This window comes from Terrihalobacillus insolitus (genome assembly GCF_028416575.1).
GTDB lineage: Bacteria > Bacillota > Bacilli > Bacillales > Amphibacillaceae > Terrihalobacillus > Terrihalobacillus insolitus.
Genome location: NZ_JAMQKB010000008.1, coordinates 1 through 57,671, shown reverse-complemented (window position 1 = coordinate 57,671; position 57,671 = coordinate 1). Strand labels below are relative to the sequence as shown.

At 36.9% G+C, this 57,671-nt stretch carries 63 protein-coding genes, 1 other RNA gene, 2 pseudogenes and 1 CRISPR repeat array (1 of these 67 running past the window's edge); of the genes and pseudogenes, 52 read left to right on the top strand and 14 right to left on the bottom strand.

All coding sequences use genetic code 11. The features are described from left to right. From panB to nth, 11 genes are all read left to right on the top strand, one after another. Window positions 1-297 carry the 3' portion of a 3-methyl-2-oxobutanoate hydroxymethyltransferase gene (panB, locus tag NC797_RS09645; protein ID WP_272436572.1) on the top strand. It extends 540 nt beyond the left edge of the window, so only the last 297 of its 837 coding nucleotides appear in the window; its start codon lies off the left edge, out of view; it ends in the stop codon at window positions 295-297. Window position 298: 1 nt separating this feature from the next. Beyond that, window positions 299-1,168: a pantoate--beta-alanine ligase gene (gene panC, locus NC797_RS09640; RefSeq protein ID WP_272436571.1), complete on the top strand. Its 870-nt coding sequence runs from the start codon at window positions 299-301 to the stop codon at window positions 1,166-1,168. 14 nt (window positions 1,169-1,182) lie between these two features. After that, window positions 1,183-1,566, top strand: a complete 384-nt coding sequence (gene panD / locus NC797_RS09635; protein ID WP_272436570.1) for an aspartate 1-decarboxylase — start codon at window positions 1,183-1,185, stop codon at window positions 1,564-1,566. Window positions 1,567-1,628: 62 nt separating this feature from the next. Beyond that, the gene (gene dinG / locus NC797_RS09630) at window positions 1,629-4,424 is read left to right on the top strand and encodes an ATP-dependent DNA helicase DinG (RefSeq protein ID WP_272436569.1); all 2,796 of its coding nucleotides are present in this window, start codon (window positions 1,629-1,631) and stop codon (window positions 4,422-4,424) included. A gap of 53 nt (window positions 4,425-4,477) precedes the next feature. Then, window positions 4,478-5,293 carry a ComEC/Rec2 family competence protein gene (locus NC797_RS09625; RefSeq protein ID WP_272436568.1) on the top strand — a complete coding sequence of 272 codons (816 nt, stop codon included), beginning with the start codon at window positions 4,478-4,480 and terminating at the stop codon, window positions 5,291-5,293. Between the two features lie 346 nt (window positions 5,294-5,639). After that, entirely contained in the window at window positions 5,640-5,813 is a 174-nt protein-coding gene (locus tag NC797_RS09620) for a YpmA family protein (RefSeq protein ID WP_272436567.1), read from the top strand. Next, entirely contained in the window at window positions 5,779-6,303 is a 525-nt protein-coding gene (locus NC797_RS09615) for a cell wall elongation regulator TseB-like domain-containing protein (protein WP_272436566.1), read from the top strand. Before NC797_RS09620 ends, NC797_RS09615 begins: the two co-directional genes overlap by 35 nt. Before the next feature lie 18 nt (window positions 6,304-6,321). Then, the gene (locus tag NC797_RS09610; RefSeq protein WP_272436565.1) at window positions 6,322-7,506 is read left to right on the top strand and encodes a pyridoxal phosphate-dependent aminotransferase; all 1,185 of its coding nucleotides are present in this window, start codon (window positions 6,322-6,324) and stop codon (window positions 7,504-7,506) included. 16 nt (window positions 7,507-7,522) lie between these two features. Continuing rightward, entirely contained in the window at window positions 7,523-8,815 is a 1,293-nt protein-coding gene (gene asnS / locus NC797_RS09605; RefSeq protein ID WP_272436564.1) for an asparagine--tRNA ligase, read from the top strand. A gap of 134 nt (window positions 8,816-8,949) precedes the next feature. Next, the gene (locus NC797_RS09600) at window positions 8,950-9,642 is read left to right on the top strand and encodes a DnaD domain-containing protein (protein WP_272436563.1); all 693 of its coding nucleotides are present in this window, start codon (window positions 8,950-8,952) and stop codon (window positions 9,640-9,642) included. 11 nt (window positions 9,643-9,653) lie between these two features. Next, window positions 9,654-10,319, top strand: coding sequence for an endonuclease III (gene nth, locus NC797_RS09595; RefSeq protein WP_272436562.1), 666 nt, complete (start codon window positions 9,654-9,656; stop codon window positions 10,317-10,319). 99 nt (window positions 10,320-10,418) lie between these two features. On the opposite strand, the gene NC797_RS09590 is transcribed toward nth, so the two are convergent. Both NC797_RS09590 and recU read right to left on the bottom strand, forming a co-directional pair. Then, a complete protein-coding gene (locus NC797_RS09590; protein ID WP_272436561.1) occupies window positions 10,419-13,106 on the bottom strand; it encodes a transglycosylase domain-containing protein in 2,688 nt (895 codons plus the stop codon). Window positions 13,107-13,144: 38 nt separating this feature from the next. Beyond that, window positions 13,145-13,735, bottom strand: a complete 591-nt coding sequence (recU, locus tag NC797_RS09585; protein WP_272436560.1) for a Holliday junction resolvase RecU — start codon at window positions 13,733-13,735, stop codon at window positions 13,145-13,147. Between the two features lie 118 nt (window positions 13,736-13,853). Between recU and NC797_RS09580 the strand changes: the two genes are divergently transcribed. From NC797_RS09580 to NC797_RS09510, 15 genes are all read left to right on the top strand, one after another. Further along, window positions 13,854-14,819, top strand: a complete 966-nt coding sequence (locus tag NC797_RS09580; RefSeq protein ID WP_272436559.1) for a DUF2515 family protein — start codon at window positions 13,854-13,856, stop codon at window positions 14,817-14,819. 502 nt (window positions 14,820-15,321) lie between these two features. Further along, window positions 15,322-15,636, top strand: coding sequence for a hypothetical protein (locus tag NC797_RS09575; RefSeq protein WP_272436558.1), 315 nt, complete (start codon window positions 15,322-15,324; stop codon window positions 15,634-15,636). 37 nt (window positions 15,637-15,673) lie between these two features. Next, on the top strand, window positions 15,674-16,051 hold the full coding sequence (locus tag NC797_RS09570; protein ID WP_272436557.1) for a DUF1798 family protein: 378 nt from the start codon (window positions 15,674-15,676) through the stop codon (window positions 16,049-16,051). A 35-nt stretch (window positions 16,052-16,086) separates the two neighbouring features. After that, window positions 16,087-16,494 (top strand): cytidine deaminase, encoded by a 408-nt coding sequence (locus NC797_RS09565; RefSeq protein WP_272436556.1) that lies wholly within the window; start codon window positions 16,087-16,089, stop codon window positions 16,492-16,494. Window positions 16,495-16,840: 346 nt separating this feature from the next. Beyond that, entirely contained in the window at window positions 16,841-17,098 is a 258-nt protein-coding gene (locus NC797_RS09560) for a hypothetical protein (RefSeq protein ID WP_272436555.1), read from the top strand. Beyond that, entirely contained in the window at window positions 17,095-17,268 is a 174-nt protein-coding gene (locus NC797_RS09555; protein WP_272436554.1) for a hypothetical protein, read from the top strand. The genes NC797_RS09560 and NC797_RS09555 overlap by 4 nt, the downstream gene beginning before the upstream one ends. 60 nt (window positions 17,269-17,328) lie before the next feature. After that, window positions 17,329-18,087, top strand: a complete 759-nt coding sequence (locus NC797_RS09550) for a GNAT family N-acetyltransferase (RefSeq protein ID WP_272436553.1) — start codon at window positions 17,329-17,331, stop codon at window positions 18,085-18,087. Between the two features lie 208 nt (window positions 18,088-18,295). Further along, window positions 18,296-18,682 (top strand): CotD family spore coat protein, encoded by a 387-nt coding sequence (locus tag NC797_RS09545; protein WP_272436552.1) that lies wholly within the window; start codon window positions 18,296-18,298, stop codon window positions 18,680-18,682. A gap of 63 nt (window positions 18,683-18,745) precedes the next feature. Beyond that, window positions 18,746-19,300 carry an SLOG family protein gene (locus tag NC797_RS09540; protein WP_272436551.1) on the top strand — a complete coding sequence of 185 codons (555 nt, stop codon included), beginning with the start codon at window positions 18,746-18,748 and terminating at the stop codon, window positions 19,298-19,300. 126 nt (window positions 19,301-19,426) lie between these two features. Beyond that, window positions 19,427-19,726: a cell division regulator GpsB gene (gene gpsB, locus NC797_RS09535; RefSeq protein ID WP_272436550.1), complete on the top strand. Its 300-nt coding sequence runs from the start codon at window positions 19,427-19,429 to the stop codon at window positions 19,724-19,726. 112 nt (window positions 19,727-19,838) lie between these two features. After that, window positions 19,839-20,224, top strand: an RNA gene (gene rnpB, locus NC797_RS09530) — RNase P RNA component class B. Between the two features lie 105 nt (window positions 20,225-20,329). Further along, the gene (locus NC797_RS09525; RefSeq protein WP_272436549.1) at window positions 20,330-21,505 is read left to right on the top strand and encodes a THUMP domain-containing class I SAM-dependent RNA methyltransferase; all 1,176 of its coding nucleotides are present in this window, start codon (window positions 20,330-20,332) and stop codon (window positions 21,503-21,505) included. Further along, window positions 21,472-22,968, top strand: a complete 1,497-nt coding sequence (locus NC797_RS09520; protein ID WP_272436548.1) for a carboxypeptidase M32 — start codon at window positions 21,472-21,474, stop codon at window positions 22,966-22,968. The genes NC797_RS09525 and NC797_RS09520 overlap by 34 nt, the downstream gene beginning before the upstream one ends. Window positions 22,969-23,139: 171 nt before the next feature. Next, window positions 23,140-23,907 carry an SDR family NAD(P)-dependent oxidoreductase gene (locus NC797_RS09515; protein WP_272436547.1) on the top strand — a complete coding sequence of 256 codons (768 nt, stop codon included), beginning with the start codon at window positions 23,140-23,142 and terminating at the stop codon, window positions 23,905-23,907. Between the two features lie 184 nt (window positions 23,908-24,091). After that, on the top strand, window positions 24,092-24,364 hold the full coding sequence (locus NC797_RS09510; protein ID WP_272436546.1) for a DUF6123 family protein: 273 nt from the start codon (window positions 24,092-24,094) through the stop codon (window positions 24,362-24,364). On the opposite strand, the gene NC797_RS09505 is transcribed toward NC797_RS09510, so the two are convergent. Continuing rightward, on the bottom strand, window positions 24,361-24,753 hold the full coding sequence (locus tag NC797_RS09505; protein WP_272436545.1) for a reverse transcriptase-like protein: 393 nt from the start codon (window positions 24,751-24,753) through the stop codon (window positions 24,361-24,363). The two genes, NC797_RS09510 and NC797_RS09505, sit on opposite strands and share 4 nt — an antisense overlap. Before the next feature lie 173 nt (window positions 24,754-24,926). Next, window positions 24,927-25,124, bottom strand: coding sequence for a cold-shock protein (locus tag NC797_RS09500; RefSeq protein ID WP_272436544.1), 198 nt, complete (start codon window positions 25,122-25,124; stop codon window positions 24,927-24,929). Between the two features lie 475 nt (window positions 25,125-25,599). Between NC797_RS09500 and NC797_RS09495 the strand changes: the two genes are divergently transcribed. Beyond that, entirely contained in the window at window positions 25,600-26,196 is a 597-nt protein-coding gene (locus NC797_RS09495; protein ID WP_272436543.1) for an HD domain-containing protein, read from the top strand. Window positions 26,197-26,296: 100 nt separating this feature from the next. Here NC797_RS09495 and NC797_RS09490 read toward each other — a convergent pair whose 3' ends face one another. Continuing rightward, window positions 26,297-27,328: a C40 family peptidase gene (locus tag NC797_RS09490; protein WP_272436542.1), complete on the bottom strand. Its 1,032-nt coding sequence runs from the start codon at window positions 27,326-27,328 to the stop codon at window positions 26,297-26,299. A gap of 215 nt (window positions 27,329-27,543) precedes the next feature. Here NC797_RS09490 and NC797_RS09485 point away from each other — a divergent pair, with 215 nt between their 5' ends. The 20 genes from NC797_RS09485 to NC797_RS09390 all read left to right on the top strand — a co-directional run bounded on the left by NC797_RS09485 (window position 27,544) and on the right by NC797_RS09390 (window position 42,442). Then, window positions 27,544-28,266, top strand: a complete 723-nt coding sequence (locus NC797_RS09485) for an anthrax toxin lethal factor-related metalloendopeptidase (protein WP_272436541.1) — start codon at window positions 27,544-27,546, stop codon at window positions 28,264-28,266. A gap of 26 nt (window positions 28,267-28,292) precedes the next feature. Further along, the gene (locus NC797_RS09480; RefSeq protein WP_272436540.1) at window positions 28,293-29,252 is read left to right on the top strand and encodes a thymidylate synthase; all 960 of its coding nucleotides are present in this window, start codon (window positions 28,293-28,295) and stop codon (window positions 29,250-29,252) included. A gap of 16 nt (window positions 29,253-29,268) precedes the next feature. Continuing rightward, window positions 29,269-29,760, top strand: a complete 492-nt coding sequence (locus tag NC797_RS09475; protein ID WP_272436539.1) for a dihydrofolate reductase — start codon at window positions 29,269-29,271, stop codon at window positions 29,758-29,760. Between the two features lie 165 nt (window positions 29,761-29,925). Next, a complete protein-coding gene (gene mobA / locus NC797_RS09470) occupies window positions 29,926-30,540 on the top strand; it encodes a molybdenum cofactor guanylyltransferase (protein ID WP_272436538.1) in 615 nt (204 codons plus the stop codon). A gap of 77 nt (window positions 30,541-30,617) precedes the next feature. Further along, entirely contained in the window at window positions 30,618-30,815 is a 198-nt protein-coding gene (locus NC797_RS09465) for a twin-arginine translocase TatA/TatE family subunit (protein ID WP_272436537.1), read from the top strand. A gap of 23 nt (window positions 30,816-30,838) precedes the next feature. Continuing rightward, window positions 30,839-31,030, top strand: coding sequence for a twin-arginine translocase TatA/TatE family subunit (locus tag NC797_RS09460; RefSeq protein WP_272436536.1), 192 nt, complete (start codon window positions 30,839-30,841; stop codon window positions 31,028-31,030). Between the two features lie 118 nt (window positions 31,031-31,148). Then, entirely contained in the window at window positions 31,149-31,874 is a 726-nt protein-coding gene (gene tatC, locus NC797_RS09455; protein WP_272436669.1) for a twin-arginine translocase subunit TatC, read from the top strand. 3 nt (window positions 31,875-31,877) lie between these two features. After that, complete coding sequence (locus NC797_RS09450) at window positions 31,878-32,099, top strand: YozE family protein (protein WP_272436535.1); 222 nt, start codon at window positions 31,878-31,880, stop codon at window positions 32,097-32,099. A gap of 211 nt (window positions 32,100-32,310) precedes the next feature. Next, window positions 32,311-32,661 (top strand): DUF5365 family protein, encoded by a 351-nt coding sequence (locus tag NC797_RS09445; RefSeq protein WP_272436534.1) that lies wholly within the window; start codon window positions 32,311-32,313, stop codon window positions 32,659-32,661. 96 nt (window positions 32,662-32,757) lie between these two features. Beyond that, the gene (locus NC797_RS09440) at window positions 32,758-33,006 is read left to right on the top strand and encodes a DUF2584 family protein (RefSeq protein WP_272436533.1); all 249 of its coding nucleotides are present in this window, start codon (window positions 32,758-32,760) and stop codon (window positions 33,004-33,006) included. A gap of 277 nt (window positions 33,007-33,283) precedes the next feature. Continuing rightward, window positions 33,284-33,970, top strand: coding sequence for a VrrA/YqfQ family protein (gene vrrA, locus NC797_RS09435; RefSeq protein WP_272436532.1), 687 nt, complete (start codon window positions 33,284-33,286; stop codon window positions 33,968-33,970). An 86-nt stretch (window positions 33,971-34,056) separates the two neighbouring features. Next, entirely contained in the window at window positions 34,057-35,016 is a 960-nt protein-coding gene (gene msrB / locus NC797_RS09430) for a peptide-methionine (R)-S-oxide reductase MsrB (protein WP_272436531.1), read from the top strand. 165 nt (window positions 35,017-35,181) lie between these two features. After that, window positions 35,182-35,796: an alpha/beta hydrolase gene (locus NC797_RS09425; RefSeq protein ID WP_272436530.1), complete on the top strand. Its 615-nt coding sequence runs from the start codon at window positions 35,182-35,184 to the stop codon at window positions 35,794-35,796. Between the two features lie 28 nt (window positions 35,797-35,824). Further along, window positions 35,825-36,028, top strand: a complete 204-nt coding sequence (locus NC797_RS09420; RefSeq protein ID WP_272436529.1) for a DUF6501 family protein — start codon at window positions 35,825-35,827, stop codon at window positions 36,026-36,028. A gap of 275 nt (window positions 36,029-36,303) precedes the next feature. After that, window positions 36,304-36,870, top strand: coding sequence for a histidine phosphatase family protein (locus NC797_RS09415; protein ID WP_272436528.1), 567 nt, complete (start codon window positions 36,304-36,306; stop codon window positions 36,868-36,870). Window positions 36,871-37,263: 393 nt separating this feature from the next. After that, on the top strand, window positions 37,264-37,503 hold the full coding sequence (locus NC797_RS09410) for an indolepyruvate ferredoxin oxidoreductase subunit alpha (RefSeq protein WP_272436527.1): 240 nt from the start codon (window positions 37,264-37,266) through the stop codon (window positions 37,501-37,503). 114 nt (window positions 37,504-37,617) lie between these two features. Beyond that, a complete protein-coding gene (locus NC797_RS09405) occupies window positions 37,618-39,168 on the top strand; it encodes an FAD-dependent oxidoreductase (RefSeq protein WP_272436526.1) in 1,551 nt (516 codons plus the stop codon). A gap of 68 nt (window positions 39,169-39,236) precedes the next feature. Beyond that, a complete protein-coding gene (locus NC797_RS09400; RefSeq protein WP_272436525.1) occupies window positions 39,237-40,004 on the top strand; it encodes an alpha/beta fold hydrolase in 768 nt (255 codons plus the stop codon). Window positions 40,005-40,116: 112 nt separating this feature from the next. Further along, window positions 40,117-41,265 (top strand): NAD-dependent epimerase/dehydratase family protein, encoded by a 1,149-nt coding sequence (locus tag NC797_RS09395; protein WP_272436524.1) that lies wholly within the window; start codon window positions 40,117-40,119, stop codon window positions 41,263-41,265. 16 nt (window positions 41,266-41,281) lie between these two features. After that, the gene (locus NC797_RS09390) at window positions 41,282-42,442 is read left to right on the top strand and encodes a glycosyltransferase (RefSeq protein WP_272436523.1); all 1,161 of its coding nucleotides are present in this window, start codon (window positions 41,282-41,284) and stop codon (window positions 42,440-42,442) included. A gap of 189 nt (window positions 42,443-42,631) precedes the next feature. Here the strand turns inward: NC797_RS09390 and wrbA are convergent, their stop codons facing one another. From wrbA to cas9, 7 genes are all read right to left on the bottom strand, one after another. Then, window positions 42,632-43,243, bottom strand: coding sequence for an NAD(P)H:quinone oxidoreductase (gene wrbA, locus NC797_RS09385; RefSeq protein WP_272436522.1), 612 nt, complete (start codon window positions 43,241-43,243; stop codon window positions 42,632-42,634). Between the two features lie 215 nt (window positions 43,244-43,458). Further along, window positions 43,459-43,689, bottom strand: coding sequence for a DoxX family protein (locus NC797_RS09380; RefSeq protein ID WP_272436668.1), 231 nt, complete (start codon window positions 43,687-43,689; stop codon window positions 43,459-43,461). A 292-nt stretch (window positions 43,690-43,981) separates the two neighbouring features. Continuing rightward, complete coding sequence (locus NC797_RS09375; protein ID WP_272436521.1) at window positions 43,982-44,494, bottom strand: GNAT family N-acetyltransferase; 513 nt, start codon at window positions 44,492-44,494, stop codon at window positions 43,982-43,984. Window positions 44,495-44,750: 256 nt separating this feature from the next. Then, window positions 44,751-47,095: a CRISPR direct-repeat array (repeat unit 36 nt; unit sequence GTCATAGCTCCATCAAAGCCATTGCTGTGCTATGAT). Window positions 47,096-47,307: 212 nt separating this feature from the next. Continuing rightward, window positions 47,308-47,616 carry a CRISPR-associated endonuclease Cas2 gene (gene cas2 / locus NC797_RS09370; protein WP_272436520.1) on the bottom strand — a complete coding sequence of 103 codons (309 nt, stop codon included), beginning with the start codon at window positions 47,614-47,616 and terminating at the stop codon, window positions 47,308-47,310. A gap of 10 nt (window positions 47,617-47,626) precedes the next feature. Beyond that, a complete protein-coding gene (gene cas1, locus NC797_RS09365; protein WP_272436667.1) occupies window positions 47,627-48,163 on the bottom strand; it encodes a type II CRISPR-associated endonuclease Cas1 in 537 nt (178 codons plus the stop codon). 23 nt (window positions 48,164-48,186) lie between these two features. After that, entirely contained in the window at window positions 48,187-48,540 is a 354-nt protein-coding gene (locus NC797_RS09360) for a CRISPR-associated endonuclease Cas1 (protein WP_272436519.1), read from the bottom strand. A 70-nt stretch (window positions 48,541-48,610) separates the two neighbouring features. After that, the gene (cas9, locus tag NC797_RS09355; RefSeq protein ID WP_272436518.1) at window positions 48,611-51,847 is read right to left on the bottom strand and encodes a type II CRISPR RNA-guided endonuclease Cas9; all 3,237 of its coding nucleotides are present in this window, start codon (window positions 51,845-51,847) and stop codon (window positions 48,611-48,613) included. Window positions 51,848-52,146: 299 nt separating this feature from the next. Between cas9 and NC797_RS09350 the strand changes: the two are divergent. After that, window positions 52,147-53,285: pseudogene (locus tag NC797_RS09350) on the top strand (IS1380 family transposase). Window positions 53,286-53,486: 201 nt separating this feature from the next. Here NC797_RS09350 and NC797_RS09345 read toward each other — a convergent pair. Next, complete coding sequence (locus tag NC797_RS09345; RefSeq protein WP_272436517.1) at window positions 53,487-53,951, bottom strand: GNAT family N-acetyltransferase; 465 nt, start codon at window positions 53,949-53,951, stop codon at window positions 53,487-53,489. 195 nt (window positions 53,952-54,146) lie between these two features. Continuing rightward, on the bottom strand, window positions 54,147-54,695 hold the full coding sequence (locus NC797_RS09340) for a Rossmann-fold NAD(P)-binding domain-containing protein (protein ID WP_272436516.1): 549 nt from the start codon (window positions 54,693-54,695) through the stop codon (window positions 54,147-54,149). A gap of 497 nt (window positions 54,696-55,192) precedes the next feature. Between NC797_RS09340 and NC797_RS09335 the strand changes: the two genes are divergently transcribed. The 4 genes and pseudogenes from NC797_RS09335 to NC797_RS09320 all read left to right on the top strand — a co-directional run. Then, complete coding sequence (locus NC797_RS09335) at window positions 55,193-55,522, top strand: nucleotidyltransferase domain-containing protein (protein ID WP_272436515.1); 330 nt, start codon at window positions 55,193-55,195, stop codon at window positions 55,520-55,522. Beyond that, complete coding sequence (locus NC797_RS09330) at window positions 55,488-55,883, top strand: nucleotidyltransferase substrate binding protein (protein WP_272436514.1); 396 nt, start codon at window positions 55,488-55,490, stop codon at window positions 55,881-55,883. The genes NC797_RS09335 and NC797_RS09330 overlap by 35 nt, the downstream gene beginning before the upstream one ends. An 846-nt stretch (window positions 55,884-56,729) precedes the next feature. Continuing rightward, on the top strand, window positions 56,730-57,200 hold the full coding sequence (locus NC797_RS09325) for a hypothetical protein (RefSeq protein WP_272436513.1): 471 nt from the start codon (window positions 56,730-56,732) through the stop codon (window positions 57,198-57,200). A gap of 398 nt (window positions 57,201-57,598) precedes the next feature. Then, window positions 57,599-57,671: pseudogene (locus NC797_RS09320) on the top strand (IS200/IS605 family transposase); the annotation flags it as partial.

Here is a 57,671-nt window from a genome sequence, read left to right as displayed (position 1 = left end):
CTTGAATGTGTACCAAAAGAACTTGCAGAGATGGTGACGAATGTACTTTCGATTCCAACGATCGGAATTGGAGCAGGTAACATGTGTGATGGTCAAGTTCTCGTTTATCACGATGTGCTATATTATGGGGTCAATCGTTTACCAAAGTTTGTGAAAAAATATGGAGATGTAAATGGTGCTACAACTACCGCCATACAAGCATATGTTTCTGAGGTAAAGACAGGAAGCTTTCCAACTGCTGAACACTCTTTCACAATGGACCCCCAAGCATTACCAGATAAAAAACTGGAGGATTAGTATGAAAGTTATACGAACCATTCAAGAAATGCAACAATACGCTCAAGCAATAAAGCAGGAACGGAAATCAATTGGCTTTGTGCCAACAATGGGTTATTTACATGAAGGTCATGAAAGTTTGATGATGGAAGCCCGTAAAAACAACGATATTGTGATTATGAGCATTTTTGTAAACCCGCTACAATTTGGTCCAAATGAAGATTATGATCGTTATCCACGAGATGAAGCGAGAGATCAAAAGATTGCGGAACAGAATCAAGTAGATGTACTATTTATCCCATCAGTAGACGACATGTATCCACAGGAACAAACAATTCAGATGAAGGTTATTAGACGCGTGAATGTCATGTGTGGGAAATCAAGGGAAGGGCATTTTGACGGTGTTGCGACAGTGTTAACAAAGCTGTTCCATCTTACATATCCAAATCGGGTATATTTTGGAATGAAGGATGCACAACAAGTGGCCGTTACTGCTGCACTTATTACGGATTTGAATTTTCCAATAGAGCTTATCCCAGTACCAACCGTTAGAGAACAGGATGGACTAGCTAAGAGTAGTAGAAATGTTCATTTATCAAAGTCTGAGCGATCAGAAGCAAAGTATCTTTATCAGGCACTTTTAAAAGGGCAAAAGTTAGTAGTTGACGGAGAAAAAAATCCTGCTAATATTGTTAAAGAGGTAAAGAATATGATAGATCACCACATAAATGGTAAGCTAGATTATGTAGAACTTTTACAGTTTCCTAGCTTGGAACCACTAAGTACCATCGATCAACAGGTTATATTAGCAGCTGCTGTTTATTTTAACAATGCACGCTTGATTGATAACCTCGTTTTTAATAAAGACGGTATGCTGACATCGCGTATTTAATAGGGGGAGATATTTTGTTTCGTACTATGATGAAGGCCAAGATTCATCGCGCACATGTAACAGAAGCGAATTTAAACTACGTAGGTAGTATTACAATTGATCAACAAATAATGGAACAAGTAGGAATATTGCCACACGAAAAAGTTCAAGTAGTAAACAATAATAATGGAGAACGATTAGAAACATATGTCATTCCTGGAGAAAGAGGCTCTGGGGTAGTTTGTTTAAATGGTGCAGCTGCACGATTGGTTCAAAAGGGAGATGTTGTCATAATTGTTTCCTATGCTATGCTGCAAGAGGAAGAACTTATTCATTTTAAACCAAAAATCGCTTTAATGAATGAAAAGAATGAAGTCGTAGAATTACTTGAAGAAGAACCCCCTTTAACGATAGGCTAACGGCAAGCTAGAATCCTTGAACACGTATTGGAATAAACTTTTAACACCGCGGAGATGATCATTTGGACAAATTTGTCGTAGTGGATATAGAAACAACAGGGCAAACACCGTCTCAAGGTGACCAGATGATTGAAATTGGAATGGTAATGGTAGAAAATGGGCAGCTAGTTGATGAATATACCACATTGTTGCATCCTTTAAAGGAAATCCCATCCTTTATTTCAAACTTAACGGGGATTTGTGATCAAGATGTTGTGGATGCTCCTTCCTTTAAAGACGTTGCTGATGATGTTTTGACCTATTTTGCTGACGCCTATCTTGTTGCACATAACGTTCCTTTTGACCTTGGCTTTTTAAACTACGAACTACAATCATTAGGACACCCACCGATCAAACAACCTGTTATTGATACTGTTGAGCTTGCTAGAATATTGTTGCCGAAAGCACCAGGGTACAAGTTAGGGCAATTATCTGATTATTTGTCACTGCAACATAATGATCCACATCGAGCATTGTCTGATGCGTATGTAACGGCAAAGCTGCTCTTACATTTATTTCAAAAAATGGAGCAGCTTCCATATGAGACCCTTCATCAATTGCAACGATTTGAACAAAGTTTCAAGAGTGATCTTTCTGAACTCCTTGAAAATAAAATGGATAACGCTTCCTTTGAAGAAGAACGTCATGATCTGGAAATCTTTAGAGGCATTGCAATAAAAAAAGAGGCAGTAGCAACCACGTCTGAGCAAGGAATACTGCCCACTTTTGGAGAAATGCTGGATGAAATATACCCGCTCAATGGTTCAATTGATCACCAAATACCACACTATGAAGAACGAACAGGGCAGCGCGTAATGTCTGAAACAATTTTTGATGCATTCCGGGCAAAAAAACACGCTTTAATCGAAGCTGGTACTGGAACGGGTAAGTCATTAGCATATTTACTTCCTGCGATCTTTGAATCTGTACAAACAGGGAAACGCATTGTCATCAGTACGCATTTAACGCAATTGCAATCCCAACTGTTAGACAAAGAAATCCCGCTTTTAAAGCAGGTGTTAACCTTTCCTTTTGAGGTGGCACTGCTCAAAGGAAGACAACATTACATTAGCTTAAAAAAATTTGAAAAAGAACTTTTTTCCGAACAACAGGGGAATTATGATATTGTTCTATCGAAGATGATTTTACTTGTTTGGTTAACCGAAACGACAACAGGGGATATCGATGAGATACAATTACCTTCTAGCGGAGCGATTCTTTTCAACAGAATATCCTCTGAAGCGGAAGGAGTTGCAGATCCTACATCTCCTTGGTTTTCGAGATCGTTTTATCAACGAGCAAAGAGACAGGCACAAAAAGCGAATGTCATTATTGTCAATCATGCATTACTTTGTACCGATATGACGAATGATTTTCAGCTTTTACCTACATATAAAAAGGCAATTATTGATGAAGCACATCAATTAGAAGCTACAGCTGCTAAACATTTTGGTCTAAAAATCGATTATGTAACGATACAATATTTGCTTAATAACGTTGGCAAGATTCAAGAAGGGTCTCTGATTAGCCGATTAACAAGAGAACATGAGATATTGGATGAGTTTTATCATAAAAGCGACTGGAATCAATTGTTGGAATTCACGAAGTTAGAAACAGACGATTTATTCCGTTCTATTTTTCGCTATGTGACAAGGCAAATGAAGAGAAAATCAGATTATACAGACGTTGGTCGCGTTCAATATAGATTTGACAACCACGCTAACACCGACAGCAAATGGTCTGTCATAAAGGAAATGACAGCAAGACTGACTTTCTATGTAAGAGATGTCATTCATTATCTTTACCAGTTTTATGAAAAAGCCAAACAAATCAACGCCGATTTAGAAGATGAATTTGAGGAATTACAGACACATATCGATCGCTTGCAAGAAGTTATTGATCACCTAGAAGAACTATTTTTATCTTATAATGAAGATGATGTAAAATGGATTGAAATAGATGCTCACGGTGCCAAAAATGCTGTATATATATACAAGGAACCAATTCATGTTTCGGATAGGCTTGCTGAGGCATTATTTCAAAAAAAGGAAAGCATCATTTTAACGAGTGCAACGTTAACAGTAAATGGATCTTTTGCTTATATAAAAGAGCGATTAGGCTTAACAAATTCCGAGCCGGTCACGGACATAGTAGAATCCTCCTATCCATATGAAAAACAAGTACAACTAATGGTACCAAATGATTTCCCAAACTTGAAGGAAGGAAAACAAGAAGCATTTATTTATGCAACATGTGAAGCAATTTATTCTTTGGCTACTGTGACAAACGGAAGGATGTTAGTCTTATTTACTTCTTATGATATGCTTAGAAAAGCACACAAAATTTTTAAAGACTTCATGGAAGAACAGGAATTTATCGTAATTGCTCAAGGTATTTCCAGTGGAAGTCGCTCCAGATTAAAAAAGAATTTTCAAGCTTTCGACAAAGCAATTTTATTAGGAACGAGTTCTTTTTGGGAAGGAATTGATATTCCAGGCGAAGCTTTATCGTGCATCGTCATTGTACGATTACCCTTTCAACCACCCAATCATCCGACATATCAGGCAAAAGCGGAGCAAATGAAAGCGGATGGTAAAAATCCATTTATGGATGTGGCACTCCCAAATGCTGTTATTCGTTTTAGACAAGGATTTGGACGTTTAATCCGAGCTAGTACCGATCGAGGAATTGTGTTTGTGTGCGATGACCGAATGATGAAAGCAAGATATGGCAGCTATTTCACTGCATCTATACCTACTGTTCCCATTACCTACGATTCCACTAATATCCTAATTGAAAAAGCTTCAAGTTGGTTATAAAAAGAAGTTTTACATAAGCTATAAATAGCTTTTGTTAGGTAGGTGATGGACATTTGAAGAACTATTTTCTTCTGTTTATAACTATGTTTAGTCTCGTTTTATTTCTAGCCCCTACATCAGGGTATAGCAGTCAAGTCCTTACAGAAAAGCAAGTACAGTTTACCTTTTTCGACCTTCCTGATGGGGAGGCAACACTAATTCGTACTGGCAAAGGGAAAAGTATTTTAATTAACACTGGTTCAATAGAGAGCGAAGAACAATTATTAAAACAGCTTCAAGAGAGAAACATGAAACAAATCAATACACTTATTTTAACGAAACAAACGAGTGATTATTGTGGGAATGCCACAAGGGTAATGGACAGATATAACATACAACAAATCATCTATACAGGCGAACTAAATGGCACTTGCGAAATACCAGAAAAGAAACGTGAAAAGTGGAAAACTGGTGACCTTCGAGAATTAAGTGAAGGGCTCTTTTTTCGTGTACTGCATGCAGAAAATACTGGTGAAATGGCATTAGGAATCACATATGGAGATACCTCGATCATGTATTTAAGTAATAGTGATCTTAAAGATGAGAAATATTTATTGAAATATTCATTAGATCCTGAAATTTTAAAAATTGGTGATTATGGAAGTGGAAATTCGCCAAGTGAGAAATTTTTGTCCAAAACGGACCCACATGTCAGTATCATGTTTCATTGTAAAAAATGTAAAACAAATGTGGATTTACTTGAACGATTAGAGGAATCGTGGATCGAAGTATACCAATTGGATCGTATTGGTACAACTACCCTAGAAATAACTCCGCATGATTACGATATATTCTTATCTAAAAACTTACTAAAATGGGATGGAGATTAGAACTTTTTTGGATCAAGATTGAACTCCCCGTAATCTGATCAGTGAGCTTTTCGTTTAAATCATTCCTTTTGCGGGGAGTACTTTAAGAGGTAATTCAAAAAGTCACCAGTTAAGGGAATGTTTTTTTTAAAAAAAGAACTGCACGCATTTTTGCGTGCAGTGAAAGGTATGGGATAGGGTTATTTTGTTGAAAAACACGAAAACCTCATCAAAAATGGAATGCAAACTGATATAATGAGTAAGGTATTGCTTTTTCAACGTTATTTCTATTTTGAGTTAAAATCGAATTGCTATGTCTAACAATTTTTGATAAACGATCGAATTTAGTATGGAGGGAAGAAATAAGATGGAAAACAATAAGGTGGAAACATTGTCAACCGTACGGATCCAGAATGCAGAGGATCTTTACAAAATAGTGGATTGCTTAAATAGAACGTTAAAAGAACAAAATTTAATGTTTGGGTTAGCATTGGATGACCAAGAAGATGGAAAAGCGATTTTTACCATTTACCGTACCTAGTTGGTTGAAGTGGGTCATCGTATGTATGTTGGTAGTTCTTGTTCTTATTTTTTCGTACGGGGTATTCTTGTACAATTCTATTCAGGAAGATAAAACAAAAGGCTTTACTCAATCCAAACAAACAGCTTTATCAGAAACAGCTCTTACAAAGGTAAATGACATACAAAGATTTCACGGAGATGGTTTCTACCATGTTGTGTCAGGGTCGACGAAAGACAATAAAGAAGCTATTGCGTTTGTCCCCGTTGATGATGAGAAAGACATTTCATTCTTTTTGACAGAACAGTTTGTAACAGAGGATGAGATAACAACAAAATGGCGTAAAACGTGTTCAGATTGTCAGTTAGTAAAGACAACACCTGGTATAAATAAGGGGATCCCACTATGGGAATTTACCTACATTGATAACGATAATAGGTATGTCTTTGCATATTTTTATATGGAAACAGGAAAGAGCTATGAGAAAATTCGTTTTAAAACGGTTAATTAATTTAGGAGGGGACCTAGAATGGATCTTGCAAAACGAGTGCAATCATTAACACCATCTTCCACATTAGCGATAACAGCGAAAGCGAAACAACTAAAAGCGGAAGGGCACGATGTTATTGCATTAGGAGCCGGAGAACCAGATTTTAATACACCTGAACATATTCTTGAAGCAGCAAAGGAAGCTATGGACAAAGGACTAACGAAATATACGCCTTCTGGTGGAATTCCAGAATTAAAACAAGCGATTATCGATAAATTTAAAAAAGATCAAAAACTCATGTACAATGCTTCAGAAATTATCGTAACAATTGGAGCAAAACATGCGTTGTATACACTCTTTCAAGTATTACTTAATCGTGGTGATGAGGTCATTGTTCCAGCCCCATATTGGGTAAGCTATCCAGAACAAATAAAACTAGCTGAAGGAAATCCAATTATGATCGAGGGGAAAGAGGACAATGAATTTAAAATCACCCCAGAACAAATTAGAAGTGTCATAACGGATAGAACGAAAGCGATTATACTAAATTCACCGAGCAATCCAACAGGTGTCATCTATACAAGAGAAGAGCTCGATTCAATTGGAGAGGTTTGTCTTGAACATGGACTTCTCATTGTTTCGGATGAAATATATGAAAAATTAGTCTATACGAACCAACCACATGTGTCGATCGCTGAAATATCCGATGCATTAAAAGAGCAAACAATCATTATTAATGGTGTGTCAAAATCACATTCGATGACGGGATGGAGAATAGGCTATGCTGCTGGTTCAGAAAAGTTGATAAAAGCGATGACCAACTTGGCTTCCCATTCCACATCTAACCCAACATCTATTGCCCAGTATGGCGCACTCGCTGCCTACCGAACAGATCAAACAAAGGTGGAAGAAATGAAACAAGCATTTGCTAAGAGACTAAAAGCGTTGTACAACTTGATTATCGATATTCCTGGGGTGGAATGTGTAGAACCACAAGGAGCCTTTTATTTATTTCCAAATGTAAAAAAAGCAGCGGAAATGAATGGTTATGCAACTGTTGACGATTGGGTAAAAGCATTATTAGAAGAAGAAAAAGTTGCTCTAGTACCTGGTTCTGGTTTTGGTGCACCAGAAAATGTAAGGTTCTCGTATGCAACATCTTTAGATCAACTAGAAGAAGCGGCGAAGCGTATCAAGCGCTTTGTGATGAACCACCAATCATAAAGAGGAGGGAACATCTTTGAAAACAACCATTTCACAAGTATCCGAGCATGTGAATCAAGAAGTTACCATCGGTTCTTGGTTAGCGAATAAACGATCAAGTGGAAAGATCGCTTTTTTGCAACTCCGGGATGGAACTGGATTTATCCAAGGTGTGGTAGTGAAAGCAGAGGTGGATGAAGAAACATTCCAACTGGCAAAAAACATGACACAAGAAACATCCCTGTACATAACGGGAACAGTTGTTGAAGATACGCGTTCCCCATTTGGCTATGAGTTGCAAGTGAAACAATTAGAAGTGATCCATGAATCATCAGACTATCCAATTACACCGAAAGAACATGGTACTGAATTTTTAATGGATCATCGACATCTTTGGCTTCGATCCAAAAAGCAGCATGCTATTATGAAAATTAGAAATGACATTATTCGTGCAACATATGAATATTTTAATCAGAATGGTTATGTAAAAATTGATCCACCTATCTTGACTGGTGCTTCAGCAGAAGGAACAACAGAGCTGTTCCACACGAAATATTTTGATGAGGAAGCATACCTCTCACAAAGCGGACAATTGTACATGGAAGCTGCTGCTATGGCTTTTGGTAAGGTTTTTTCTTTTGGACCAACCTTTCGTGCAGAAAAGTCAAAGACAAGAAGGCACTTAATAGAATTTTGGATGATTGAACCAGAAATGGCCTTCATGGATCACGAAGATAGTCTTATTGTACAAGAAGAATATGTTAGTTACATTGCTCAATCCGTGTTAAAAAATTGTAGACTTGAACTTGACGTATTAGAAAGGGATGTATCGAAACTAGAAAATATACAAGCACCCTTCCCGCGGATTACGTATGACGATGCAATAAAGTTGCTTAAGGAAAAAGGCTATGATGACATTGAGTGGGGTGAAGATTTTGGTGCACCACATGAGACAGCTATTGCCGAGAGCTTCGACAAACCTGTCTTTATTACCGAATACCCTGCAAATATAAAGGCATTTTACATGAAACCACACCCTGAACGTCCTGAAGTTGTGCTATGTGCCGATTTAATTGCACCAGAAGGATATGGAGAAATCATAGGAGGCTCCCAGAGAATTGACGACCTTCATTTAATGGAACAGCGCTACAAAGAACATCATTTAACAGGTGATGCATACGAGTGGTATTTAGAACTTCGAAAATACGGAAGTGTACCACATTCAGGTTTCGGATTAGGACTAGAGCGTACTGTTGCCTGGATGTCTGGAGTGGAACATGTTCGAGAAACGATTCCGTTCCCTAGGTTACTCAACCGTTTATATCCATAAAAACAAACCGATGATTCAACCATCCCTTGTCGCAAATTTTGACAAGGGATGGTTTTTTTCAACAATTTTCTAGTGTGCTATATCCTAGTTTGTTATGTATTCATGCTATAATATGTATGAGAGGTGACCGATTTATGGGTAGTAGCTTTGATTTTCAAACTTTCTTAAATGAACAACTAGTGATTCCTGGATCACTTTTTAAAAATTATAAAAAACTTGGATTAAATGAGACAGAAGTAATGGTAATAATGCAACTCCATCGTTTTCAGTCGGAGGGAAACTTCCTCCCTACACCAGGTGATATTGCGCAGTATTTAACAATAACAGAACAAGGCTGTGCAAATATCTTGCGTAAATTGATTCAACGTAATTTTCTCAACATTGTACAATTAAATCATGCACAACAAGTTATAGACGAAACCTATTCGTTAGAAAATTTGTGGCAACAACTTTTTGAAACTGAAAAAGATTCCGAAACGAAAACAAATGTCGATGAACAACAGACAAATGTATTTATTTTATTTGAACAAGAGTTTGGTAGGCCGATTTCTCCGTTTGAAATTGAAATGGTAACGATTTGGTTGGATGAAGATCAACATTCTCCTTCCCTTATTAAAGCTGCACTACGTGAGGCGGTATTAATGGGTAAGCTTAATTTTAAATATATTGATCGAATCTTAAGAGAGTGGAAGAAGAAAGGCATTAAAACAGTTGAGCAAGCAAGAAAACAAAGTAAATCCTTTCACCAACATCAAACGAAAAAAGACGCACAGACAGAGCCAAAAAGAGACGTAACATTGTATTACAATTGGCTGGAGGAGGAATAGGGGGGACGATCATGCTAAACAAACAACAAATCCGGTATTGTTTAGATGTTATGAAAGAAATGTTTCCTAATGCAGAGTGTGAGCTTAGACACAAAAATCCATTTGAATTGGTTATTGCTGTCGTTTTATCCGCACAATGCACGGATGCACTTGTAAACAAAGTAACATTGGATCTTTTTAAAAAATATAAAACTCCTGAAGACTATGTGGCAGTACAATTAGAAGAATTGCAGCAAGATTTACGCTCGATCGGGTTGTATCGTAACAAAGCCAAACATATTCGCAAGCTATGTCAAATGCTAATAGACGAATATGGTGGAGAGGTCCCATCTACAAAAGAGGAATTGATCCAATTAGCAGGTGTAGGAAGAAAAACAGCAAATGTTGTCGCTTCTGTAGCTTTTCATGAACCTGCAATTGCGGTTGATACTCATGTGGAACGCGTATCAAAACGTTTAGGAATTTGTAAGTGGAAGGATTCTGTATTAGAAGTGGAGCAAACGTTAATGCGTAAGGTACCAAAGAATGAGTGGAGCGATACCCACCATCGAATGATTTTTTTCGGACGATACCATTGCAAAGCGAAAAATCCAAACTGTGATACTTGTGCTTTATTAGATTTGTGTAGAGAAGGGCAGAAAAGAATGAAAAAGAGAGAAAGTGAAGTGCATGTGTAGACATGTAGAAACACACTATTAACAAAGGCTTATCACCATTTTGGCGATAAGCCTTTGTTGTTTTAATCTTAAAGTGGTTTCTAAGCGAAGCGTAGGTGCTTAATCATTGCCATCTTGTTCAGGTGGTGGTTGTATCGTTGTTACTTTTACTGTTGAAGGACTGCTCTTACGTTTTTTATTATCTATGGCAGTGACCTCGACGTAATATGTCTCTACAACTTGATCGTTTTCAATTGAGATTACTGCTTTTTGTTCGGCTGTCGTAGTCACGATTTTCATGTCATTTGAACTAGTACCTAGTCGAACCTCAAAGTTAACAGGTTTCCCATTTGGATATTTCCACTGTGCAGTAATGGTTTTTCCAGTCGGATCATATGAAGCAGAAAGATCTTCAACAGGCTTAACAGAATTGTCTCCCTCATCCTCGTTTTCATCTTCATCTTCATCTTTTTTTTCTTCTTTTTCTTTTGGTACTTTCACTTCAACCGTCACAGGATCACTTACATTGTTTTCATTTTCATCACTTGCAACAATAACTTCTATTGTATACGTAGTATCCTGTTCAACGTTACTAATCTCGACTGACTTTTCTTTTGTTGTCGCGAGGTTTTTAAGTGAATCACCTGTTCCAGCGTTGACTTCAAACGATACAGGATTAGCATCATTCATATCTTTATACTTCCACGAGACTTCGATCGATTGTTTGTCCTTGTTATACTTTGCTTTTAATCCTTCTACTGGTTTTAATTTATTGTATTTATCGGATGTTTCAGTTGGTGTGTTTCCCTTTACAAATAATTCTGTAACAATTTCTGATTTTGGTGTGAAATCACTCGGAAGTTTAGCAGGATTTGATCCTTTTTCTACTGCAACTTCGACAACAGAATCAGGCATTACAAAATCAGGTGTGTCTTTCCCTTTAGAGATTTCTAACATCGTTTGTCTAAACAATTCTTTAGCAGCGCCTAAACCACTAGAAGGTATAATCTTGTTATTCTCGTCATAACCAGTCCACACGGAAATTGTATAGTTGGTTGTGTACCCGCTAAACCAGGAATTATTACTGCCATCTTTTCCTTCTATATTTGTTGTACCAGTTTTTCCTGCAACAGGTAATCCACTAATATTGGCAGCAGTACCTGTACCACTATTTACTACTGATTTGAGCATGTCTGTTATCATATAAGCTGTGTACTCTGACATTGCTGCTTTTGATTCTGGCTTAAAATCTATCGTCTTACCATCACTAAACTCGATTTTTGTTACAGAAAAAGGTTTACTGTATATCCCTTCATTTCCAAATGCTCGATAGGCTCCCGCAAGCTCTAGTGGTGTTACTCCAGTAGCTGTTCCACCAATGGCATCCCCGATTTGCATTTGATCATTTGAAAATTCAATCCCTAATCCTTCCGCGAATTTCTGTGCATTACTGTAGCCTACCTCATCTAGCGTTTTCACTGCTGGAACATTTAATGATTCCTTTAAAGCATAACGCATCGTCATCCAACCCTGATTACGATTATTGTAGTTTTGAATGACTTTATCTGTACCAGCGATTGGAAAAGGTTTATCATCATTTAACTGATGGTAGGTAGACCATTTCTTTGTTTCAATAGCAGGCCCATAAGCAGTAATCGGTTTAAAGGTGGACCCAGCCTGCCTGCCATCGCCATCAATTGCATAATTCCAGCCTCTTTGTGTGTCGTCTAATTTCCGACCTCCACCGATTGCTCGAATCGCACCCGTTTTCGTATCTAAAACAGTTAATCCTGCTTGAAATTTATTATCTGGGTAAGTAATAGGGCTTTCTTCACTAAGTAAATATTCGACTTGCTGTTGTGCACTTTGGTCAAGCGTCGTATATACTTTCAAGCTATCTTTGTAAATGTCTGCACCATCCGCTTTTTCCATTACTTCTTCACGTACTTGTTTCAAGAAGGCTTCATATGGGCTAGGGTTTGGTTGATCGTCAATTAACATCGATTCAACTGTAACTTTTTTCGCTTCATTTGCTTCTTTCTCACTAATTTTGTTATGTTGCACCATGAGATCTAGTACAATATTCTTTCTTTCCTGTGCACGCTCTGGATAATTGTATGGATCATAGGCAGAAGGTCGTTGTGGTAGTCCAGCAAGCAAAGCAGCCTCTGGCAACGTTAACTCCTTTAGATCCGTTTTCCCAAAATATATTTCGGCGGCTTTTGCAACCCCATAAGCATTGTTTCCATAAAATATTTTGTTTAAATACATTTCTAGAATGTCTTCTTTTGAATATTTACTGTCAAGTTTAATAGCAAGCCATTGCTCTTGTACTTTTCTTTCTATTGTCTTTTCCGGTGACAAAAAAGAACGTTTTACGACCTGCTGGGTGATCGTACTTGCACCCTGCGATCCGAAACCATCTGTAACATTTGCGATAACGGCAGCGCCAATTCGGCGGAAATCAATTCCAATATGATCAAAGAAGCGTGCATCCTCAGTTGCAATGACAGCATTTACGAGAACGTCAGGTAAATCGTCATACGTAATTTTCGTTCGTTTCTTTGCACCTAAGTCAGCGAATATTTCTTTGTTCATATCATAAACCTTAGTTGAAGACGATTCTTGAAGTAAGGCATCATCTATATCTGGTGCAGCCGCAATATAATACGTGAACAATGCCCCAACTCCAAGTCCTGTTGCCAAAGCAATAATCCCAAAAATGAGCGCAATTTTTTTCCAAAGTGGTCTCTTTTTCTGTTTCAACTGTTTTCTTCTAGCTGTGCGAGATTGGCTGTTTTGTGCCATAACTCATCTTCCTCCGTTCTAAAAGTGCATGGTTACCTTTAAAAGTATACCTGGTCAACAATCGATAAATAATTTACTCTTGCTTGGTATGCAAAAGGAATAAAATACCCGTTTTCACGAATTTGTTCATATTTAATCGATTTGCGTGCACCTTTGAATTGGTTGTCCCAATGTTCAAAAAGGTGATGTGCTTGAAATAAATAAGTTTCATCAAATGCTGCAAAACGAATAATTAAAAAACAGATTCCTCCTTGATTTATAACGGCCTTCATATGATTCACTTGGTGTTGATGAATATTAGAAAGTGGAAAGGATGTTTTATTTTTCGTTTCTTTCGCTTCAAAGTCAACATATTTCCCTCGATACACACCATTATAATCTGTTGTGGACGCCTGTTTAAAGTATCCTTCTTTAATGACTGCAGCACTTCGCTTTGGGTAATCAACCTTTACGATTTGTACTGGTGTTGGCTTCTTATGAATTACTGCTAAACATGCATCCAGATAGTAGTCATTCGTTGCATTGATATCCTCTTCTAAAGTCATTCCTCTGTTACTAAAGATCGTCTCATTTGAGTTCAGTTTCTGACTGGAACGAGGAATTTGTTTGCTCCCGTTCGGATAATTCATTTCTCATTCCTCCTGTACATGTGAGTATCATACCAAAAAATGAATCACTATGAACATAATAAGGCAAAATATCGATGTAAAAATTTTATAAGTGAAACGATCAAATGAGGTGCTATGTATGCAAAGTCTTCAATTCGATGATTACATTAATTATATCAGGAAGCAAACAAAAAAAAGGAATATCGATAATATTACCCGAACGAACAGTTATCAAAACTTCTATGATCATTACCCAGAAATCAAATGGTCTTTTTTAGCAAGTATGGTGTCTCGAAATGCTGGTTGGAATATGACGGATTTATATACAGATGAATTTACGACCCTTTTATCTGATCGAACAAGGAAACAACTTCTTTCAACTTATGAACGCGCAAATTGGTTGATTTTTTCAGACGCTTATCCACAGCTTTTATTATACAAATTGTCTACTATAGTCGGTTATCCTTTATTTCATCTTCTTGATGCCTTTCATGTATCGGTGTTCATGAAAAAAGAATGGTTTCACTTTTGGTACTATAACGATAAGGAAAGATTAATGAAAGCACTCATAATTAATGAACAAAATGTCATTCAAAAACCTGTTTCCGAACACCCTTTTTATCAAAAGCATATTTTTAAACGATGGCCTTACTTGATCCAAGATGCTTTGACTATGAATGCTGTTCTTTTTCCAGCACAAAACGGAAACGTATATGGGCTATACGTCCGTAATTTTGTTGATGTAACGGAACGGATTCATCTCGGAAAAAAACTTTCGAAAATTTTATTTCACACAGACACTCACCCTGCTATTTATAAATTTGCAAAGAAAACGGAGCATACTGGTTCAAGAAAAGACTATGCAAAAAATAGTAAAGTCTTGCATAATTCTTCACGTTTTCTGCGGTTACACATTCCTGTCATTCAACATCAAGATACTATTCGTAATGATTGGTTTCTTCATGGGGGGGTACGAAAAAAGTGGTGGGCAGAACCAGAAATAGACATAAATACGGAAGTGAGTCATCATTTTTATATAAAAAGAAAGGTGGTGCGAGCGTTAACTTTTATAAAGAAAGGTGTAACAATCTCTAAAAAAGGATAAAAACCAAAAAGGGTTTTTATCCTTTGCATTTCCTATTCTGCTGGTCGGTTTGGACCTTCTAATTTTTTATTCCCATAACCGTCTTTTCTTTCTTGTTGATTGTTACGTGGTTTTGCGTTATTCTTTTTCTTTTTATTAGCCAAAAAGATCCCTCCTTTTATCGCTAGTTTTAAGTGCGAGTTCAAAAAGTCGCCGAATTAGAAGCAAGCAGGTCGAGGCGGCCGTAGTTTGAGTAACGGAAAAACAAGCCATTTAAGGAATACAGGCTAAGACCGCCACGTCCTGTGGCAACGCCTGCATGACCCACATCGTGTGGGCCTGAGATGCGTAGCTTATCATTTGGTGACTTTTTGAACATCCTCTTTAAGCATTTTATGTAGATTCATGCAATGATATCCCGACTATATTGTATCTTTTTTTCTAGTTTTGTCGGACGAGAAGGATAACGTCAACATATAACGAATCAATGGACTAAGGAAACCATGTAGAGGAGGTAATATCAATGAATTCTACCGTAAAAGAAACGAAACCCGTATCAAAAAAGGAGTTTGAAAAGGCTTGGGTCGACTTAATCGATCAAGTAAGAATTATGGATCAGAAGCTGTCAACGAAAGCAGATGAAGTAGTGTTGACGATGTCCCTCACACAGCGACAGGAAATGGAAGAACTAAAGCAGGAAGTATTAAAGCTCCGTTATGAAATAAAACGACTAAAACGCTCAGAAAAGAAATCCAACAACAAACAAACCATTTCTTACAGTTTTGAGGGTAACCCGTTTAAAAATTGGTTTAAAAAAATGCATTTTGCCCGGAAATAAGGTACAGTAGTACGTATAGAAGGGCAGGGAATAAATAATGGAAATAAAAAAAACAACTCTTGAACTTCAAACAAAAATCCTGCAACTAAAAGAACGATATTTAACGAGCCAAAAGCCAGAAGATAAAAAAGATCATGCATTCTTTTCTTTCGTAAAAGAGGAAACCACACCAACGTATTTGCTGAACCAGCAATGGGAAGAACAGGCAATGCGTTTTGTCCAAAATAAAAAAGTGCATGTTCATCCACAGCAGATTGTTTCGACTAGCGAAAACATCGCGTTATTACTTATGCATAGTTATTACATTGACGTAAGAAAGAAAAGATATATGGAGCTACATCATTCCGTCCTATATGTATTTAATCGATTATTAGAGGATGTTGATCGTATACAAGCAAACACCGTAAATAAATAAACTGAACCCGACATAGTCTGAAAGGATGCATATACATGGACAAGCTAACATTATTAAACAAGGCAAAAGAAATAAGAGAAAAAGCGTATACTCCATACTCACACTTTAAAGTAGGTGCTGTATTATTAACAAAGTCTGGTAATCTCTACACAGGATGTAATATTGAAAATGCTGCTTATCCTGTTACATGTTGTGCAGAACGTGTAGCTATATTTAAAGCTATTTCTGAAGGAGAAACAGAATTTAATGAAATGGCAGTTGTTGCAGATACAAAGCGTCCAGTTCCTCCTTGTGGTTCATGCAGACAGGTAATGAGTGAATTTTTTAGCAAAGACACAAGAATTCATACTGCCAATTTGTTGGATGAAGTAAAAACAGTTACAATGGATGCTTTATTACCATATTCATTTGAATCTGATGATCTCAATGAGGATAAAGAATAGAACTATCAAAATGCTGCACTTTATGCGGCATTTTATTTTCATTATTCATAATCAATATTGGCGAAACGGTTACGGCATAGGGGCTGTAAAGAGGCGTTTAATACCCAGAGGCAATGATTCTGCGGTAATATCCAATCCTCAAATGCTGCCCGATGTACTTAAAATGCAGGATGGGAGTCTTAGCTGTCATAAGTACACATCATATTGCTGGAGGGGACGAATCTTTCTACGATGACGTTCAATCGTGCTACCAACGATGGTATGATGCATCTAAAACATTTCGTATCCCATAGTCAGTTACTCCTATGTTATTATAAGGACAAACATACTTGAACGGAGGGTTGAGATGCGTTGGCAAGAAGTACAAAAACGATTTCCAAATGAATGGGTTGTTTTAGAGGTAATAAAAGCGCACTCAGACGACGGGCATAGATATATTGAAGAGGTAGTAGTTGTCGATAGATTTGAAAATTCTTTAGAAGCAATGGATCGCTATGAAAAAATACGAAAAGATCAACTACTACGTGAATATTGTTTTTTCCATACGTCTCGCGAAAATTTAGTGGCTCGTGAAAGATATATGGGGATTCGAGGCCCAAGATGAAAATTCATATTCAGTATGGCCTTCCTTTTGTGGAACTTGAAGTAACGTTTCGTGGAAATAAGTTATTATTAGATAACGTGTTATTGGACACAGGATCTGCTGGAACAATTTTTAATGCAAACGTGGTAGAAAAAATAAAAGAGCGTTCATTTTGTATAAGTGCCAGTTGATTGAATAATTTTTAGGTGGTAGAGAACAAGGGCATGGCTCTTGGATAAAGGAGAACACAAATGAAACAAATAACATTTGAAGACATTTATACACTGGGAAAAATAGCGGCTGAAAATACTCATTATAGACATATTCATTATCCAGAGATGTTGATCAGGTACGACAGTAATTTCATTGAATTTAAAACTTTACCGTCTTTAACTGAGTTTAAAGAGGTAGAAAAATACCTAAGGGATTATCATCTGAAGAGAGGCCAAAAGCATGTAAAATTCTATTTCCCTGCAAATATAAAACCGACAGAAGAACTAATTGCTTACCTAACTGATATGGGTTATGAAATAGGTTTTCTAGAATTGTATGCTATTCAACCAAAACACTTTCCTTCGGTGAGAAACAACCCAGATATAGATATTCAAGTAGTGACAGATAAAAATTTAGAAGTACTTCTTGATCTACAATATCAGAATGACTTAGAGTTTGGAAGCGAATTTGCAAAGCAGAAGGCTAATCTTATAAAGCGTCAGTTTGAAGATCAAGATATTCAGCAAGTTTTAGCTTTTTATAAAGGATCTCCAGCAGGCTATGTTGATGTCATTATCTCTAATGAAACAGTAGAAATCGATAATCTAACTGTTGACGAGTCGTTTCGGAACAAAGGAATAGGAAGCCGGTTACAAAAATTTGTAATGGATTCATTTCCGGAGAAGGGTGTAATATTAGTGGCCGACGGAGAAGATACCCCAAGGGAAATGTATAAAAAACAAAATTATAAGTACCAAGGAATTAAATACGAAGCACAAAAAATATATCAAGATTAGTTGTCAATTGCTTTTTCTTTAATCGGGCACCTTTCCTAAATTGGGCCAGATAATTGAATAAGGGATTGTGTGATTAATAAGAATTTCTGACCTACTATATGCCCTTTTTGATGAAGCGATCATCAAAATAGGTCACTGCCTCAGTACATGTGCCTTGTCCTTCACATAACCTAGTAGTAATTCTAGGAGAGAAAGGGGATATAGAAACATGGCACATCACGGACCTTTTGTTCCACATCATGGCTATATGGGGCCTGTTAAACGTATTGTTCATCCGACAAAGCATTGTGAGGTACACAGGGATCATGTTGAGCATGTGGAACATGTTCATCCTACCCATACTACCATTGTAAACCATCATTTAGTGAAGAATCATCACCTACACCCATTTTATGAATCCGTTGCGAACACGTATAATAGTATTGATATTAATGAGGGGCCAATTTACCATCACCACGCACCCCCATTTGCACCATCTGTCCCACCTACAGGACCAGAGGTAGAATCACCTAAAATCAATCCAAAATTTGGTCCAAATCCTATGCCGAGTAAAGCAGATGGTTTTTCCGAAAAAAAACCAAAAAATTGGTGGTAGTAAAAAAGGACTGGGGCTGTCCCAGTCCTTTTTTTCAAACGTAATTAATGAGAGGATAGTTTCATGAGAGTCTTATATGTAACTGGTTATAGACCATTTGAATTAAATATTTTCAAACCAAACGATCAGAAAATCTTAATCATTAAGGAAGCATTAAAAAGAAAATTAACTGTATTAATTGACGAAGGATTAGAATGGGTACTTATTTCTGGGCAGACAGGAGTAGAGCTTTGGACTGCAGAAGTCATAATGGAGCTTAAGGCTGAATACGATATACAATTGGGGGTTGTCCCGCCTTTTGAAAATATGGAAACGCGTTGGTCAGAGCAAGAACAAATACTTTACAAGGAAATAGTTGCTTCAGCTGATTTTTTCCGGCCTTTATATAAAGGTGATTATAAAGGAGCGTTTCAATTTCAAGCACGTGACAATTGGATCATTGAAAAAACAGACGGGTGTCTCATGTTAGTGGACGAGGAATACCCTGGTAGTACATCGTATTTTCTCGAAAAATCAAAACAAGCTATGTACGAGAAGGACTATCTTCTTTTAGAAATAACACCTTTTGATCTAGAAGATGTCGTACGGGAAATGGAATTAACACGGCATGAACCATAGTCTGATTGGTATACAAAGACTATCAAATCCACTTTTCTAAGTCAAAAACAAATAAAAAATTGACAATCCTTGAATGTTTTGAAAAAATAAAGGATAAGTTGTGCAAAATATGAGGTGATGAAAAAGATGTATTCTGAACGGGTTCAACTAAGTGGGAAAGATATTTTAGAAAAAAACTTTAAGACTGGAATGCGTGGATATAATCAAGAAGAAGTGGATGAATTTTTAGACATCGTTATTCAAGATTATGAAATCTTACAACAAGAGATCGATCGGTTAACACAGGAAAATGATCGATTGAAAAAAAATTCGGATCAATCTCGTGCAAGACCATCAGCAACAAATCATCAAGTGAATTATGATATTTTAAAGCGTCTATCCAATTTAGAAAAAGCTGTCTTTGGAAAAAAATTTGCTGATTCTTAATGTCAATCCCCTTTATTTACCAATGAATGTGACTAGTAGTTGTGCTATACTATAAAGAGTCGCATTTGACTGTAAGTACAGTAGAGATTACAATAGTTAAGCAAATAAATGAATGTTCGGGTAATCGCTGCACGGATCACACCGTGTAGAGGAAAGTCCATGCTCACACAGACTGAGATGTTTGTAGTGTTCGTGCTTGACGAAATCATAAGTCAAGGTAACCATTATTGGTTAACGGCAGGGAAGATGCCTACGTCTTTTAGATAGGGCATCCTAACCTTGAAAGTGCCACAGTGACGTAGTCAAGTAGGAAACTACTTGAGTGGAACGAGGTAAACCCCACGAGTGAGCAACCCAAATATTGGTAGGGGCACCCTTGATGAAGGAATGCAACTTTAAGAGGGACAAGCTAAATCGGCTTGTAGATAGATGATTACTACTAACGTACGAGGCTGACCACCGTTTGCAGTACTACAGTACAAAACATGGCTTACAGAACATTCATTTGGTCTTTGACAGATTACACAGCCCTTTCTAATTGCTCACGCTTTTAGGAAGGGCTTTTTCTTGCTTACCATTGATTTAAAAAGAGAGGAAGTAATAATGAGACAGTCAATCACACTAATCGCCACTGCTGCTATGGGACTAGAAGCGATTGTAGCTAATGAAGTAAAGGCCTTAGGGTATGAGGAAACAAAGGTTGAAAACGGCCGTGTTATATTTAAAGCAGGTGTTTCGGCCATTCCGCGTTGTAATCTATGGCTTAGAACTGCGGATCGTGTGAAGCTATTTATTGGAGAGTTTAAAGCGACAAGCTTTGATGAACTTTTTGAACAAACAAAAGCATTGCCGTGGGAGAACTTTATCCCTGAGCATGGAGAATTCCCTGTCATTGGAAAATCAGTCAAATCAACATTATACAGTGTACCTGACTGCCAAGCAATCGTTAAAAAGGCTGTTGTTGAGCGATTGAAGCAGAAATATGGGATCGCTTCATGGTTGGAAGAATCAGGAGCACTTTTTAGAATTGAAGTCGCACTACATAAAGACACTGCCACTTTAACAATGGACACGTCAGGCGTTGGATTACATAAACGTGGTTATCGGATCGAACAAGGAGATGCACCACTAAAGGAAACACTTGCAGCAGCCTTAATTCAACTAACCAATTGGCACCCAGAAAAACCTTTTGTTGATCCTTTTTGTGGCTCTGGAACAATACCAATTGAAGCGGCTCTGATAGGACAAAATATAGCACCAGGCTTTAATCGTGCATTTGCATCTGAAGAATGGGATTGGATTGATTCTGACCAATGGGAAAAAGCACTTGAGGAAGCAGAAGATCTTGCAAACTATGATCAACCTTTATTCATTACGGGGTCTGACATTGATCATCGGATGATCCAAATTTCGAAGCAGAATGCGATTGAAGCAGGATTAGCTGATCTTATTAACTGGAAGCAGATGCAGGTGAAAGACTTTCATTCAAATAGTAAAAATGGCTATCTAATTGGTAATCCACCATACGGTGAACGGATTGGTGATAAAAAAGAAGTAGAAGATATGTATCGCGATCTTGGAAAGGCATTACAGAATCACCCTTCTTGGAGTGTATACATATTGACGTCTCATCCAAATTTTGAAACTCTGTATGGTAAAAAAGCAACCAAAAAAAGAAAGCTTTTTAACGGATTTATCCGAACGGATTACTATCAATATTTTGGAAAATATGAGGAGATGGAACAATGGAAATCAAGCAAATCGAACAACAGTTTCTAGATTATTTAAAGCAACAAAACGCATATGAAGAAGCATTATCGTTAATGTATTGGGATTTACGTACAAAAGCCCCGAAAAAAGGTGCGGAACAAAGAGCTGAAGTCATTGGTTTTTTATCACAAAAAATGCATGAACTATCAACCTCAGATGAAATGAAGTCCTACATAGATCAATTAAAAGGGGTAACAGATAATGCCATCATCCAAAAATCTGTTGAAGTTTGTGAAGAGGAATACGAAAAAAATAATAAAATTCCAAACGATGAATTTAAGGCCTATAAGATGCTGCAATCAAAAGCAGAATCGATTTGGGAAGAAGCTAGAGAACAGAGTGACTTTTCACTCTTACAACCCTACCTTGAAAAATTAGTTGCGTATAACAAGAAGTTTGCAACATATTGGGGCTACGAGGATCACATTTACGATGCCTTACTCCATCAATACGAGCCAGGCGTAACGACGAAAACCTTGGATCGTGTCTTCCCTGAGCTGAGAAAAGAATTAACGGCATTACTTAATAAAATAAAAAAATCAACTGTTCAACCAGATCCTTCTATATTGCAGCATGCATTTAACAAAGAAAATCAACAAGCATTTAGTCTAGAAATTTTGGAAAGAATGGGATACGACTTTGAGGCTGGTCGTCTAGATGAAACAGTTCACCCATTTGCTATTTCATTAAACCCAAATGATGTTCGTGTAACGACAAGATATGATGAAGACGATTTCCGGATGGCTGTATTTGGCACCATCCATGAAGGTGGCCATGCTCTTTATGAGCAAAATATTGATAAAAAACTTGCTTTGACGCCGTTAGCAACGGGCACGTCAATGGGAATTCATGAATCACAATCATTATTTTGGGAAAATTTCGTAGCGCGGAACGAGGGTTTTTGGACCAATCATTTTGATTTGTTTAAATCTTATGCACCAGCAGCTTTTCAGCACCTAACGCTTGATGAATTCTATCCTGCAATTAATGAGGTAAAACCTTCTTTTATTCGGATTGAGGCAGATGAATTAACCTATTCTCTTCATATCATGATTCGGTATGAGCTGGAGAAAGCGTTAATTAGCGGAGAGATTGAAGTAAAAGACCTCCCTAGGCTATGGAACGATAAAATGGAAGAATATCTCGGTATTCGCCCATCCAGTGACAAAGAGGGTGTTTTACAGGATATTCATTGGTCTGCAGGAAACTTTGGATACTTTCCATCCTATGCACTTGGTTACATGTATGCTGCACAGTTTCACCATACCCTTAAACAAGAATTGGATGTTGATCAAATTATTAAAAAAGGTGATTTCGAGCAAATAAAAGCATGGTTAACGAAGCATATTCACAAGTATGGAAAGATGAAAAAGCCTTTAGCCATATTAGAAGATGTGACTCACGAACCATTAAACCCATCGTATTTAGTTTCCTATCTGACCGACAAGTATAGTCGAATCTATAACTTTTAGAACGCGCACTTTTTAAGCGAACTCGTTTCAGCAAGCTGAAACATCGGGGAATCAGATGGAGTCTCGACTCCACCTGATTGGAAATTCCCACCTACGCTTCGCTTAGAGGTGGGGGTCTAAAACCCTAAAACCATTTAAAGATGAAAAATGAAAATGATGGGAGCCAAAAAAATGTATTTGCCAAGCTTTAGTTTGAAAGGGAAGCTAGCATTCGTAACAGGAGCTACGAAGGGGATTGGAAGAGCAATTTCTCTTGCTTTTGCGGAGTCAGGAGCGGATCTGATATTGGTGTCTAGGACAGAGTCTGAATTAGATAATGTGAAGGAAGAAGCAAAAAGATATGGTGGGAACGTCTATACTGTTTGCGGTGATGTTAATAATTACGAGTCGATCATGGCAAAGATGGATGACATGATTGGAATGCGCCCTTTAGATATTTTCGTGAATAACGTAGGAATGAACATCAGAAGCAAAGCAGTGGATGTGACGGAATCCGAATGGAATCAAATTGTGGACACAAATATGAAAAGTGCATTTTTCCTAGCACAGGGAGCTGCAAAAAGAATGCAACACAATAAAAATGCCAAAATCATTAATATATCTTCCGTTGGAGGGCATGTAGCACTACGAACTGGAGTCGTATATGCGATGACAAAAAGTGCAATTATTCAAATGACTAAAAACCTTGCGTTAGAATGGGGAGAATACGGTATTAGAGTGAATGCAATTGGACCGTGGTATTTTCCAACTGCATTAACAGAACGACTACTGGAAAACGAAGAATACAAGAAAGAGGTTGTTTCTAGGACTCCGCTCGGTCGTGTGGGAAAACTAGAAGAACTAGCAGGAACTGCGGTGTTCTTGGCGTCAGATGCTAGTAACTACATAACCGGGCAGACACTTTTCGTTGATGGTGGAATGACGATCTATGGATTCTAATTGAACTACCCACCACTAGACAAACAAACGTACGTTCTATATACTAAGAGGTAAGAGACAATCTTTTGCGAAAAACGATTATGATTGAGTGTGTTCAAATTAACAACTCAGAAGGTCGACAATGAATTAAAATGTACGACTTATGTTTTTTGAACACACTCTTGTAATGGGGTGACCATTCTCTATGCGAAAACATCAGTTGGGATATTTTATCGAAGACTTATGGACAAAGGGGTTTAGATTAACCGACGAGGATATACGCTTTATCTATTTTGGGAAGAATTCAACAAATACCCCAGATTGGAAGGTCGTTTTGGCCCTGAAAACAACATTGCGCTTTCAACAAGAACTAGACGGTAGCTTCTTTATAAGTATTCTTGAACTTTTGGGAGACGAAGCAATTGATACGACAAAGGATGCTCTGCTTTTGTTAAAGGAAAAGGGCCTTGCCAGTTAACTTTCCTTATGTATTGCCTCACGAGCAAGTTTGTCCGCTACTTTATTTTGTTTTTCGGGAATCCATTTAATGAAAAAATAGGGAAAATGGCGGATTTCTTCAAGTGCTTCTTTAAGAAAAGGTATAAACTTGGGGTTCTTTGTGTATTCCTTTTCCAATACATCCACAACAGCCTTTGAATCCGATCGAAAGGATAAGATTTCACCAGGAAACTGATCTCTGCAAATTTTTAATGCATTTAACACTGCTAAAAACTCTGCTTCGTGATTGGAATAATGGCCGATAGGAATTGAAAATGTTTGGTGTTTTTCGCCCTGTTTTATATAGATACCAATCCCACTTGCCCCTGGATTTCCGCTTGAGGCACCATCTGTGTATACTTCAATCATCGTGTTACACACCTTCTTTTTTATACGTACAATCAATGGATCCATTATATCCTACATACATTTTAGTCCGTCGCACAAAAGTACATATCTTGAATCTACTTAGAGCAATAAAAAGCGGTAATCATGGATAGATTACCGCTACATATATATTTGTTCTTATCTATTGTTCATTATTATTTTGTTACATTAGCTGCTTGTGGTCCGCGGTCACCTTCAATGATTTCAAACGATACCTGTTGTCCTTCTTCTAACGTTTTAAAACCTTCTTCTTGAATTGCAGAGTAATGGACAAATACATCGTTTCCATCTTCTACTTGAATAAACCCGTAACCTTTTTCTGCGTTAAACCATTTTACTACTCCGTTTTGCATGTTAAATAATCCTCCTAAAAACCTTTCACGTAAAACGTGGTAATACAAATAAGATTAAGGTGCGTGTTCAATAAGTCGGAAAATTAGAAGGCCGACTATACACGCCACGTCTAGGACTACAATTATTCGTCCCACCGAAAACATTGGTACTTTTTGGCCATCTTATAAGGAAACGAAAAAAGGCGACTTTTATAGAAGTATTAGGATCACTGTTCCAACCCACTTCTATAGAAGTCACCTGTACCTAATGAATCCTTAAATCTTCTTTGCTTGAATCCAATATAGCTTATTATTACCAATGCGTCAAGACTTAAATACGATCGTTTTCTTTTTGAAAATATGAAATTGATATTCTATGCTTTTTGGAAAAAATAACGTAAATTTGTTGAAGAGTTAATAGGTTATTGCTATAGTTTTCCTAAATTAAGTATTTAAAAGTACAAATGAATGTTACGAAATATTAGGAGAATAGAAAATGAACAATCATGCAATTATTAATCAAACAGAACAGTATGTATATGGGGTATTTCAGCATGACATAACAGGACATGATTTTTACCATATGAGGCGTGTTGCAAGAATGGCAAAATTGATTGCTGAGTCAGAAGGAGGAGATCCTTTTGTTACAGAAATGGCGGGTTGGGTGCACGATATTGGAGACAAGAAATTATTTGAAGACCCAAAGGAAGCACATAAGAATCTTTTCCGCTTTCTGAATGAAATCGGGGTTGGTAATGATCAGATCGAGCAAATTTCATTGGCTATAAAAGATGTCTCTTTTAGTAAAGGGGGGATTCCAACGACTCTTGAAGGGCGGATGGTTCAAGATGCCGATCGGTTAGATGCAATAGGTGCAATTGGAATTGCCCGTACTTTTGCGTATGGCGGTGCAAATGGACAGATTATTTATGATCCAGAAAACCAACAAACTTCCATTCAACATTTCTATGATAAATTACTCCAATTAAAGTGGATGATGCATACGAAAACGGCGAAAAACATTGCAGAAAAAAGACATCAGTATTTGGAAGACTACATTTCTCGTTTTTTCGAGGAATGGGGTTTTGAATAAAAGGATAAATCGTTCATGACAAGTGGTACTGAACACTCGAACTTGATACAATAAAAGAACCCTTTCCAATCAGGGAAGGGGGTCAGATAGGATAACTATGTTATTGTGTCGAAACTCGTTTTGCACCTAAGTATCGTTGTGACCAATAGGAATTGTTCATGTCACTTATTTCCACTCCGCGTGATGCTCCTGAATGAATAAATTTGCCATTCCCTACATAGATCCCATTGTGCGATGGACCAGGTTTGTAGGTTTCAAAAAACACGATATCGCCTACCGACGGTTTTTGTACAGTGGTGCCAAAATTCCACTGTTCGCTTGTTGTCCGAGGTATTTGAACATTCTGTAATTGGAACACGTACTGTAAATAGCCACTACAGTCAAATCCATTTGGTGTCTCCCCACCCCAAAGATAAGGAGTGCCAATAAATTTTTTTGCATCTGCAATTAATTGGTCTACTTGATAGCCACTTTGATTTGTGACTTTTTTTACTTCCTTTGGTGCTTTGTTCGTTACATTGACGTTATGTTCATGGTCTTCTTCTTGTTTTGTAGAAGCGTCTGCAGCATATATTTTATTCGCTGTTTTTTCATTAATCTCGTTTGTAATCTCTAAGTTGTAATCCTGTTGAAAAGACTTCAATGCTTTAGCTGTCAAAGGGCCATAAATACCATCAATTTCTGATTGATAATATCCAAAGTAGGAAAGCGACGCTTGAACGATCTCAACTTCCTTACCTTGTTGTCCTTGATACATCGTCTTATCGATGGATTTTAATGGCTCCATATACTTTTTTCGTTCCATTGTAATCAATGCCTGCACTGTTTTTCTATCGGCTTGCCCATTAGATTCAAGCTCTTGATCACGTTGGAATTTTTTTAATGCATATTCTGTTAACACCCCGAAATCTCCATCAACATTCGAGTCAAAATAAGATAACTCGTTCAATTTATTTTGCAAGACGCGCACAGCCTCATTATTTTCTCCATAATAAAGTGTACGAGATTCTGTAAGAATTTCATTTTGTAGAACAGGGTAAGAATCTACATAAAAGGAGAAAGGCTGGCTAAGCACAAACCCATAGGCCATGGAATGTTTGACAACATTTTGCACACTTCCATTTGTAAGCATAAAAAATCTCCTTTCCGACGTTGTACTCTAACAATATGCATCGATTTTTCGTATATGAGCTTGTTATTTAAATGATATATTCTTGTAATATGTTAGAATAAAAGTACAACCACTTTATGAATAACTAAACAGAAGATGTTCAAATGATAACTGTGCTTCTTTGATTCCCTTTTGTTGCGTTTCAAATGAATAAATGGACAAAGAAAGTAAAGTTCGTGTTAATTTTTCTTTTTCTAGTACTTCCTTTTATCGATATTACGAGACCGTTTCAAGGTTTGATGTTAAGTAAGGCGGTAGCAAAAAAAGATATCCCTAACATGAACTCTCTATCCAATATAGATTTATTAAGGCAATTGGTAGTGATTCCAGACAATCTTGAGGATAAGGACGAGCTAGGTAAGATGATATACAGGATTAATCAGATTGATCGTCCTGTGCTATCTTTACTAGTCAATCAGCGTGTTAAGGTTCGCCTATTTCAAGGTAGTCTGACAGATGAGCCTTTATTGTATTTTTTACGTTGGGAAAAGCCACGAGGGTGGAAAAAGGATGTTACGTGGACAGATGTTCCTGGGTCTGGTGGTGGATGGCTTGTGTCAGCTAAAATTGGAGCGAGCGAACCTGGTAGTGGTCATGGATCCATCAACTTAGAGCTTCATGAGATTGGCCATACCGTTTATAAATTATTAAAGACATCCCCAGTTTATGCTGAAAAGATCCAAGAAATATGGAAAATGGAAGCGGATCAGGTTTACCCAGACAATGCGTACTTTCTAAATTATTCTACCGAGTATTTTGCGGAAATGTTTGCTACCTATTATTATAGTGATGAAACTGCAAATAAAATTGCAGACAATGCCCCACAAACGTATCAACTATTTTCCGATTTCGTTTCATTAAAAACAAATAAAATAACAAGAAATTATTATTATCATTAAGCTCAATTTGAAAGGGGTTATTCACCATGGAAGTCGGGGAAAAAGCATATCTAGAGTTATGTACGCACGTTTTAACGAAGGGGATAAAAAAAGAAGATCGTACGAACACTGGTACTTATTCCGTGTTTGGTTATCAAATGCGGTTTGATCTTACAGAAGGATTTCCGCTTTTGACAACGAAAAGGGTTCCGTTCCGGTTAATTGCTAGTGAATTGCTGTGGTTTATCAATGGGGATACGAATATTCGTTTTTTGCTTGAGCATAACAACAATATATGGAACGAGTGGGCTTTTAAAAATTGGGTAGAAAGTGATGCATATACAGGTCCAGATATGACTAATTTCGGAAATAGAAGTCAAACAGATCCTGTTTTTAATGAAGCCTATCAGGAAGAAATAAGAAAATTTAAATCTATGATTTTAACGGATGATGTGTTTGCATCTAAATATGGAGACCTCGGTTCTGTTTATGGTAAGCAGTGGAGAGACTGGGAAACGTCTAAAGGGGAGACGATCGATCAATTAAAAGATGTTATACATTCAATAAAAACGAATCCAGACTCACGTAGGCACATTGTTACTGCATGGAATCCTGAAGATGTACCTTCTAACATGGCACTACCGCCTTGTCATACCATGTTTCAATTTTATGTGGCTGATGGGCGTCTATCTTGTCAATTGTATCAACGGAGCGGGGATGTATTTCTAGGTGTTCCGTTTAACATTGCCAGCTACGCTTTGTTAACACACTTGATTGCACATGAATGTGGATTGAAAGTGGGAGATTTTATTCACACAATCGGAGATGCCCATATATACTCAAATCATATCGCACAAGTAGAAACACAATTAAGTCGGAGTCCTAAGCAATTTCCAGCACTTTTTTTAAATGAACGTAAAATGTCAATCTTTGATTTTACAATGGACGATATGAAAATAGAAGGATATAATCCAGAGCCTGCTATTAAAGCACCAGTCGCAGTTTAGAAAGGAGCACTATTGAATGATCTCATTATTATTTGCTATGGATCGAAATCGTGTAATTGGAAGCAATAATGACTTGCCATGGAGATTACCAAAGGATTTAAAATTTTTTAAAGAATTAACCGTCACGCATTCCGTAGTAATGGGAAGAAAGACCTTCAATAGTATGGGACGGCCACTTCCAAACCGTGAAAATATTGTGTTGACTAGAGATAAAACATTTCTTCCATCTGGGTGTCGCGTCATTCACTCGATCGAAACCATTGTCCAGTGGAACAAAAATTCACGAGAAAAGGAATGGTTTGTAATTGGAGGAGCGGAAATTTTTAAGCAAATTCTACCATATGCTGATCGAATGTACATGACTTATATTGATGAAGTATTTGAGGGAGATACGTACTTTCCTTTGTACAATGAAAATGAGTGGACACTTACAAAGAAAGAAAATGGGGTAAAAGACGAAAATAATCCATACGATTACTATTTTCTTCAATACGATCGAAAAAGATAAGTGAAAAGGCCGACTAAAGTGCTTGTTCAAAAAGTTTACAAATCAAAAGGTCGACTAATGTCGCCACATCCTTTGCGTCGCAAGCAGATGGGCAGCTTATCATTTGGTGACTTTTTGAACAACCTATATAAAACAAACTTTCATTATTAAGGAGGGGCAAAAGGAATGATTCCAAGTGGCGTTATTCTGGCAGGAGGACAATCCACTCGTATGGGAACGAATAAATCACTTTTAATGCTTAATGGGCGCCCGATCATTCAGCATATTGCAGATGAAATGCAATCTGTCTGTGACGAAATGATGATTGTTACGAATGACAAATCCCTCTATGAGTTTCTTGATATTCCGATGCTAGAGGACAATTATCCTGGAATGGGACCGCTTGCTGGACTGCAATCAGCGCTAGCTTCAACTAATAAAGATCGTGTATGCTTAATTGCTTGTGACACACCATTTATATCAAAGGAACTATACGCATACTTAGACGATTCATTGAAGGAATCTTACCAAGGGGTGGTTCCTGTTTATCAAAATAAAACACATCCATTGTCTGGTATTTACCAAAAAGATACATTACCGATCATTGAAAATTGTTTAAATGAAAATCAGCTAAGGTTCACCGATTATCTCAATAACATTCCTGTTAACTACGTAGAAACTTTTCATGATGTTTCGAATGAGGAAGTTAGCAAACATTTTTTTAATATGAATACTCCAGATGATTTTGAAGTAGCGAAAACTTTTTTCAAGGAAAAGGACAACGAAGGAAAAACGTGTTAAACTATAGTCGTCAACATGAGAGCGAACTCGTTTCAGCAAACCATTAAAAGATTAAATTTTATTAAGAAGGTGAATACATGCTATCCTCCATTGGAATTCCTGGATTAATTTTAATTCTAGTCATCGCACTAGTTGTATTTGGGCCAAAAAAACTCCCAGAGATTGGAAAGGCGACTGGACAAACCCTTCGAGAATTCAAAAATTCTGCAAGAGATCTTACAAATGATGAAGGAGAAAATCGTAAAAAAATAGAGGATGAAAAGGGAGAAAAGTAATAAACGAAACGGAGTGATCAAGTATGCTCAGTAACATTGGTGCACCAGGATTAATCCTCATCTTAGTCATTGCTTTAGTGGTGTTTGGTCCTTCAAAGCTTCCTGACATCGGGAGAGCTGTCGGAAGCTCACTTAAGGAATTTAAAAAGGCAACAAGAGATATTATGTCTGACGATGAGCCGAAAAACATAGAGAAAAAAAACAATCAGTCATAGGAATATGTTAAGAGGTGTAAAGGTGGTGTTCCTTTACACCCTCTTTTCTTCTAGCTCTTTTGTAACAAGGAGGTACGTGTAAGTGTTCGATAAAAATGGGAAAGCACAAGATAAAGATATGAACGTTACGGAACATTTATCCGAACTAAGATGGCGAATCATATGGTCATTAATTGTATTCGTTGTTTTTTTTATATTTGGATTTGTTTATTCAAGAGATATATACTCCTTTCTTGAGAAAGACATTCCGTTTAAATTAAGTGCAATCAGTCCTGTTGAGATTATTTGGATTCTTTTTACCATGGCAAGTATAGTCGGCCTTATTGGAACGATTCCGTTTTTGTGTATACAAATTTGGTTGTTTATAAAGCCAGGGTTGACAGCAAAGGAAAAGAAAGTATCTTTAGCTTATATTCCGGCCGTTTTTATCCTATTTTTGGGAGGATTGACATTTGGATATTACGTGTTTGTCAATATGATTATCCCTTTTTTAGTTTCTTTAAATGATGGAATGGTTAATATGATATTTACGGCTGATAAGTATTTTCGATTTTTATTCCGTGTGATTATCCCAGTTGCAGTGATGTTTGAAATTCCTGTTATCACCATGTTTCTAACTAGTTTAGGGGTTGTGACGCCTGCTTTCTTGCGTAAAACTCGAAAATATGCATATTTCATTCTTGTTATCATCGGAACAATGATTTCTCCACCAGATTTCATCTTACAGCTTGTTGTTGCAGTTCCCTTTATTTTACTGTATGAAATCAGTGTTGTCTTATCTGCAATGGTATACCGAAAAAAACGACATAAGAACGATGAGATAGAAAAAACAAATGAGGTGTAGACAATGCGATCATTTTACCACTACATGATGAGGTTTAGGGGTTCTAAGCTGCATGAGGAAGAGAGTCAATTAGCTGAATGGATGTTTCATGATTCTAATTTCCCAAAGCAATCCACTAATTACGACGAAATCAGCTCTTATTTGGAATGGAATATACCATTTACAAATGCATTACGAGTGTTTGATCATATTTGGGATGAATACTTAGCTAATGAATTGAAATAGTAAATTTCTTAATGAAAATGATAGGAAGGAAAGTCCTAAGTAAAGCAAATTCGTTTCTGCAAGCTGATATGCGTTCGCTTCCTTGTTTGCCAATAATTGTTCCTTAATCCTTGTCTATCATGCATGTTATAGTATTACTAGATGAACAGACAATCTCTTTGGTTACAGCTGATCACTAGGGATCGTTTTTTCGAAGACAAGGAGGATTTTCATGAAGGTTGTAATAGCTTCAACACCAGAGCAGCATGTATATATAAAAGAACAGGTTGACTATTTATTTCATAGCGTATTTCCAATGTTTTTTCCGCTATCATACATAGCTAGCTTGCAACAATTTAACATACTGGATGATTCTCATTTGCAAGAATTAAATCTTCAAGAAATAATGGAAGCAACCGCAGCGATTCAAATGATTAAAACCATTTTAGAAAACAAAATCGAGGGAAAACGAGAAACATCCGCATACGAGGAATTGTTTAACAAAAACACGAACATATTAAACAAGTATCAGTTAGATTTCCCTTTTCGTTATCAAGACTTTTCTCTTCTTTCCCCTGAGTAAACAATAATTGAAATTGTTGATGCGAAAATAGTTGTAAATCGATCTCTTTTCCCGTACGATTAAATAGAAGAAGTTTCCTTTTTGAGGGGTGTTCATATGACTATGCCATTTTTGATTGAATGGGTACTAGTGACAAAAGGAAAAGAAAAACGTTTAACAGACCAAGAAAATATGTTTCAAATTACACTTGAAGGTTACCGAATCTTTCCGATCCATCAGACAATTGATATAAAACGATATAATAACTCCGATCAAATTGGACGAGGGGAAATATTGGAATTAACCTTAAAAAATAATCAAACGATTTGTAAATATCGACTCGTTTCATTGCACAGCGTCAATTAACGACACATATCCCGCCATCCCCTCTGCAACTTACGTAGAATTTTGCGCTTGCCCGGGAAATAGTCTCATAAGTAATTACCCATTTCCAAGAATGTTTCAGCTTCCGTAGCTGCTAACATTCTTTTTTTTAGAAACCAACAATGCAAATCCAAATCCAAATCCTCTTATAATTCCACCTTCGTTAAATCTAAAGAATAGTCCTTCATTCGCCTACACTGTTCGATGACCTAATGCGTACAATAAACAAAACGATACAATCAACGAAAGAGGGATACGTATGTTATCACCAAGGCAACAGCGACCCCCAACTTTTCATCAGATTCCTAGGAATACAATGAGGCCACCTGTCCCATTTCAGCAAGGTCATCCCTTTCAAAGACCACCAGCTAAACAAGGTGGAATAAAGGGCTTTATACAAAAATTTTTAAAAGGTTCCAAAACAACTGGTTCACCTACAGCAGGGTATCCACCTAGACCACCATTTCCAACTACTTTTCCGGGAGGTGCAGGAATGCCTGGGCCACCAGGAGTAGGTTCTGCAGGTGGTGCAAGTGGTGCAGGTATATCAAAGTGGCTTGGAAATGCACAAGGCGCTTTAAAAATGGCACAGTCTGCCGCACCAATTGTGCAGGAATATGGGCCAATGGTAAAAAATATACCGGCAATGCTTGAGATGTTAAAAGCATTAAAAGAATCAGATGATGAGGAAGAGCTAGGAGAAGAAAGTGAAGATGGGGTGGAAGATGAGGATGAATCTATTGGAGCGAAAGATGATGTGGAATCCATTGATATTATTGATGATAAGGAGGAAGAGAAATTGACTAAGAAAAAAAGAAAACAAGAATTGAAACGAAAGGAAGCAAAGCAAAGTCAAAAAGTCAAAAAACGAAAAAATAAAAAAACAACGCAAAAATCGAAAAAAAATGAGAAACAAGGGATCTCAACGCCAAAGCTGTTTATCTAAAGAAGTATGCAGACTACTTGATTTTTTTGTGTATAAAAGGAACAATAGCATGTAAGAATCAAGTATTTCTTTAGGAGGAATAAGCTTTGGCTAATGATCTTGAAAAAGCAACGTTTGCAGGTGGTTGTTTTTGGTGTATGGTTGAACCATTTGATGCCAGACCCGGAATAAAACAGGTTCTATCGGGTTACACTGGTGGAACCACGAAAAATCCGACTTATGAAGAAGTTTGTACAAACACAACAGGACATGTTGAGGCGGTTCAAATAACATTTGACCCTACCATTTTTTCTTATGATCGGCTACTTGATGTGTTTTGGCAACAAATTGACCCAACAGATCCTGGTGGGCAGTTTCATGACCGAGGTGATTCCTATCAAACTGCCATTTTCTATCATAATGAAAAACAAAAAGTTGCAGCGGAAGCATCAAAGGAAAAGCTCAAAAACAGTGGAAAATTTAACAAGCCACTTGTGACAAAAATTCTACCAGCAAGTACCTTTTATCCCGCAGAAGAGAAGCATCAAGATTATTATAAAAAGCAATCCTTTCATTATAATCTTTATAAAAAGGGGTCAGGCAGGCTTGATTTTATTGAAAAGCATTGGAAGCCTTCCATTGATCAACAAGAGTTAAAGTCAAAACTGACCCCGATTCAATATCATGTCACACAGGAAAATGGAACCGAAAGACCATTTCAAAACGAATATTGGAACCATGAAGAAGAGGGTATCTATGTAGACATTGTTTCAGGTGAACCATTGTTCTCGTCAAAGGATAAATATGATGCTGGCTGTGGTTGGCCAAGCTTCACAAAACCAATTGATCACTACCAAATAAAAGAAAAAACAGACACATCTCACGGGATGATCCGATCAGAGGTTCGGAGTAATGAGGCAAATTCACACTTAGGTCACGTATTTGAAGACGGCCCTAAAGATAAAGGTGGTCTAAGATATTGTATGAATTCAGCTGCTATGCGTTTTATTCCAAAAGATAAGATGCGCGAAGAGGGATATGACTATTTAACCTATTTGTTTCACTAGTCTTTTTTCGCCCTTTTACGATCGGTAGTAAAAGGGTAGCATCATGTACATTGACGTTCGTTTTGCATTCTTTCTTTTGTTAAGGTATAATTATCTTTAATTCGAGATAAATAGACTTGTTTCCAATAATAATATTATGTAAACTAAAAATTAGGAGGAAGCACCGTGCACCACTTTTTTCAAAAAGGATCCGATTCTAATGCACCAACTTTAGTCATTTTACATGGAACAGGGGGGACGGAGCGAGATTTACTCCCCGTAGCGCAAATGATTGATCCGAATGCTTCGGTTCTTGGAGTAAGAGGAAACGTCATGGAAAATGGAATGCCTCGATTCTTTAAGCGACTACGAGAAGGCGTTTTTGATGAGCAAGATTTGATTGAGCGTACAGAAGAACTACATCATTTTCTAGATGAGGCGGCCGATAATTTTGGATTTGATCGACAGCATGTTATTGGAATCGGTTTTTCAAACGGAGCCAACATTGCTGGAAGCTTACTCTTTCATTATGCTTCGTCACTTGAACATGCAATTTTATTTCACCCAATGGTACCAATTAGGAACAAGAAACTACCTGACCTTAATTCCCATCACGTATTCATCGGTGCTGGAACAAATGACCCACTTATTCAGCCAGAGGAAACAGAAGCATTAGTGGAATTGTTAACGAATGCTGGAGCAGATGTTACCACACACTGGGAAAATAACGGCCACCAATTGACAAGGGAAGAGGTTTTAAAGGCAAAGGAATGGTATAATCAACATATCAATATAAAATAACGATCTATTAGAGGAGGCACCGTCGATTATGATTCATAAAGGATGGGAAACGAATCAAACATTAAAGCAAATTAAATGTATACACGCAGATGCAAAAAAGTTTGTCGTAAATAATGTTTTAACACCAGGAAAGCTGTATGATGTAAAAAACGAAACGGATGAGTTTTACTTCATTATTGATAATACGAATCGTATTGGCGGCTTCAGGAAAGATTATTTTAAAGAGGTATAATACAGAGCATAAAAACCGATCATTTGGAGGTCGGTTTTTTCATGTGCATAAATAATTTAAAGTTGGAGACAATGGAAATGTTGTGGAAACGCTTGCTTAATCGATGCGTTTAGAAGTGGACTCGTTTCGGCAAGCTGTAACATCGGGAATGGAGTCTCGACTCCACCTGATTGGAAATTAAACCTTAAAACCATGGAAAGATTACAATAGTTCTTGTAATTTTTACAATTTTCCGTGATAATATAGATAAGCTTGTTCGAGGAGATGGTGCTTAGATGAAAAAGTTATTTTTAATTCGGCATTGCAATGCAGAAGGTCAGCACAAAGATTCACCTCTTACTAAAAAAGGTGTACAACAAGCACAAGCTCTAGCCAATTTTTTTGATCGTTATGGAATTCAGATTGATCGAATCGTCTCAAGTCCGTACTTGCGAGCAATAGAAAGTATTAAGCCTTATGCAGAAAATAGAAATATAACAGTTGAGGTAGATGATCGTCTCCAGGAAAGAATTTTAAGTGAGGAACCAATTGACGATTGGCTTGATGTTTTAGAGCAATCTTTTTCTGATATGAACTTTAAATTACCTGGCGGAGAATCTTCTAATGATGCGATAAGCAGGATAAAGCAATTGTTACAAGAAATAGAATCCAGTAATGAGGAACAAACAGCTATATTCGTAACGCACGGGAATTTACTTGCTTTATTATTAAAAGAATTCCAAGCAGATATTGGTTTTAGTCATTGGAAGGGGTTCACCAACCCTGATATTTTTATGGTTCAAAAAACGGGTGGTGAATACGTAGTAGAACGGATTTGGAAAGATCAAGAGCTGTATGGATAATGGCGTGTGAATGTCTTTTTTATACTAATAGAAATTATAAAATTATTTGCACTAAGGCTACCGCTGTTAGGACTGGGTGGAAAGACGAGTTATTTTATAGATAACACAACTTGGCAATCAAGAGTAATTGGCCAAGTTTTTGTGTTGGATAATATTTTAAAACAAAAGTATATAAGAAAATGGTTCTATTAGAGGTTGTTCAAAAAGTCACCAAATGATAAGCTGCGCATCTCTTCGTTGGCTTGCTTCTAATTCGGCGACTTTTTGAACACGCACTATTATAAAAACGAAACCATTGCACCAATATAAAATATCCGCTATGATGTACAAAGAGTTAAAAAAATTGATAATCTAACATTCTTTTGTTTGAATAGATAAAGGAGGAGAATTTACTTGGCTTTTGTCATTACATCACCTTGTAAAACAGAAAAAGCTGGCGAATGCGTAGAGGTTTGTCCAGTAGATTGCATAGAAGAAGGCAAAGATATGTTTTATATCGATCCAGATATTTGTATCGATTGTGGCGCATGTGAGGCCGTCTGTCCAGTTGAGGCCATTTTTATGGAGGACGAGATCCCTGAACAAGAAAATGAATATATTGCCTTAAATCGTGAATTTTTTGCAAATAGATAAAGAATGAAAAAGTCGTAATGAGCAATCATTGCGGCTTTTTTCATTCAAAAAATACATGAAATAAAAAATTTGACAGAAAATACTCTCATATACTTAATCATGCTGGAGGGTAATATGAATCAATCAAAGCAAAAAAACTATGACATACCAAAAATTCCAGAGCCGTATTGGAGAGATTCTGTTGATATACCAACATTTCCAACCTTAGATAAAAATATTCACGATGCAGAAGTAGGAATTGTTGGTGGAGGGATAACAGGGATAACACTAGCTTATTTATTAGTAAAACAAGGGATTGATGTAGTTTTAGTAGATGCAGGAACACTGTCAAACGGAGTAACCGGCCATACAACAGCTAAAATCACCGCACAACACGGACTCATTTATGATGAATTTATTCAACATTTTGGTCTAGAAAAAGCACGAATGTACTACCAAGCCAATATAGAAGCGATGCAATTAATAAAGGATATTGTATCGGATCATAATATCGATTGTGATTTATCAAAAGAGGATGCCTATATCTATACAAATTCCGACAAATACGTTAACAAAATTAGTAAAGAAGCTAATGCGTATGATCGGATAGGTATACCTCGAGGTTTCACAGACAAACTTCCATTTGAGATACCAGTCAAATCAACATTGATTATGAAAAATCAAGCACAGTTTCATCCTCTAAAGTATTTAAAAGTGCTTATAAACGAGATAAAAGATAAGGCACAAATTTACGAAAATACTACTGCTGTTGATATTGAATATGGCAACAAAAATAATATTCTAACAAGGAACGGAAACCGCATTCGTTGCAAGTATATTGTTTCCGCCTCACATTTTCCATTTCATGAGGGTCAAGGATTTTTTTCAGCACGTATGTATCCAGAACGGTCTTATATAATTGGAGTAAAGACAGACAAAAAATTTCCAGGTGGAATGTACATTAACGCAGAGGAGCCAACACGATCCATCCGTTCTACCACACACAATGGCGATCAACTATGGCTTGTCGTTGGTGAAAGTCACAAGACAGGGCAAGGTGAGCCAACATACAATCATTATGAAGCGTTAGAGCAATTTGCGTATCAAACGTTTGGTCTTCAAGAATATCTTTATCGTTGGTCGGCTCAGGATTTAACTACATTAGATAAGGTACCATATGTAGGACCATTAACAAAAGATCAGCCCGATATATTAGTTGCAACAGGCTATCGTAAGTGGGGCATGACAAATGGTACTGCCGCAGCAAAAATGTTGTGTGATTTTATTACGAAGGATGAACATCACTACCTTGACTTATTTGCTCCGTCTCGATTCCATGCGGATCCTGATGTGAAACAGTTTATGAAAATCAATTCAGATGTTGCAAAGCACTTGGTACATGGAAAACTTGAATACACAAACAATACGGTTGATGACGTGCAAAAGGGTGAAGGGAAAATCATACGTATAAATGGCAAAAGAATTGGTGTGTATCGGAATTTAAGTGGAGAGGTGACAATGGTTGATACTACGTGTACGCACTTAGGATGTGAAGTTGAATGGAATCAAGGTGATCGTACCTGGGACTGTCCGTGTCATGGATCTAGATACAAACCAACTGGAGAGATTGTGGAAGGCCCAGCAAAACGCCCATTAGGAAAAGTGGATCATTCGGAAACAAGGTGAACTTGAATGAAGGTTCCTTGTTCAGATGGATCCCCTAATTAAAATGAAAGGTGGGTAAAGGTGTTCCTATGAAAAACATTACGGATGAAAAAGGCACGACTTATTATGAGGACATAGGAAGAGGAATTCCAATCTTATTCATACATCCACCAGGGATGGGAAGAAAAGTATTTGAATATCAAAAGCCGCTCGCTAACTCCTATCGAATTCTCTTACCAGATTTAAGTGGCCATGGCGATTCGGTAGGCGAATTAAAAGGATCCATTATTCAGACCTACATCGATGAAATAAAACTTATATTAAACAAAGAAAACATAGAAGAAGTCGTATTAGTTGGTTATTCAGCAGGAGGAAGTATAGCCCAAGCTTTTGCATTGGCACATCCATCAAAAACAAAAGCTTTGATTTTGTCTGGTGGATATCCAAAAGTAGATACCACAATTTTGACTGCGGAGTATCAAATAGGAATGAGTATGTTAAAGCGATCTCCTCGATTGTTAGCGCAGATCATTTCAGGTAGTCATGCCAAAAGTAAATCATTCAAATTTGTGCTCTATCATCATATGATGAAAAGCAGTTTACGGCATTGGTATCAATTTTACGTTGAAACATTTCGATATAATTGTGTAAAACAATTACCTTATTTTACAATGCCGCTACTGCTCATATATGGTTCAAATGAATTTTGGATAAAGAACTATAAATCTTATTACAAAAGGTGTTCAAATTATCATATGGGACTTATTCCTGGTACATCCCATCAAGTTCCTACGAAAAAAGCAACTGCATTTAACGATATCATTTCTCATTATTTGTCTCACCAATTAAAAATATAATGAATTACATTTTTTTTTACACAAAAATAATACAAATTGGTTCTAATTTTTAATTAATTAATGTTATCTTATAATAGTAAAGAAAATTATATAGATAATTTGGAGGGGAACTATGCGTATAGTAGTAGCTGGAGGAGACGGTTTTTGTGGTTGGCCGACTGCATTATACTTATCAAAACAAGGACACGATGTAAGCATCGTGGACAACTTAGTTCGCAGAAAAATTGATGATGAACTACGATCCAATTCAGTAACACCAATCTATTCCTTAGAAGAACGAGTAAAACAATGGAAAGATATAACAGGTAACGAAATTAAAACGTATATTGGTGATCTTAATCATTATGATTTCCTAACAGAGGTTTTCAGACAAACGCAACCAGAAGCTTTTGTTCATTTTGCTGAGCAACGATCTGCACCATATTCGATGATAGACAGAGAGCATGCGGTATATACCCAACAAAATAATGTGATCGGCAATTTAAACGTATTGTATGCCATTAAAGAGTATGCACCTGACTGTCACTTAATTAAGTTAGGTACGATGGGCGAGTATGGCACACCCAACATTGATATTGAAGAAGGGTACATTGAAATTGAGCATAATGGAAGAAAAGACAAGCTTCCCTACCCGAAACAACCAGGCTCTTTTTACCACCTGTCAAAGGTACACGACAGCCATAATATAATGCTTGCTTGCAAAATTTGGGGTATAAGAGCAACCGATTTAAATCAGGGAGTTGTATACGGATTACATACGGACGAAACAATGCTTGATCCAGTTTTGTCTAATAGATTAGATTATGATGGTGTGTATGGTACAGCTTTAAATCGTTTTTTAATACAGGCTGCAGTTGGACATGACTTAACTGTTTATGGATCAGGTGGACAAACACGAGCATTTTTGAATATTAAAGATACGGTGCGTTGTGTAGAAATCGCAGCGAATCATCCTGCTGATAAAGGGGAATTCCGTGTTTTTAATCAATTTACAGAATATTTTTCAGTCAAAGAACTCGCCGAAAAAGTACAAAAAGTGGGAGAAGCGGAAGGACTGGGTGTCAATATAACACATATTGAAAATCCTCGTGTAGAAGCAGAAGACCACTACTACCACGCAGTAAATACAAAACTTCGTGACTTAGGATTAGAACCAAATTTGTTGACTGATGATGTTTTACATGACATTCTCTCTGCCGCGCTAGGTAACAAGGACCGTGTTATTAAGGAAAATGTTCTTCCATCCATTTCTTGGAACTAGAAGGGGATTTTAAGCATTGAAAATAGCCATTATCACAGAAACATTTCTACCATCAACAGATGGTGTCGTTACTCGATTAACCGAGGCAATTAAATATTTAAGACAGCAAAACCACGAAGTCCTTGTTATTGCACCCGATTTAGGTGTGACAGAATATGAAGGAGCAAAAGTAGTTGGTGTAAAAGCAACAACAATACCAGTGTATCGGTATAAAAAGTTTTCATTACCCCAACGAAAAGTAAAAACGCTTCTTGAAACATATAACCCGGATCTAGTTCATGTCGTTAATCCCGCTTTAGTAGGGGCGACGGGTGTGTATTATGCAAAGAAGTTAGGATACCCTTTAATTGCTTCGTATCATACACACGTTCCGAAATATCTTGATTTTTATCGATTATATCGGCCGTTGAAGCCCATTTTCTGGAGCTATTTTCGCAAGCTTCATAATATGGCACGAATGAATCTCTGTACCTCTAAAGCAATTAAACAAGAATTAGATGACAAACGTTTCCATAATGTTCATGTATGGAAAAGGGGAGTGGATATTCACAAATTCCACCCTAATTTCAACAGTACGGACATGAGAAATCGATTAACAAACGGTCAAAACGATAAAAAACTTCTTTTATTCGTCGGGAGACTTGCAGCTGAAAAAGAAATCCCTAAAATCAAGCCATTACTTGAAAAAAGAAACGATATTTGTTTGGCGATTGTTGGTGATGGGCCTGAACGAGAAACACTTGAGAAAGAATTTGCTGGTACGAACACGCTTTTCACAGGTCTTATGCATGGCAAAGAACTTTCTCAAGCATTCGCGTCAGCAGATGCCTTTATTTTCCCATCCGTTACAGAAACGCTTGGATTGGTCATTTTGGAATCCTTGGCCTCAGGGTTACCCGTGATTGCAGCAAAAAGCGGACCTACAAATGAACAAATAGATGATAGACGAACAGGATTTCTTTATGAAAATGAAAATATAAATAGCCTTATGAAAGCTGTGAATTTAATTGAAAGTAAAGATCTTATGAATCAGGTAAGAATAAATGCAAGAAATGAAGCAGAGAAATTTAGTTGGAGAAAACCATCCGAACAACTACTTGAATTTTATGAGGAAACACTTAAATTATATCACGTTCAAAAGACGCAACCGATACAAGAATTAAGAAAAGACATGTGATCGATCACATGTCTTTTTGCTATGTTGTGAGTAATAGATGAAAATTTTTTTCAAAAAATCTCAATAACTTAAGTATACTTGTTTTATGAGATGCTATATTTATTACTTCCGATAATATATATTATGTAAACTAGAATAAATTGTACTAAAAAGGAGCCATTCATTTGGCTCCTTTTACGCTAAAGAATTTTATTGATTTCCTTTCTTAACCCACTCAGCAACTGTAACAGTACGTTTAGCTTGATGCTTTACTGCAGCTTCTACGTCTTCAACCATCTTACCATCTTGGTCGACTGATACACTTGTTCCATAAGGATTTCCACCTGCACCAAATAGTACTGGATCCGTGTAACCAGGAGTAGCAATAATAGCACCCCAGTGCATCATAGAAGTATATAATGACAATATTGTTGCTTCCTGACCACCATGTGGGTTTTGAGCAGAAGACATCGCACTTACAACTTTATTAACTGTCTTACCGTTTGCCCATATTCCACCTTGTGTATCAAGAAACTGTTTCATTTGGGATGCCATGTTACCGAAACGTGTTGGTGTACTGAAAATAATAGCATCTGCCCACTCTACATCGTCTGAACTTACTTCTGCAACGTCTTTTGTTGCATCAACGGTTGATTTCCATACTTCATTTCCCTCAATGACGGATTGTGGAGCTAATTCTTGTACCTTTAAGACTCTTACCTCCGCACCTGCTTCTTTTGCTCCTTCTTCAGCCCATTTTGCTAATTGATAGTTTGTTCCACCCATGCTATAAAAAACTACAGCTAATTTCACATTTGACATATTATCCATCTCCTTTGATTTGTTAAATAGTTTGTCTAAATACCCCATATTTTACACCCACTTCTGATTATTTTTTTATTCCTTATAAGAACCACCTCCATTGAAAATCAACCATTTCAATGATTTTCTGTTCTTTTTATTCCCATTAAGATAAAAAATATTATATATTTAATTCATACCTCTCGATTTTGAGGTATTGTAGAAAAATTAATCTCTTATGATTCCCTCCCCTTAAGTATTAGCTGACCGAGATAATATAATTTACTACCATTTAAGATCATGTGAACTGCAACATCCAATAACACAAGATCATAAACATAACCATTTAGGAAACCATTAGGCAACTTAACTGTAGAGATTGCACCGAGCATGATCAGTCCAAATAGAAGTGCAACAATACGTGTACCTATTCCTAGCATAATTGCAATTCCACCTACTAATTCAATAGACTATCACAATTTATTTAGCTCTATTTTACATATTACCATTTAATATATCTCTAATTCAAGATATTTGTAATGACTTACTCTGGTAAATTTCCTCCATCCGTAGCTAGTGTAACCTCAAGGGTATTAATAAATCCGCAGCAATGGAATTTGTACATATTATTCAAAAATTGAGATAACCGCCATCTGAAACGGTTATTATTTTTAGTCGAATCTCATGTCGGTTACAAAAGGTGTTTTTCGGCGACAGTGTCGTTTCCGAAACAGCCATCATTAGATATTACTTGTGACATTATAGCCCTATATGCCTTTTATATCTTAAAGAAATAACATTATCTTCAGGTTTACTTTCAAACGATTTAATCTCTTCCTGGAATTGGAATCCCTTTGCTTCGTAAAAAGGAATTCCTTTATCGTTATCTTTTTGAACCGATACCCATTGCTCTATTGCCCCAAGTCTTTTTTGCTGCTCTGTTATCGCATTTAATAATTTTGTACCAATTCCTTCATTTCGCCTTTCTGGATTTAGGTAAAGTACAAATAATTCACTTGAATTTTCATTAATCATTCCACCTCCACCTGCCCCTATAACCAGATTATTTTCCAACGCAACAAAATAACCTCCCCAGTATCGATTAACCTCTGCAACTTCTTTTTTTACCCTTTCAATGTTATAAAACTCATTGCATCTGCATTCAACATAATCAAAAGGTAAGATCCCTTCTGAAACGAATCTATAACCTGCCGTACAGACATTTATAATGCCATTTACATGTTTTTCTTCTGCTAATTGAATTTCGATCATTATCTACCCTCCAAAAAATACCTTTAACAATTTCCTGCATATAGGAGTTCTTAATGTGAAAGATGAAATTTGCGACTCCCTTTACCGTTTGAATTGCTCTTTTGTATGGACTAGAAATGATAATAGCGATATTTATCTGGATAGTTTCTTTCACAAAAAATAATACTGCCGTTTTCCCATAAGCAATTCCTCACTGGATTCAAAGACTAAACGATTATGACTCAACGCTCGCAAAAAATACTAACCGAACCCATTTGTCATAGCTCCATCAAAGCCATTGCTGTGCTATGATGGTAGTGTACCAAATGTAAATGTTGGTGGTGGTCATAGCTCCATCAAAGCCATTGCTGTGCTATGATCTTTTTCCACCAACACCTAGAAACATTAAGGTCATAGCTCCATCAAAGCCATTGCTGTGCTATGATAAGGCATAACCAAATATCCCATCTTGCCTTGTCATAGCTCCATCAAAGCCATTGCTGTGCTATGATTTTGGTGCAGTAAATAAATCTACATTCGCTGTCATAGCTCCATCAAAGCCATTGCTGTGCTATGATCTCGTCAATCGCACTCACTTGAACATATCGGTCATAGCTCCATCAAAGCCATTGCTGTGCTATGATTCAATTATCAAACTGGATAAAAGGTAGATCGTCATAGCTCCATCAAAGCCATTGCTGTGCTATGATCCAACGGCACAGTTAATGATCCATAATGCTGTCATAGCTCCATCAAAGCCATTGCTGTGCTATGATTACGTTGACATCATAAGCAGTAGCTGTTGTGTCATAGCTCCATCAAAGCCATTGCTGTGCTATGATAAATTTGATAAAAAGTAAGGATGTGGTTAAGTCATAGCTCCATCAAAGCCATTGCTGTGCTATGATTTTATAATGGTTCACCATTAGTTGAACTTCGTCATAGCTCCATCAAAGCCATTGCTGTGCTATGATAAATTGACTCGTTGCACTTTGGCCACCAAAGTCATAGCTCCATCAAAGCCATTGCTGTGCTATGATATTAAAAGATAAGGAGTGTGATGTAATTGAGTCATAGCTCCATCAAAGCCATTGCTGTGCTATGATTATATCATTTATCACATATCCATTAGAAGTGTCATAGCTCCATCAAAGCCATTGCTGTGCTATGATATCAAAATAGATATTGCCTTGATTATTATGGTCATAGCTCCATCAAAGCCATTGCTGTGCTATGATTAAACTGCAAAGTCGACGACCTCTACGAAAGTCATAGCTCCATCAAAGCCATTGCTGTGCTATGATTGATCAGTCATTTTTATCACCTTTCAAAAGGTCATAGCTCCATCAAAGCCATTGCTGTGCTATGATAATGATCATTATGGAATTCGAACACTCCGAGTCATAGCTCCATCAAAGCCATTGCTGTGCTATGATAATGGATATGTGATAAATGATATAAGTGATGTCATAGCTCCATCAAAGCCATTGCTGTGCTATGATTCCCATTTTTCACATTATCCACTACATTATGTCATAGCTCCATCAAAGCCATTGCTGTGCTATGATAGTTGTTTTCTTTTTCCCATTGGTATAGTTGTCATAGCTCCATCAAAGCCATTGCTGTGCTATGATTGCAACTGTAACAATTCCCTGCCAAATACTGTCATAGCTCCATCAAAGCCATTGCTGTGCTATGATAGGTTCACAATGGTACTGCTTGGGTGAAAGGTCATAGCTCCATCAAAGCCATTGCTGTGCTATGATTCAATGATTCGGCATCTTCAAATCTTTTATGTCATAGCTCCATCAAAGCCATTGCTGTGCTATGATACATGAAAGGATTTTAAACGGAGAAAATTTGTCATAGCTCCATCAAAGCCATTGCTGTGCTATGATTTGATCTTACAAAAGCAAGAGAATCTATTGGTCATAGCTCCATCAAAGCCATTGCTGTGCTATGATACATGAAAGGATTTTAAACGGAGAAAATTTGTCATAGCTCCATCAAAGCCATTGCTGTGCTATGATACCAGGGCGACGACGAGTAGGGGGCTAGATGTCATAGCTCCATCAAAGCCATTGCTGTGCTATGATGATCCTATAGGCTGACCTACTACCACCCTGGTCATAGCTCCATCAAAGCCATTGCTGTGCTATGATCCCAAGTTAAAGCACATACTTCACTTACTCGTCATAGCTCCATCAAAGCCATTGCTGTGCTATGATTAAACCGTTGATATGACAGTAAAGTACAGGTCATAGCTCCATCAAAGCCATTGCTGTGCTATGATCGTGATAAACGTTTGGCACTGCAATGGTATGTCATAGCTCCATCAAAGCCATTGCTGTGCTATGATTTTTCCTTCTTAGCAAATTCGTTGATACGCGTCATAGCTCCATCAAAGCCATTGCTGTGCTATGATAGTAGTTAAAGTAATGTTGTTAGCTACTAAGTCATAGCTCCATCAAAGCCATTGCTGTGCTATGATTAGTTTAAAGGAATTTTCAAACACATCGAGTCATAGCTCCATCAAAGCCATTGCTGTGCTATGATGAAAAACGTATCTGGGAATGGATTAAAGAGGTCATAGCTCCATCAAAGCCATTGCTGTGCTATGATACGCGTCAAAAAACCTGCAGAAACAGTACAATGCAGGTTTTTTGATTAATATTTTTTAAAAGAAATCCTTACTTATAACCTGCATTTTATGTCTTTTTCAAAATTCTAATCGATTTTCTTCCTTATCTTAATTACATTATGTCCATTTCCACAACATTTTATACGGCAAATCATTTATTATTTCCAAATATTAAGAAGTTTATTCGACCTTTTTAAAACAAAGTCAATTGATTAATGGTTACTTTCTCTTCATTAATAGTTTTATCTCCTAATAATAATCTCATGCGTTCGTATTGCTTTTCTGTTACCGGCAGGGCTCGGATTGAACCTTTAGGAGGTAGGTTTCTTTTTACATTTTCAAGCTGTCGCTCCATTGATTCATGCCCGTTACAAAGTCTGCAGTATACAGAGAACTGCATCATATCAAAGCCATCATTAAGTAAATAATTACGAAAACGAGTGTAATCCCTTCTTTGCTTTTTGGTTTTAACTGGAAGATCAAAAAATAACACAATGCGCATAAAACCCCTCCTATTCATATTGATGTACCCCCATCGGAATTAACTCCATTAATTTCAATAATGAGTAATCTTGATTTCGGCAACACGAAACGAAACTTTTTACCATCTCATCAATTGCTGCTGTAACAGAATACGTTTCACCAGATATTATAATAGATATATTTGCTAAACTAACTAAATCTGCGCGAATCTTGGAATCCCATCTATCAATATCCTCTTGTCTAGCAACATGACAATCAACAACGGGGCGCAATACCTCCATAAAATCATCTGCTAAATTAAATGCATTTAATTGATTGTCATGATGGAGTCCAAGGCAAGTAGTTAACCCATAATTGGCCAGTGATCTGGCAACCAACCCTCTAATCACCGCATAACCGTAATTCAATAGTCGGTTAGTTGGGTCTGTGGACCGACGAGTAAAAGTGGAATCAAATAATCTGGAAAAATACAACTTTGCTGCGACAGATTCTCTATTGGAGGCATCCCCTGATTCAACCATTTTTGCTATATTTCTTAATTTGTCTCCTCCATCTTTCCCTAAAATATCAAGACATTTCGCTTGATTTATTATTTTTCGCCTGATAATTTGTTGCCATATCCTTTTTTAAATGGTTTTGATAATGCAAACTGAGTTTCCAAAACCATTAATTGCCGAGAGTGCTGGTGATACCCAGTCCATATTCCGTTTGGAAGTTTCTTTGAATCACATGTAAATAAACTTACTTTATGCTCTGCACATGCACTTAATACATTTGCGGTGATGGTTACCGCTGGAGCCTCAATCATTATGGAAGCTATATCACTTAATGGAATAGAAAAAACTTCATCCTGCTTAATAATTAATTGAGAGTTTTTAATTGATAGTCGTGCATTATTGGCAATCATGACATGTCGCCAGCTCATAACAACTTCTCCTTTCATCCTATTATCTCCTATCTCCTATCTATTATTCTCTCCCAATACCATAAAAAGAATACAGCAGATAGAATTTCTACCTGCTGTATTCTTTTTCTTTCTTATCTTTTCTATTATTAAATGTCTGCCGTGACTCTCTTTTAACTAGAGATAAATCTCCTAAAATTCCAACTTGGTATTTTTCCATTTTATCTATTTTTCTAATAGAATAGCGCCGGTCGGATGGTTCATGTGGCTCGTTTGGTTCTTTAAAAATAATCCGATTTTTGTCAATATCAATGGTACTGAAATAGAGAAACCGATCTTTTTCCCCCATGACCATACGAACTAAATCATAGGGATGCAAACTAAACTGGAATACATACGTATCATCTAATTCTTTCCATAGTTCATAACCTTTCCCTACAGTTACCACTTTATTTGGTAATTCAGGCAAACTGGTATCCATTACATATACAGGAACCATATAATAGTTACCGTCCTTCACAAATAAATCAATTCTAACAAGGTCACCGTTTTGGGCAACTCCGCCATTTACTTTCCGGACATGAGAACGTTTTTCCACTTCGACTTTCACACGGCGGATGGGATTGCCTTTCCCCTTATTACTTGGTTTATAAAGGGGTTCTTCAAATGCCTCATTTTTATTGCCTCCGTGGGAGAGGTAACGTTCCTTAATCACATGGTAGGTGGCAGGATCCGTCTCCTTATTCACCATCGCAAAATCGCCATCCTTATCAAATTTGATATCTTTTAATGGTACTCGTTTTACGATGATGGCTTTGCCACTTTTCTTGTCGATTCCTCCATCCATCAAAATCGTATCTTTATGTGCTGCTCCAGTAACTGATCGACTGGCCACACGAGATACCAGCATGTACCTAGGAAGCGGAAGATTGTTTTCCAGCGCCTTATGAATTTCTTTTGGCTTTGGTACTTCAGCTAGATGAGCAATAAGTTCATCACGAAAATTCTTCCAAGGCTGCGGAAATGGATATTTTTTTACTTTAGCATTATTCTCTTTCATTTTATGATAATTCGTTACCTGCTGAATTGTACTGTCATCTGTGCATGCAACAACAATCGCGTCTAGTGCATGATGAAGATGGGTTTTATCTCTATGTTTTTCAAGCCCCCATCGACTCCGTAAATGTGAAGTCACTCGACCACTAACCGTAACAACTCTCTTTTTAAAGTTTGGATCTTTTGTCACCAATTTCTTTTCAACAAAGTTTTTGAAAAAACGGCTGATATACCGGGTATCATTCAAATGTCTTTCTTTCACCAACTCTTCTTCATGCGTTGAGAATTCTTTTTTTAATAAATATTGTTTCTTAACTTTAGAAAAATTAGTGTTGTTAACGTAATCTTGAAACGCTTCCCATTTGTTTAAATCATGTCCAAAATACTCATATGGAATTTTGTTACCTTTTTTACGATTTTCATCACTATAAACAAGAACCTTATTTTGATAGCTATCCATAAAACTCTGACTGTAAGGCAGAATATGGTCCACATCTAGGTTTGGGGCATTATTTCTTTCCTTTTTTAATTCGTTGAAAAATTCTTCCGCAGGGATTGGCTTTAGTGAATAAGCACACTTTTGCTCTTGCTCCGTCCATAATTTATACCGGACAATATCATAACCCGTTGGTTGTAAGATTCCACCATCTTTTAAGACTTTTATTGCTCCTGTATTTCTTTCGTAGTTAACTTTTTGCTTTTTTATTATTTTGTTTCTTTCCTCGTGAGTTTTTGAGAGTTCTCGGGCAAGCTCAATATGAATAGAGACAGGTGGTCCGTATTTTTTTATGATAGAATTAACAATCTTTCTGGATTGGGTAAGGGCTCGTTTGACTACTGGATTCGCTATATCATCAGGAATTGGAGGTAATAACGCCTCACGTTTTGCTTTTTTTAAGCCTGTTGTGTCGTAGCCATATTCATCTGCTGCTTTTTTAAAAGATAATCCATTTTCCATATAAGGCAACAGATTGTTGATTGCTTTGAACGATAGATGACCAAACTTAGAATAAGATAATGGAAGCAGCATTTCAATTAAAGCATCATCAAAAACTTTCTTTGCTAGGTTTTTGGAATTCTTCAAATATTGATAGATATCCTTATCCGTTTTATAGACTGTCAACGCAAAACCGATTACATCAAAATCTATCACACTGTATAATTCACCTGTTTCTTTCGTATAAATATCGATTATTCGCTTAATTTCATAATAAAAATTCATATTAACAAATGTAAGTTTCTCATTCTTACTAAGCTTTTCTTTAGGATCATAGGTCAGGTCGTTGAATTTTAGGTTTTCATCAAGGTCCAGCCATTTCCGAATATCGGAGTATTTTACTTCAGGTGCTGTTTTCCGCTTGGTCAAATCATTTCGGTCAAATAATTTTTTTAATAAAATTGCACGCTGTTCTCCTGACAATGGCTGAATATCTGGACCAATTCGAACTCGATTAATTTTATCCAATGCCATATAATACTGGAATGTGTAAGATGCTTTTGGTATTCGTTGCTCATTTTCCTCAAGCGAGCAATTGCCAACCTTTTTTAAAATCGAATTACCTGAAGCAAAGGGCAATTGGTGATTCCAGATTTTTAAATATGCACTCTGTAAGTCTTCCATAGCATGGGGAGATTGAAATCCACGCTGCATTTCAAATAATGTTACAATTTCCTGCTCTAAATCGCTACGACTTACATTAAAAGCATATTCATTCCTCGTATTGCGTCGCCTACCATACTTTGTAAACTCAGGGTCAGACATCCACATCTCACCCACTGTGCGATAATTGGCTAACCGGTCCTTATTTTGTCTGACACTAGATATAACCTGACCAGTTTCCGCTTCCTTTTCTTCCGATTTTCGGTTTGATTTAAAACCACGCTTTTGAGCAAGATGGATTAGTAACCTAGCCCATTCGTGCCTGCTCAACAATCGATCTAATCCTTCCAAACGAATATCCCAAATATCTATTGAACGACGCTTTAATGGATAGAGCTGCTCTAATTCCATTTCATTTAGTACATCAAATTGTACCAGGAGCTTTCGGATTTCTCGTTTGCGGTCACTGTGTCTGTGCAACCTCCTTCGTGATGACCTTGCCAAACGGCGTGGTTCAGCTAAGGAAGCCCCTGTTTTGGGGATTTCTGCTTTATCAAACATTCGAACATTAGAATCTATAATACCAACAGTCTTATAATTATTATTTCCGTTACGTTCAAGTTCTATTATTCCCCATCCAACAGAATTTGTTCCAATATCAAGACCAATGCGATAATCTAAATCTTTCATTTCAAACCATCCCTTACCATAGTTTTTTACTAGTTTTCCCAAAATATCGAATTTCAGACTTTGACATTACTTATGCATTTACAATTTAATGTAAAAAAAGACCCCAGCTACATTCATATAGCTAAGGTCTTAGTAGTTGATATATGTACGGGGAGACACCCATCATAGATGGGCAGGCGATCCCCAACGCCACGCGCTACATTTACTGTAACCTTATCATAGAAACATCCAAGCCATTGCTGTACCATGATAATTTAATTATAACGTTGATTAATAAGATTGTCAAGAATATTTGCACTATGTCAAATAACGGAGGTTCTCTTCCCTCTGATACGGATGAATTCGTCATTAGAGAACTCGATAAAAAAATAGGTTTTTCAAAACATTGGCTCAGCATCTGCATCTAAAAGACAACAGACTTTACTATGTCCATTCAAATGAAAATTTACGCTTCGTCAAAAACTCTATCAAATTATTGATGGATACTCCGAGGACGAAGCGGCTGACCAATTAACGAAAGATCCTGTGTTTACTCACATCATTCGAACAGATGCGTTAGCCTCTCAACCCAGCTTATCTCGTTTTTTCAGACGGTTTGATAACCAATATATGGAACAATTGAATCAAGCGAATCAAGCGAATCAAGCGCTTATTGACAAGGTTCATCAATTCAGAGAGTCAAAGGCACTCATCTTTGATTTGGATTCTACGCATTTAGATACCTACGGGGAACAATAATCAGCGGCTTACAATGCCCATTATGGAACAATTGGTTTCAACCCATTAGTTGCTTTCGATGGGGTAACAGGTGACTTTATCAAAGCGAAGCTATGCCCTGGAAGTGTCTATACTTCTAACGGTGTTATTCGACTCAAATCAAATGCAAATCTACAACGAATTGCGGATGAACTCCATCCTTCATCTATTCCATCCGATATTTCTAAGACGGAATGCTATTATGAGGAAACCATTTATCAAAATCATGGTCTAAGGCAGGAAAAGTGATTATAAAATCTGTTCGTCCTGCAGGCGAATTATTCTTTGTCCATTCTTTCTTTGTGACTAATTTGGTAGATGCCTTTTCTCCCAAGGATATCGTCCTTACTTACCAAAAAAGAGGGACGATGGAGAATTACATCAAGGAAGCCAAGAATGGTTTCTATTTAGATAAAATGAATAGTCATTCTTTCCAAGTAAACGAAGTGAAGATGATGTTGAGTATGTTAGCTTATAACCTAACGAATTGGCTGCGCACACTTTGTTTCCCAGAGAAACAAAAGAACATGCAAATAGAGACGATTCGCACACGGATTATTAAAGTGGCTAGCAAATTAGTAATATCAGGACGATCCTTTACTATAAGTTATCGTCAAGTTTCGTATACCAAGAATTCTTTTGGAAAGTGCTTCGGCGGATTCAGAACCTAAAACTAGAGTAAACCTACTACATTTTTTTAAAAAAAAATTCAATATCTGATCAAGGGAGTAGTCTGCCCAAAAACCGACTATTTTCAAGCATTCATTATAAAACATCATTTATGGTAGCCAAACCCTCTGAACTTTTTCATATGAATAAAAAAATTTAATTTTGATTTCATTCATAACTTAGCTAAGAGGTATGAATAATTCAGGTATATTTCTTATAAAACTTTTTCCATCTCCACACATTGCAAGACAGTATCTTCTGCAATTTTATGAACCGTTTCCTCTTTGGGAATAAACCCCAACCGTTTATAGAATTCAATAGCATTTAGTGAAGAAATTAGACTTAACTTTTGAAGCCCATTATCTTTTGCAATCATCTCAAGTTTTTGGAACAACCGTTGACCTACGCCCATCCTAAGATTACTCGAACGAACATAGACCGCTTCAATTTCACTATTATCAAGATTCAGTTGACCAAACCCTACAATTTTATCATTTATTTCTGCAACAAGCATTTCTTTGCTTTCAATATTTTCTAAGTATGCATTTGGCTTTATCTTCCCTGCCCAAACTTTTACTTGGCTTTGCGTATAATGGGAACTACATACATTTTTTATCGTATCAAAATGAACGTTGTAGATGGCTTCACTATCGCCATTTGCAGCCTTTCGTATAAACAAACAGTCACTCCTCACCATAAATTAAGATTTTTCGTTCTTCTTCTAAACTTCGACGATTGTTTAAATAAAACACTTCACATAATTTCTTATCGCCTAGGAACATGGAAACCATTTTGCACATAAAAATTTTCCGTTTCTTCAACAAAATTTGTCCAGTGATGATATTGAAATAATTGCATTTCTTTATCCTTGCACTTAATATTTTGGACGTTTTTCGTACGGGTGAAGTCTTCCTATGATTGACTGCTTGGAATCATCTATAACACTTTTAATAACACCTTGAGCTATTTCTCGATTCGTTAACCATCTGGAGTGATTATTCTCAATTACAAAACCCAAATAAATGCTTCTATGTTCACAACTGGAAGAGACATTTAGAGAATCATCGTTAAAATACCTCCTACTTCCTTTTATTTGAAAAAACTTCCATTTACGGCTTTGTTCGGAAATTATATTGTTGGCTATCTCTAATGAAGGAAGAGAAGGTGTCCAACTTACTACTAATGCAATTGGACCATGTTTCCCAATTGCATCTCTAATCCCCTCTTCAAGTAATGAATGGTTGTTATAATCTACCATCAAGCTATTGATTAACTCAGGGTGGGATGCCTTATTTACCAAATCCAGGTGTTTACTTTTGCTTCTTCCTATTATTGATACTATAAATCCTTCATTTGTAAGCCAAAGCGAAACATCCTTCAACATTCCTGTTCCACCGATTACTAAAGCATGCTTTGGATTCAATTCAAACACCTCCTAGGATAGGATACACACTGTACTAATCAAATAGCACGGAAATTAGATCGAACTTTTCTACAACTTTTGATGTAGTGTATTATTTATGAACAGATTTAATTATATGGCGTGAACTGTCGGTTATTTTTATTGAATCGATATGACAATAACCTAGGCGAAATAAGCTCCAAATGAGACAATAGTGCTGGCCGCAAACATCAACTCGCTTACCTTTCCGTTTTTCCTAATTGACGATAGTTCATCCGATGACCAGCCTCTCGAGAAATTATACTATTCTGTAAAATAATTATGCCATTTTAGTAGTAGTTGGACAACTAGATTTCTACGCCACCCTTTACAGATTGAGTCCACCGATGGAATACTGTCATTAGAATTGAAATTAACTCTACAGCAATAGCAAAAGATTAAGAGCAACCATCCTTTTTTAAGGATTTAGAAAAACTTGGTGAAGTGTGGCATAATAATATAAAAAAGACGAAGGTGATATGATGGTTCCACATATTCAACCACCCATTTTAAACGAAATAAAGGAAAATTCTTCCAAATTTATTGACATCGAAAAAATCATTTTGTTTGGTTCCCGTTCAAGAGGGGATCACGATGAACGGTCAGATATCGATATTGCTGTCCAAGCCCCTAATCTTTCGCAATATGACTGGTTGAATTTTAGCCTAGTCATCCGTGAAGAAATGAACACCTTATTGCTTTTTGATGTCGTTTGGTTAGAACAGGCATCAGAGGAGCTAAGAGCTAAAATTAGAAAAGAAGGGGTGATCATATATGAGTCAAGAAATGATAAATCAAAGCTTGGTTAATTTAGGAAAGGCGTTAAATAGACTAGAGGAAGCGGTTGAGGGTCCAGTGGAAAACCAACTCATGATTGATGGTGTAATTCAAAGATTTGAGTTTACGATTGAGCAGTTTTGGAAGACACTTAAGCGTATACTGAAATCAGAAGGAATACAAACATCCACACCCAAAGAGTCATTACAACAAGCATATAAAGTAGGCTGGATTAATGACGAGAAGATGTGGTTAAGTATGCTTAAGGATCGAAATTTAACGTCCAACACCTATGACGAAAACGTGGCTAATGAAATCTATCAACGAATTAAACTATACATTCCTGAAATGAGAAGAACATATAGTATTATTAAAAATTATTCCACGGATTAATTAAAGTGATCCTTCATTGTGTAGGCTGTTAAGCCCCAAAATGAACTTAGACAGTAAGAGTACAATACACTGCTTAATGTACCAAGGAGGTTGACATCATGACGGGAACAAAACTGTTTCGCTTCAAGGCTATTAGACAGAAACACGCCTGATTTTGGGCTGATCAGTTTGAATAAAAATAACCTTAGTAATTACAGTATAAATGAAAGCAATATGTTATAATAAAACACAATAGACTGGCTTCGCATGCGGGGTTTGGTGGCACTGTCGATCTACCGTTAGTCTTCGTTGGGAGACTTCCCAGGGAGGGAGGTGCTTGCCAATGGACATTGTTAGTGCGCTAACGCTCATGATATCCTTCGGGATGTTAGTTGCGTTTATCGTTTCTGATAATAACCATAAAAAATAATCCCTCATGCACTTTAGCAGGTTCGTGAGGGATTATTTTCGCACGCTACCTTTCCCCTCTTGACGGGGTTCGGCCTATTGTGACCGTTCCATGTTCTAGCATGGGCGGTCTTTATTATTGTATGCACTTAAAATTTTTCTATGTTAATTATACCACGAAATCAATGTTTGTACACATTTTATTTATGTCTATTTCTGTGTTCCGTCCCCTCAACATCACTTTTTTGGTATCAGACGCAATTATTGTAAGACTTTGTACACTATCATGTATCAAAAATGTCTTCTAAATAGCCCGCTACAATTAAGCCAACATTGATTAAAGCAAGTAGAACTCATATTTTTGCAGCACCTGTGAATTGGATCCTTTAGGTACTTCATTCGTATATTTGTATCCTTTATAGGAATCCTAATATTATCTATAAGAAAGAAGGTCATATTATGTCAGTAAGGAAAATCCTCGCTTGGGGCATACTTGTTTTACCTTGGATTACAGTGCCTCTAATTGGAAAAAAATCTTTCATCCGATTTCTTCCTGCTACTACGTTTGTGGACTTAATCCTAAGTCTGTTTAGTGTAGTTGCAGATAAAAGGAAACTCTGGAAAGTAAAGAATCCTCTTTTTCCTTACTCTAGTTTAGATTTTTCATTTATTTGTGGATTATTTTTTGTAACCACTTTATGGATGTTTAGGCTAGCATATGGTAACTTCTTGAAATACATGTTCCTTAATATTGTAGCGGATTATTTTTTCGTATTTCATGTAATGAAATTTTTTAAAAAGGTTCAATTTTTTGAACTTAAAAGAATGACGTATTTTCAATTTTTTTGCACTTCTGTTTCATTAGCAGCCATTACGTATGGACTACAATATAAAATAGAACGTATTATCACGGAGGTTGAAAATAATTAAAGGAAATGGAGTCCACCGACTTTTGAACACCCACTTTAAGAATTTCATCATTGTTCATGTCATTTCAATTTCAATAGAATAGGGTGAAAACAAACTCTCCGAACCATATGACAATCAAAACCCATATTATGATGAACAATATGCCCATAAACCAATTTCTAGGTATTTCATTTTTCTGCATTTCATCCACTTTAACGCTTAAATCGTTTGTGACGGATTTTGGAATCATTTTTAACGTACTTCCGAAAGAAGTCTCCCTCTTCAAGCGTGTGAAGGGCTTAGCCCAACGGTAAGGGGGAGATAAATTTCGTTTGGGCGACAGCCCAAACGCTTTTTCTTTTGTCTTTTTTCTCAATGCGGTATAATCAGTATTATAAAGTATAAGGATTGATATAACAATGAAATTAGACAGTAATAATCATTCAGTATTCTTGATGTATTACCACCTTGTGTTAGTTGTGAAATATCGAA

Bases quoted from the DNA above. Each gene is read 5' to 3' on its own strand.
- panC (WP_272436571.1), top strand. From the start codon at position 299: ATGAAAGTTATACGAACCATTCAAGAAATGCAACAATACGCTCAAGCA.
- NC797_RS09620 (WP_272436567.1), top strand. From the start codon at position 5,640: ATGGAAAACAATAAGGTGGAAACATTGTCAACCGTACGGATCCAGAAT.
- NC797_RS09615 (WP_272436566.1), top strand. From the start codon at position 5,779: ATGGAAAAGCGATTTTTACCATTTACCGTACCTAGTTGGTTGAAGTGG.
- NC797_RS09610 (WP_272436565.1), top strand. From the start codon at position 6,322: ATGGATCTTGCAAAACGAGTGCAATCATTAACACCATCTTCCACATTA.
- NC797_RS09600 (WP_272436563.1), top strand. From the start codon at position 8,950: ATGGGTAGTAGCTTTGATTTTCAAACTTTCTTAAATGAACAACTAGTG.
- nth (WP_272436562.1), top strand. From the start codon at position 9,654: ATGCTAAACAAACAACAAATCCGGTATTGTTTAGATGTTATGAAAGAA.
- NC797_RS09590 (WP_272436561.1), bottom strand. From the start codon at position 13,106: ATGGCACAAAACAGCCAATCTCGCACAGCTAGAAGAAAACAGTTGAAA.
- recU (WP_272436560.1), bottom strand. From the start codon at position 13,735: ATGAATTATCCGAACGGGAGCAAACAAATTCCTCGTTCCAGTCAGAAA.
- NC797_RS09580 (WP_272436559.1), top strand. From the start codon at position 13,854: ATGCAAAGTCTTCAATTCGATGATTACATTAATTATATCAGGAAGCAA.
- NC797_RS09575 (WP_272436558.1), top strand. From the start codon at position 15,322: ATGAATTCTACCGTAAAAGAAACGAAACCCGTATCAAAAAAGGAGTTT.
- NC797_RS09570 (WP_272436557.1), top strand. From the start codon at position 15,674: ATGGAAATAAAAAAAACAACTCTTGAACTTCAAACAAAAATCCTGCAA.
- NC797_RS09565 (WP_272436556.1), top strand. From the start codon at position 16,087: ATGGACAAGCTAACATTATTAAACAAGGCAAAAGAAATAAGAGAAAAA.
- NC797_RS09560 (WP_272436555.1), top strand. From the start codon at position 16,841: ATGCGTTGGCAAGAAGTACAAAAACGATTTCCAAATGAATGGGTTGTT.
- NC797_RS09555 (WP_272436554.1), top strand. From the start codon at position 17,095: ATGAAAATTCATATTCAGTATGGCCTTCCTTTTGTGGAACTTGAAGTA.
- NC797_RS09550 (WP_272436553.1), top strand. From the start codon at position 17,329: ATGAAACAAATAACATTTGAAGACATTTATACACTGGGAAAAATAGCG.
- NC797_RS09545 (WP_272436552.1), top strand. From the start codon at position 18,296: ATGGCACATCACGGACCTTTTGTTCCACATCATGGCTATATGGGGCCT.
- NC797_RS09540 (WP_272436551.1), top strand. From the start codon at position 18,746: ATGAGAGTCTTATATGTAACTGGTTATAGACCATTTGAATTAAATATT.
- gpsB (WP_272436550.1), top strand. From the start codon at position 19,427: ATGTATTCTGAACGGGTTCAACTAAGTGGGAAAGATATTTTAGAAAAA.
- NC797_RS09525 (WP_272436549.1), top strand. From the start codon at position 20,330: ATGAGACAGTCAATCACACTAATCGCCACTGCTGCTATGGGACTAGAA.
- NC797_RS09520 (WP_272436548.1), top strand. From the start codon at position 21,472: ATGGAAATCAAGCAAATCGAACAACAGTTTCTAGATTATTTAAAGCAA.
- NC797_RS09515 (WP_272436547.1), top strand. From the start codon at position 23,140: ATGTATTTGCCAAGCTTTAGTTTGAAAGGGAAGCTAGCATTCGTAACA.
- NC797_RS09510 (WP_272436546.1), top strand. From the start codon at position 24,092: ATGCGAAAACATCAGTTGGGATATTTTATCGAAGACTTATGGACAAAG.
- NC797_RS09505 (WP_272436545.1), bottom strand. From the start codon at position 24,753: ATGATTGAAGTATACACAGATGGTGCCTCAAGCGGAAATCCAGGGGCA.
- NC797_RS09500 (WP_272436544.1), bottom strand. From the start codon at position 25,124: ATGCAAAACGGAGTAGTAAAATGGTTTAACGCAGAAAAAGGTTACGGG.
- NC797_RS09495 (WP_272436543.1), top strand. From the start codon at position 25,600: ATGAACAATCATGCAATTATTAATCAAACAGAACAGTATGTATATGGG.
- NC797_RS09490 (WP_272436542.1), bottom strand. From the start codon at position 27,328: ATGCTTACAAATGGAAGTGTGCAAAATGTTGTCAAACATTCCATGGCC.
- NC797_RS09480 (WP_272436540.1), top strand. From the start codon at position 28,293: ATGGAAGTCGGGGAAAAAGCATATCTAGAGTTATGTACGCACGTTTTA.
- NC797_RS09475 (WP_272436539.1), top strand. From the start codon at position 29,269: ATGATCTCATTATTATTTGCTATGGATCGAAATCGTGTAATTGGAAGC.
- mobA (WP_272436538.1), top strand. From the start codon at position 29,926: ATGATTCCAAGTGGCGTTATTCTGGCAGGAGGACAATCCACTCGTATG.
- NC797_RS09465 (WP_272436537.1), top strand. From the start codon at position 30,618: ATGCTATCCTCCATTGGAATTCCTGGATTAATTTTAATTCTAGTCATC.
- NC797_RS09460 (WP_272436536.1), top strand. From the start codon at position 30,839: ATGCTCAGTAACATTGGTGCACCAGGATTAATCCTCATCTTAGTCATT.
- tatC (WP_272436669.1), top strand. From the start codon at position 31,149: ATGAACGTTACGGAACATTTATCCGAACTAAGATGGCGAATCATATGG.
- NC797_RS09450 (WP_272436535.1), top strand. From the start codon at position 31,878: ATGCGATCATTTTACCACTACATGATGAGGTTTAGGGGTTCTAAGCTG.
- NC797_RS09445 (WP_272436534.1), top strand. From the start codon at position 32,311: ATGAAGGTTGTAATAGCTTCAACACCAGAGCAGCATGTATATATAAAA.
- NC797_RS09440 (WP_272436533.1), top strand. From the start codon at position 32,758: ATGACTATGCCATTTTTGATTGAATGGGTACTAGTGACAAAAGGAAAA.
- vrrA (WP_272436532.1), top strand. From the start codon at position 33,284: ATGTTATCACCAAGGCAACAGCGACCCCCAACTTTTCATCAGATTCCT.
- NC797_RS09420 (WP_272436529.1), top strand. From the start codon at position 35,825: ATGATTCATAAAGGATGGGAAACGAATCAAACATTAAAGCAAATTAAA.
- NC797_RS09415 (WP_272436528.1), top strand. From the start codon at position 36,304: ATGAAAAAGTTATTTTTAATTCGGCATTGCAATGCAGAAGGTCAGCAC.
- NC797_RS09405 (WP_272436526.1), top strand. From the start codon at position 37,618: ATGAATCAATCAAAGCAAAAAAACTATGACATACCAAAAATTCCAGAG.
- NC797_RS09400 (WP_272436525.1), top strand. From the start codon at position 39,237: ATGAAAAACATTACGGATGAAAAAGGCACGACTTATTATGAGGACATA.
- NC797_RS09395 (WP_272436524.1), top strand. From the start codon at position 40,117: ATGCGTATAGTAGTAGCTGGAGGAGACGGTTTTTGTGGTTGGCCGACT.
- wrbA (WP_272436522.1), bottom strand. From the start codon at position 43,243: ATGTCAAATGTGAAATTAGCTGTAGTTTTTTATAGCATGGGTGGAACA.
- NC797_RS09375 (WP_272436521.1), bottom strand. From the start codon at position 44,494: ATGATCGAAATTCAATTAGCAGAAGAAAAACATGTAAATGGCATTATA.
- cas2 (WP_272436520.1), bottom strand. From the start codon at position 47,616: ATGCGCATTGTGTTATTTTTTGATCTTCCAGTTAAAACCAAAAAGCAA.
- NC797_RS09360 (WP_272436519.1), bottom strand. From the start codon at position 48,540: ATGAAAGGAGAAGTTGTTATGAGCTGGCGACATGTCATGATTGCCAAT.
- cas9 (WP_272436518.1), bottom strand. From the start codon at position 51,847: ATGAAAGATTTAGATTATCGCATTGGTCTTGATATTGGAACAAATTCT.
- NC797_RS09335 (WP_272436515.1), top strand. From the start codon at position 55,193: ATGATGGTTCCACATATTCAACCACCCATTTTAAACGAAATAAAGGAA.
- NC797_RS09330 (WP_272436514.1), top strand. From the start codon at position 55,488: ATGAGTCAAGAAATGATAAATCAAAGCTTGGTTAATTTAGGAAAGGCG.
- NC797_RS09325 (WP_272436513.1), top strand. From the start codon at position 56,730: ATGTCAGTAAGGAAAATCCTCGCTTGGGGCATACTTGTTTTACCTTGG.